This is a genomic window from Agromyces sp. PvR057 (assembly GCF_040547485.1).
GTDB lineage: Bacteria > Actinomycetota > Actinomycetes > Actinomycetales > Microbacteriaceae > Agromyces.
The window spans coordinates 115,018-171,018 of sequence record NZ_JBEPPT010000005.1 but is presented as its reverse complement, the minus strand read 5'-3'; the positions used below and the strand labels follow the sequence as shown (position 1 = coordinate 171,018).

Below are 56,001 nucleotides of genomic sequence, written 5' to 3'. Positions count from 1 at the left end.
ATCAGGAACTGGCTCGTGGCCGTGTTGATCGCGCCGTGCGCGATGACGGCCGGCCAGACCGAGGCCGAGCGCAGCCGCATCCAGCCGATCACTGCGCCCGTGAGCACGCAGAAGGCGACCATGGCGAGCAGGCCGAGCAGGTCGGTGCGCTGGTAGTTGTAGCCGAGCAGGATCAGCGGCGCATGCCAGAGGCCCCAGATCACGCCGGAGGCGAGCAGCGCCCACACCGTGCCGAGCGGCCGAAGGGCCGGCAGCAGCCAGCCGCGCCATCCGATCTCCTCGCCGAACGCGGCGACGCTGTTGATCGCGGTGAGGAACGGCAACGACACGAGCGTCATCACCACGACGACGGATGCGTCGATGGGCACCGCTTCGGCACCGGCGGCCTCGTTCAGTCCGTCGATCACGGCCTGCACCCCGCTGAGTCCGACGAGGTCGACGCGGATGATGCCCATCGCGTGCCCGAGCAGCATCGCGAGGAACGGCAGCGCCGTGAAGCACACGAACGCGAGCGCGATGAACAGCCAGGTGCGACCGGAAGGGCGGATCGGCGAGAGGCCGAGCGAGCGCGGGATGCTCGCCGGCCGCCGCACCCACAGCACGACCACGAGCGTCGCGAGGGCCGGGGTGAACATCATGGCGAGCGCGAGCAGTCCGAAGAGCGGATGCGCGAGTCCGTCGCCCGTGGTCCAGAGCGGCAGCGCGACGAGCCACGCCCCGACGAACGCGATGACCACGAACACGCCGACGGCGAGCCACGGCACCCTCGTCGGCACGATCGGAGCGGCTGCGGCGTTCTTCGCGCGCTGGCGGTCGGCGGCGGCGAGCCTGTGCGACGCCGGCGACAGGTCAGGCGCGGGCGGGGGCGCGGCGTTCACGTGGGCTGCGGCAGGAACGGTCATGTCTCCATGACAGCGGCTCGCGGCATCCGTTCGCATCCATCGCGGGGCGGAGATGCCCCCGCCTTGCGACGGAGACACCGACCCGGTTACGGCGCGAGCAGGAAGATCGGCGGCCAGCCCGTGTGCGCGTAGACGATGACCGCGAACACGACGGCATCGAAGAGCATGTGCACCGTGAACACGTAGCCGAGTGACTTCGTGAGCTTGAACGTGTAGCCCTGGATGAGCGCGAACGGGATGGTGAGCAGCGGCCCCCACGACTGGTAGCCGAGCTCCCACAGGAACGACACGAACACGATCGACTGCAGCAGGTTCGCCTGCCACGACGGGAAATGCCGGCGCAGCAGCACGAACACCGTGCAGATGAAGAACAGCTCGTCCCAGGTGCCGACGGCGATGACGCCGACGAGCAGGCGCGCGATCTCGTCGGGCTCGGTCACGGTCGGCCAGTTCTGGTACACGCCGGAGGTGATGAAGTAGAACGGCAGGATCAGCCAGCCGGCGAGCGTCACGAAGATGAGGTAGAGCCACTGCGTGCGGTTCCAGCGCCGCCCGGTGCGCCAGGGGAAGCGGATCGTGCGCTCGCGGTAGAGGAACCTCGAGATGAGGAACGGCACGAGCACCGCGAGGCCCAGCACGACGGCGAAGCGCACCATGCCGGCGTCGCTCAGGTCGGCCTTCATCGACGCCGTCGAGATGATGACCTGCCCGACGGCGATGAGCGCGAGGTCGGCGAGCAGGCGCTCGGTGCGGCCCGAGCGGTCGCACAGCCACGCCACCACGAGCCCGGCGGCGAGCATCGCGTAGCCTGCGATCGGCAGCAGGAAGCCGAACAGCAGGACCGCCGCGCCGCACACGAGCAGGGCGGGCAGCAGGGCGATCGGATGCGTCCGCAGCGCGGCGACGTCGGCGGTGTCGGCTGCGACGTTCGCGCGCGGCATCCGTCGGCCCCTACTCGTCGTCGGCGAGCGTGCCGCGGCGCACGGCCTCGACCCATCGCGTGAGGAAGACCGCGCCGGCCTCGTCGTGGATCAGCTCGCCCGCCGTCAGCACCGGGTAGCCGGTCGCGGGAACGCCGTCGGCCGGCCGCACGTCGACGTGTCGCACGGACTCGCCGCGTTCGTGCAGCCAGTCGGCCATCGCGTAGTCGCCGCGCGAGTCGCCCATGGTGCGCCAATGCAGTGGTCGGATGCCGCGCTCCTCGAGCAGTGCGACGGCGCGCTCGGCGCCGAGGTCCTTGCCGAGGCGCACCGACTCGATGTCGGTCGAGATGATCGTGGGGTCGATGCGCCACTGCACGCGCCCCGCGGCATCCGGTCGCTCGTGACCTTCGCGCACCGTGCCGAACCCGCGTGCGGCGAGGGCGTCGTGCGCGTGGTCGTCGAAGCCCGGCTGCGCGGCGAGATAGGCATCGGATGCCACGTGCACATGCTGCTCGACCGACACCATGGCCCGCTTCGTCTCGTCGAAGAACCCGAACTCGTCGAAGTGGGCGCCGACGTACTCGCGCATCGCGTCGGAGAACTCGGTCGGCATCGCGAGCTCGAGGTCGACGAAGACCTCGCCGAGTCCGTGCTCGTCGATCGCGGCCCAGACGGCGCCCTTCTCGCAGATCGCCCAGATCGGCGCGCCGGGCTCGATGCCCGCCGCGAGCATCGGCGGCACGACCTGCTCGCGGATGAAGGCGTCGGAGCGACCGGTGTTGAAGATCACGGGGATGCCGGCGTTCGCGAGCGCGGCGAGGTCGCGGGCGATCGACGGGATCGCGATCGAACGGGTCACGGGGCTGGCGATCGGCCCGTCGACGTCGAGCAGGAGTCCGAGCAGCGGGGTCGCGGGCGGGGTCGAGGTCACCCGTCCAGCCTATGCGGCCGTCACGCCCGGCGCTCCGCGCGCCGTTCACCGGGATGTCGCAGGCAGGTGCGAGCATCGACGCATGCCGACGATCGTTCCGCCCTACCTGCTCGACCGCATCGCCGAAGCCGCGGGTCCGCGGTTCCCGCTCGCCGCCGAGGCCGCACGCAGAGCGCTCCTGCGCGAGCCGCCGGCGCGGCTCGGCTACGACACGCCTCCCGCTGCGGGGCTCGGGCTGCCGAGCGCACTGCCCGATGCGCCGTCCGACCCCGACCGCCGCATCTCCGACGCGCAGGGCACCGAGCGGCTGCCCGGTCGGCTCGTACGCCGCGAGGGCGAGCGCGCCACAGGCGATGAGGCCGTCGACGACGCGTACGACGGCCTCGGAGACACGCATCGCATGTTCGACCGCGTCCTCGGGCGCGACTCGATCGACGGCCTCGGCATGCCCCTCGAGGCGACCGTGCACTTCGGCGAGGCCTACGACAACGCCTTCTGGGACGGCGAGCGCATGGTGTTCGGCGACGGCGACGGCGAGATCTTCCGCGGCTTCACCGACTCGCTCAGCGTCATCGGGCACGAGCTCGCCCACGGCGTCACCGAGCACACCGCGAAGCTGCGCTACCAGGGGCAGTCGGGCGCGCTGAACGAGCACGTCTCCGACGCCTTCGGCGCCCTCGTCGAGCAGTACGCCCTCGGCCAGGACGCCGAGGCCGCGACCTGGCTCATCGGCGAGGGCATCTTCACCGCCGAGGTGCAGGGGCGTGCGCTCCGCTCGATGCTCGAGCCGGGCACCGCCTACGACGACGACGTGCTCGGCCGCGACCCGCAGCCCGCGCACATGCGCGACTACATCGAGACGGCTGAAGACAACGGGGGCGTGCACCTGAACTCGGGCATCCCCAATCGCGCCTTCGCCCTGGCCGCACGGCAACTCGGCGGGTTCGCCTGGGAGCACGTGGGCCGCATCTGGTACGACACGCTCACCTCCGGCCGCCTCGGCGAAGACGCGACGTTCGCGCAGTTCGCCGACGAGACCGTGCGGCAGGCGGGCCTCCGCTTCGGCGAGCGGTCCCGCGAGGTCGAGGCCGTGCGCGAGGGCTGGCAGCAGGTGGGGGTGCTGGGCGAGACCGCACAGGGGTAGCCTTCGTCGCATGGACGTCTTCGTGGCCCGCAGCGGCGGCCTTGCCGGCATCCGTCTCACGTGGCACGTGCGCGTCGACGATCAGCCCGACGCCGACGACTGGTTCGTGCTCATCGAGGAGATCCCGTGGGACGACGTGCCCGCCGCCCCGCCCGAGCCCGACCGGTTCACGTGGGACATCCGGTGCGAGCCGGCCGACGCGGCGAGCCCCGGCCGGCCGGAGCCCTCGAAGCAGGACCCCGCGCAGCATCCCACCGAGGTCACCCTCGCCGAGCGTCAGCTCACGGGGCCGTGGCGGGAACTCGTCGACCGGGTGCGCCAGACGACGGAGCCGCAGCGCGAAGCGCCGCGAGCACCCCGAGCACCCCGAGCGAGATGAGCAGCTGCGCCGCGAGGTAGGTGGACATGACCGTGAGGTCGTGCAGCGCGAACTCGTACCCGGGCAGGAACCTGCCGAGGCCGAGCACCGAGTCCGACACCACGAAGAGCGCGCCGCCGAGCGCCATGATCGGTCCGCGGCTCGCGGCGAAGGTCGCCATGAGCCCGAGCACGAGCCCGTAGAGCGCCACGGGCACGAGCAGCACGCCCGTGTGCGGGCCGAGCAGCGCGACGAAGCCGACGAACCAGGCCGCGTAGACGAGCGTCCACAGCGGCGGCCGGGGGCGGCTGCGCGGGGTCCGGTCGCCCGGGGTCAGGTCGCCCGGCATCCGCAGGAACACCGTGATGTAGGCGACGTGGGCGAGCAGGAATGCACCGAGCCCGACGACGAACATGCCCGGGAACGAGAGCGCCACGTCGCCGGCCCACGAGAGCCCGATCGCGAGCAGCAGCGGCCACGGCGTCGCGAACGCCGATCGACGTGCCGCGAGTACGACCCCCAGCGCGAGCAGCGGCATGAGCAGTGCCTTCGTCGTGGTCACCGACCAGTCGGGCCCGGTCTCGAGGAGCACGAGGTGAACGGCGCACAGCACGAGGTAGGGGGTGAACGTCATCGGCACCCGCCGATCGTAGCCGAGCGGATGTCACGAGCCGACCGTTCGGTTCGAGAGCGACACACGTCGGGTCCTCCGTGGGGTCGCGACCCGCGTGTTCGCACAAACGGTGCCCGCAGACACGACGAAGGCCGCCGGCACTGCGCCGACGGCCCTCGTTCGTCCAGGTGATGCGGTGTCGCCCGGCTCAGCTCACGCCGAGCAGGTCGATCACGAAGATCAGGGTCTGGCCCGAGAGGCGGTGTCCGCCGCCGGCGGGGCCGTAGGCCTTGTGCGGGGGCACGATGAGCTTGCGGCGGCCGCCGACCTTCATGCCGGGGATGCCCTCCTGCCAGCCGGCGATGAGCGCCTGCAGGGGGAAGTTGATCGACTGGCTGCGGCTCCAGGAGGAGTCGAACTCGTCGCCGGTGTCGTACTCGACTCCGAGGTAGTGCACGTCGACCGTGGAGCCGGGGGTCGCCTCGGCGCCGTCGCCGACGACGATGTCCTCGATGACGAGGTCTGCGGGGGCCGGGCCCTCGGGCGCGTCGATCTCGGGCTTGCTGTTCGTGTCAGTCATGGTTCCATCCAATCGGAGGCCACGGGTCCGGACAAGCGTCCACCCCCCTCTTGCGCTGACTGCGAACATGTCGCACTCTGGATTCCTGAGAACTCGTCGCCCCGCAGCGTCGTCGGCAATGCCACACCGCAGGGCGGCGAGTTTCTCTATGTCCGGCCCCGTGCGCCCGCACCTTCGCCGCAGTTCCCTCGCAGGTTCGTCGCCCGCTCCCCCGCACGTTCGTCGCATGTTCGTCGCACGCTCGTCGCACGCTCGTCGCACGTTTTCAGGACCACAGCGCTCACAGCCGCATACTGCAGCCATGACCGCTGTGGTCCTGAAAGGTGACTCGCTTGGGACGTCAGTGTCCGGGGCCCGAGATCGCACGCCGATCGGCCGCGACGAGGTCGAGCAGCTCGCGCTCGTCGGCGAGGCGTCTGGCGTCGGCCCGGCCGGAGACGATCGCCTGCCGCGTGAACGCCAGCCGCGTGGCATCCGCGATGAAGGCCCTGACCTGCACCGTGCGCGGCGGAACCTGCGATCGGGCCCAGGCCAGCGCGGCGTTGCGCCCCGCGGGCGAGGCGAGGCCTTCGACCTCGTCGGGGTTGAACCACCCGGCCGCCGCGTATTCCAGCAGGCGGTCGCGCGTGATGCGCCGCTCCTGACGGCGCAGCAGCACGGTGACCACGATCGCCGCGACGAAGATCGGCACCTGCACGAGCAGGTAGAGCGCGACGGCGTCGGAGGCGAACGTGAGCGAGCCGTTCCAGAGCGCGTGCAGCGCGATCGCGCAGGCCAGGCCCCCGAGGAACCAGAGCACGATGCCGGGGCCGCGCGTGCGCCGCGCGCCGAGCCCGATCGCGAGGCCGGTGCACGCGGTGAACAGCACATGCGCGAACGGCGAGAACAGGCCCCGCACGACGAAGGTCGCCCCGAGCGCCGCCCCGCCGCCCTCGATGAGCGCGGAGCCGAAATAGAGGATGTTCTCGGTGAACGCGAACCCGGCCGCGACGGTCGCGGCGTAGACGAGCCCGTCGACGGGCCCGTCGAAGTGACTGCGCGAGAACGTGAAGAGCAGCAGCACGCCGAGGCCCTTCGCGAGTTCCTCGACGAGGGGCGCCTGTACGACGGCCTGCATCGCCTCGTCGGGCCCGGTGGACAGCGCGAACGCCATCGCCAGCTGCACGCCCGTGTCGACCAGGAGGGCGAGGGCGACCGAGACGGCGGCGCCCCAGAGGAATGCGAACCACAGGGCCCATCGCGGCTCGGGCTCCCAGCGGTCGATCCAGCGCACGGCGAGCAGCACGATCGTGAGCGGCACGAGTGCGAGCAGGCTCCCGATGGCCAGCGCGGAGCCGCCGAGCGCGAGCGCGAAGTAGGCGACCACGAGCAGGCCGACGAGCACGGCGACGCCGATGCCGATCGGCGCGAACAGCCCGGCACCGCGGCGCCGAGGCGCGGTGACCGGCGCCGGAGGAGGAGGCGGCATGAATGCGTGCGGCGATGGCCCCGGGTTCACCACTGGCCCCGATCGGTACGGATCGGGCACGGGCTGGGTCATCGGTGCTCCTCAGTGGTCGCGCGCGCGGGACTCATGCGCGGAGTGTTCGGCCCCGCCGGCTCGAACATCACGCCGGGATTCAGGATGCCGGTCGGGTCGAACAGCGCCTTGATGCCGCGCTGCAGGTCGTACTGGTCGTCGCCGAGTTCGTCGGCGAGCCACCGCCGCTTGAGCACGCCGACGCCGTGCTCGCCCGTGAGCGTGCCGCCGAGCGCGACCGCCTCGCGGAACATCGCGTCGGCCGCGGCCCACACGTGGTCGGGCACCTCGCCGGGGTCGCCCTCGAAGACGAAGTTCGGGTGCAGGTTGCCGTCGCCCGCGTGCGCGAGGGTCGGGATCTCGAGGCCGTGCTCGGCGCCGATGCGCTCGATCGCGCGGAACATCTCGGGCAGGCGCGAGCGCGGCACCGCGACGTCCTCGATGAGCACCTGCCCGCGCGAGGCGAGCGCGCCGTGCCACGCACGACGGATCGCGACGAGGCGCTCGCCCGACGCGGCATCCGTCGACCGGCTCACGCGACCGCCCGACTCGGCGAAGGTCGCGGCGATCGAATCGGCCTCGGCGACCGCGCCGGCCTGGTCGGTCTGGGCGAGCAGGAACGCCTCGCCGGGGGCGAGGGTCGCGAGCGGGGTGCCGGCGAGGGCGTCGGCACCGAGGTGGGCGGCCACGCGCGCGATGCCCGCGGCATCCATCAGCTCGAGCATCGCGGGCCGCACGCGCGAGGCGGTGACCGCTGCGGATGCCGCGGCCGCCGTCTCGACGTCGGGGAACGCCGCGGCGATCGTGACGACCTCGCCGGTCGGCAGCGGCCGCAGGCGCACGGTGGCCTCGACGATGACGCCGAGCGTGCCCTCCGACCCGGTGAGGAGCGCCGTGAGGTCGTAGCCCGTGACGCCCTTGACCGTGCGATGGCCGGTGCGCAGCAGCCTCCCGTCGGCGAGCACCACGGCGAGCGCGAGCACCGACTCGCGCGTGACGCCGTACTTCGCGCAGAGCAGGCCGCCGGCGTTCGTGGCGATGTTGCCGCCGATCGACGAGATGGCCCGGCTCGCCGGGTCGGGCGCGTACCAGAGCCCGAGCGGCGCGACGGCGTCGGCGAGGTCGCCGTTCAGCACGCCCGCCTCGACGACCGCGAGTTCGTCGGCCTCGGAGATCTCGAGGATGCGGTTCAGCCCCGACAGGTCGACCACGATGCAGCCGTCGCTCGCGATCGCGCCGCCCGCGAGCCCGGTGCCGGCGCCGCGCACCACGACGGGCGTCGCACTCGCATGCGCGATGCGCATGACGACCTGCACGTCGTCGACGGATGCCGCGTGCACGACCGCGAGCGGACGGCTCGCGCCGCGCCAGCCCGACCGGTCTTCGCGCACGGCCTCGAGATCGACGGGCGCCGTCGAGACGCGGGCGCCGAGGGCGGCGGTGAGCGTGGGGAGCACGTCGAGCGACATGCGGCCCAGCATATTGGCACCCGCTGATGTCCGATTCCCGCCGATCGATGTCGGTCGGGCGTGCGAGGGTGGAGGCATGCCCGGCTCCACCACCGCACCCCACGTCCTCAGCGATGCCGCCGTCGCCGACCCCGTGTTCACCGAGCGCTACCGCGCCATGCAGGCGCGCGACGCCCGCTTCGACGGGCAGTTCATCACGGGCGTGCACTCCACGGGCATCTACTGCCGGCCGAGCTGTCCCGCGGTGGCGCCGAAGCCGTCGAACGTGACCTTCTACCTCACCGCGGCCGCGGCGCACGAGGCCGGGCTCCGCGCGTGCAAGCGCTGCCTGCCCGACGCCGTGCCCGGCTCCCCCGAGTGGAACCTGCGCGACGACCTGGCGGCCCGCGCCATGCGTCTCATCGCCGACGGCGTCGTCGAGCGCGAGGGCGTTCCGGGGCTCGCGGCACGCCTCGGCTACACGCCCCGCCACCTCACGCGCGTGCTCACCGCCGAGCTGGGCGCCGGACCGCTCGCGCTCGCACGCGCGCACCGGGCGCAGACCGCGCGGGCGCTGCTCACGTCGACCTCCCTGCCGGTGGCCGATGTCGCGTTCGCGTCCGGGTTCGGCAGCATCCGCCAGTTCAACGACACCATCCGCGAGGTCTACGAGCGCAGCCCGCTCGAGGTGCGGGCGGCGGCGCGCGTGCACGAGCGGGTCGGCGATCGCACCCGCAGGCCGGCCGACTTCAGCATGGCGGCCGCGACCGGCGTGGTCGTCGAGGCCGGCGCCGATCCGGCCCCCGGCACGGCGGCGGGCGCCGGTACCACGGCGGGTGCCGGCCCCGATCCCGCCGCCGGCGTCGTGCGTCTTCGGCTGCCGGCGCGCCCGCCCTTCGACGCGGCCGGCGTGTTCGGGTGGCTCGCGGCGCGCACGGTCACGGGCGTCGAGACCTCCACCGTGTCGTCGGCCGACGGATCCCCGCGGTTCCGCCGCACGTTGCGGCTGCCCGGCGGGCCCGCGCTCGTGGCCTTCGCTCCCGGCGGCGACGCGGCCGCGCCCAGCATCGAGATCGAGGCCCGGCTCGCCGGCCTCTCCGACCTGCCGCCCCTCGTGGCGAGGGTCCGACGTCTGTTCGACCTCGACGCCGACGCGATCGCGATCGACGCGGCCCTCGCCGTCGAGCCCGCGTTCACCGCCTCCGTCGCGGCCGTGCCCGGCATCCGCGTTCCCGGATGCCTCGACCCCCACGAGCTCGTGTTCCGCGCGCTCATCGGGCAGCAGATCTCCGTCGCGGCAGCGCGCACCGCGCTCGGCCGGCTCGCCGCCGACCTCGGCGAGCACGTCGCGGGCGACGACGAGCTGAGCGTGCTGTTCCCGACTGCGGCGGCCATCGCCGAGCACGGCGCCGACGTGCTGCGCGGGCCGGCCGCCCGCATCCGCACCATCGTCGACGTCGCGGCCCGCCTCGCCTCGGGCGAGCTCGTCGTCTCGTCCGATCGCGAGCGGCACGACCTCGAGGCGCGACTGCTCGAGATCCCCGGCATCGGCCCGTGGACCGCCGGCTACGTCGCCATGCGCGTCACGGGCGCCCCCGACGTGCTGCTCACGGGCGACCTCGCGCTCCGCAATGGCGCCGCGAGCCTCGGACTCCCCCGCGATCCGCGCGAACTCGCCGCACACGGGGCGAGCTGGGCCCCCTGGCGCAGCTACGCGTCGATGCACCTCTGGCGTGCCGCCTGAAAGATCGGATGTCTGCCTCGTTCGAGCTCCAGCGCGGGTTACGATGCAGGCATGGCCGTCACCGACGAAGCGATCCTGAAGATCAAGGAGATGATCCTCGCCGGCGAGCTCGCGCCCGGCGATCGCCTCCCGCCCGAGAAGGAGCTGAGCGATCGGCTCGGGCTCTCCCGCTCATCGCTCCGCGAAGCGGTCAAGGCGCTCGAGGTCATCCGCGTGCTCGACGTGCGCCGCGGCGACGGCACCTACGTCACGAGCCTCGAACCGCACCTGCTCCTCGAGGCCATGTCCTTCGTCGTCGACCTGCACGACGACCAGTCGGTGCTCGAGATCTTCGCGGTGCGGCGCATCCTCGAGCCCGCGGCCGCCTCGCTCGCCGCGCGCAACGCCGACGCCGAGACCCTCGAGCGCCTGCGCGCGGTCGTCACGAGCGTCGACGAGGCGACCGACGTCGAGGGGCTCGTGACGCACGACCTCGAGTTCCACCGCGGCATCGCGGAGGCGACCGGCAACGCCTACCTCGCGAGCCTCATCGACTCGCTCTCGGGGCACACGGTGCGCGCCCGCGTGTGGCGTGGCATCACCGAGGAGAACGCCGTCGACCGCACGCTGCACGAGCACCACGCGATCCTCGACGCGATCGCCGCGGGCGACGCCGACCTCGCTCAGGCGCTCACCGTCGTGCACGTCAGCGGCGTCGAGCAGTGGTTGCGCTCGGCGCTCTGAGCCGAACGCAGCCACCCGAGGTCGATCAGGCGAGCACGGCCTCCGGACCGCTGTACCGCCGCATCTCCTCGAGATCGAGCCGGGAGCGCCCGTGGCGTCCGTGCACGGCGTTGTACCTGCCGCCGATCTCGAGGTCGCGAGAGATCTCGATGCCGCCGACGAGCCACGGGTGCCACCCGGTTCGAGCGAGGTACGGACGCACGAGCGCCGCCGTGGCGGCCGAGTCGGCCGCGAACGGCAGCACGGCGGCGTCTCCGGCACCTTCCTCGATGTACGCGGTCGCGAGGTTCGAGAAGGCCTTGGCGTGACGCGCCCCCTGCGGAAGCAGCGTCGCGACGAACTGTCCGGCCGAACCCTCCCTCGGGCGCGCCGGGATGATTCCCTGCGGCGTCACGTCGAGCGGGTTCGACACGTCGAGGAGCACCTTGCCGATGAGGTGATCGCCGAGCGCGGAGAGCACCGCGCGCTGCGGCGCATTCCAGAGCGTGGTCAGGGCGACGACGTTCTGCCCGTCGACGGCCTCCGCGAGGGAGTCGGCCACGATCACGTCGGCATCCCGCGCCGCCGCCCGCACGAGGGCCGCGGCAGCCTGCGCCTTCGTCTGGCGGTGGTGGTACAGGTGCACATCGATGCCGCTCCGGGCGAAGAGTCGGGCGATGGCGGTGCCGTGGCGGCCCGGACCGATGAGTGCGATCGAGGTCATGTCAGGCCGCCGTCCGCTCGCCGGGCAGGTGGGGATTGTCCGACAGGTCGAGCACGAGCTTTCCGCGCGAGTGCCCGGCGTCCAGCCGACGGTGCGCCTCGACGATCCGGGTGAAGGCCATCGCCTCGACCGGGAGCACCAGCGTGCCGCCGGCGACGGCGTCGAGGAGTTCCTGGAGTTGGGCGGCGCTGCGGCGGACCTGCACGAGGCGGATGCCGTGGGAGGACATGGTCTCGGGCACGAGCGTGATCGCCTGTCCACCGGCGCGCGTGACGGCGACGGCGAGGTCGCCGGCCTCGCGCGTGCCGGCCAGGTCGACCGACGCGGCGATCGCGGCACCGGAGGCGGCCTCGGTGATCCGACCGGCCAGCCCAGGGCCGTAGACGACCGGGGTGGCCCCGATCGCGCGAAGGTGCTCCTGGTTGGCGGCGCTCGCCGTTCCGATGACGCGCAGGCCGCGCGCGGTCGCCACCTGGGCGAGCACGGTGCCGACGCCGCCGGCGGCGCCGTGGACGACGATCACGTCGCCGGCCGCGAGCCGCAACGACGCCAGGGCGGTCAGGGCGCTCTGCCCGACGCCGCTCAGCCCACCGGCGAGGTCCCAGTCGAGATCTGCGGGCTTGTGCGCGAGTCGGTCGCTGCTCGTGGTGACCAGATCTGCGTCGGCACCGCTCACGCCCCAGCCGATCACCGCAGCTCCGACGACGTACTGCGGGTCGTGCGACTCGACGACGACGCCGGCGAACTCAGTGCCGAGCGTCAACGGAACGCCCCCGCCGAAGCTGCCGCTGCGGCGACGGGCGTCGACGGGGTTGAGCCCGCCCGTGCGCACGGCCACGCGGATCTCACCACGCCGCAGGGAGGCGACGGGATGCTCCTCGATGGCGATCGTCTCCGGCGGGCCGAAGCGCCGGGCGACGGCGATCCGGCTGGTCTGCTGGGTCATGGAACTGCCTCTCCGGGCGGTGAACGTCGCCGCCTCGATTATCTGTAACTACAGATAATTCGATTCCATTCCCGAAACGTCCTCATTCCTCCGGAGGCGCCGACGCGACTCCCTCGTGGGCGGCGAGGCGTCGGGCGAACGCGAGCAGTGCCTCCAGCTCGTCGTCGGCGATCAACGGCTCGAACTCGGCCCGCAGCGACGCGAGGTGCGCCGCGGTGGCGCCGACGATGAGCTCGGTGCCGGCCTCGGTCAGCGAGACGTCGATGACCCTCGCGTCATCGGCGCGCGTGGTTCGGGCGACATGGCCCTGCTCCGCGAGACGGCCGATGAGATGCGAGGCCGAACCCGAGCTGTAGAGCAGCCCCGCGGCGAGCGCGCTCGAGGTGAGCGTGCGATCTGGGCTCTCCCACAACAGCAGCAGCGCCTCGTACTGCGGCACCGTGAGGCCGTACTCGGCCTTGAGCTCTGCGGTCAGGCGCAGCATCATCGCGCGCTGTCCGTAGAGCAGGCCGCGCCAGATCTCCTGACGCGGAGTGAGCCTGTTGCGCAACGGCATCCTCCTCTGATCACGCCACGGCACGTGCCTGGCGTGCGACAGGGTGAATCCTTCCACGACCGCTCGCCGGCCGAGGTCTCGGCTCACGACCAGAACGCCCCGCGCGCATCTTCATGCGTGCGGGGCGTTCATCGAGGCACCGGTTCGGATCGGGCTGCGGCGCATGACCGCAACCGATCCCCCGGCATTCGGGCCTATTCGTAGAGCACGGCCTGGATCTCGTCGTCGTCGATGTTCGACACGTCGTACCAGTAGTAGCCGGTGTCGATGGTCTTCGGCAGGTCCTTGCCGTCGATCGCCTCGACGGCGGCCTTCACGGTCTCGTAGCCGATGCCCACCGGGTTCTGCGTGATCGCGCCGATCATGAGGCCGTCGCGGATCGCGTCCATCTGAGCCTTGCCGGAGTCGAAGCCGACGACCGCGAGCGTCGCGGCGTCGATGCCGAGCTCCTTGACGGCCTGCACCACGCCGATCGCCGAGCCCTCGTTCGAGCCGTAGATGCCCTTCAGGTCGGGGTTCGCGGCGATGATCGCCTTCGCGAGGTCGGCCGACTTGGCCTGGTCGCCGCCGCCGTACTGGATGTCGACGATCTCGATGCCGGGCTCGTTGTCCTCCATGTACTGCACGAACCCGTCGCGACGCTCCTGGCCGGTGACCGAGGTCTGGTCGTGCACGACGAGGGCGACCTTGCCCTCGTGGTCGATGGCCTCGGCCAGGTGCTTGGCGGCTTCGGCGGCGGCGGCGAGGTTGTCGGTCGCCGCGGTGGTCACCGGGATGTCGCTGTCGACGCCGGAGTCGAACGCGACGACGGGGATGTTGCCGTCCTTCGCCTGCTGCAGCAGCGGACCGGCCGCCTGGCTGTCGAGCGCGGCGAAGCCGATGGCGGCGGGGCTCTTGTCGAGCGCCGTCTGCAGCATCTGGATCTGCTGGTCGACGTCGGCCTCGGTGTCGGGCCCCTCGAACGTGATCTCGACGTCGAACTCCTCCGCCGCCTGCTCGGCGCCCGACTTCACGGCCTGCCAGAACTGGTGCTGGAACCCCTTCGAGACGAGCGCGATGTACGGCTTGTCGCCGCTGCCCCCGTCGGAACCGGATCCACTGTCGCCACCGTCGCTCGCGCATCCTGCGAGCACGAGTGCCGTGATGGCGGCGCCGACGACGGCGCCGACCATGCGCTTCTTGAACATGTGTGTCACTCCTTTGTGTCTGTGTTTCGGGTGTTGCAGGCCTCCGGGTGCCCGGAGTGGTTCGGTGGTGCGGCCGGTTCGTCCGGTCAGGCGCGTCGGCGGCGCAGCATGTCGAGGTACACGGCCACGAGGATCACGACGCCGACGGCGACGGACTGCCACTCCTGCGGCACCGAGATGATGCGCAGTCCGTTCGTCAGCACCGCCATGATGAGCGCGCCGATGACGGTGCCGACGATGGAGCCCTTGCCGCCCTGCAGCGAGGTGCCGCCGATGACGACCGCGGCGATCGCCTCGAGTTCGAGGCCCATGCCGCCGGTCGGCTGCGCCGACGAGAGCCGTGAGGCGCTCAGCACGCCGGCCAGGCCGACGAAGAGCCCGGCGAGCGTGTAGATGACGATCTTCCATCGCCGCACGTTCACGCCCGACAGGGCGGTCGCCGCCTCGTTCGAGCCGATCGAGAAGGTGTACCGGCCGAGGATCGTCTTCGAGAGCAGCACCGCGGCGATCACGATCATGACGATGAAGATCGCGACGCCCATCGGGAACCGGATGCCGGGGATGATCGACAGGTTCATGATCGACTGGAAGTCGGGGGTCTCCGAGAAGTAGATCGGCTTCGTGCCCGAGATCACGAGCGAGAGGCCGGCCGCGATCAGCATCATGCCGAGTGTCGCGATGAACGGCGGGATGCCGAGCACCGAGATGTTCACGCCGTTGATGAGGCCGATGAGCCCGCCGAAGAGGATCGTCGCGAGCACCCCAGCCCAGAGCGGCCACCCGAGGTAGGTGAGGAACACGCCCGCCATGACCCCCGAGAGCACCATGCCGGTGCCGATCGAGAGGTCGATGCCGCCCGTGATGATGACGAACGTCGTTCCGAGCGCGAGGATGCCGGTCACGGTCGCCGCGGTGAGGATCGAGACGAGGTTGTTCGTCGTGAAGAAGTGCGGGCTGGCGAGCGAGAAGACGAGCACGATGAGGATCAGGCTCGCGAACGCGAGGAGCTGCTGCAGCGAGCCTCGGAGGCGGGCGAACCGGGGCGTTCCCCGGTCGATCACGGCGAAGGCCGTCGTGGAGGGATCCCGATCCGACTTCGGCGGCGTCACGGTGGGGCTGGTCATGCGATCGTTCCTTCGCTCGAGAATCGGGTTGCGTAGTCCATGAGGTTCTCCTGCGTGGCATCCGCGTTGTCGAGGATCGCCGTGAGGCGCCCCTCGGCCATGACGGCGATGCGGTCGGAGAGGCGGAGCACCTCGGGCAGCTCCGAGGAGATCATGACGATGGCCTTGCCCTGCTCGGCGAGGCCCTTCAGCAGTGCGTAGATCTCCTCCTTCGCGCCCACGTCGATGCCGCGGGTGGGTTCGTCGAAGATGAGCACGTCGCAGTCCTTGGCGAGCCACTTCGCGATGACGACCTTCTGCTGGTTGCCGCCCGAGAGGTTCCGCACGAGCTGCGCGCTCGAGGGGGTCTTGATGCGGAGCTTGTCGATGTAGTCGCGGCCGGTCGCCTCGATGCGGGCGTCGTCGACGAAGCCGAGGGATGACGTGTAGTCGCGCAGCGCGGAGAGCACGATGTTCTCGCGGACGCTGCGTTCGAGGAGCACGCCGAGGTGCTTGCGGTCCTCGGAGAGGTAGCCGATGCCGTGACGGGATGCCTCGGCGGGATTCCCGATCGAGACCGGCTTGCCGTGCATGCGGATCTCGCCGGCCTCCCGTGGGTCGGCGCCCACGATCGCGCGGGCGACCTCGGTGCGCCCCGCCCCCATGAGCCCGGCGAAGCCGAGGATCTCGCCCGCGTGCACCTCGAAGCTCACGTCGCGGAGCAGGGACCTCGTCGAGAGGCCCGTGACCGCGAGCACCGGCTCACCGTCGATCGCCCGCGGCGACGGACGCTGCTCGCCCGAGATCTCGCGACCGACCATGAGCGAGATGACCTCGCGCTGGTCGGTCTCGGCGGTGATGCGGCTGCCGGCGTTCCGTCCGTCGCGGAGCACGGTGATGCGGTCGGAGATGCGCGTGAGCTCCTCCATGCGGTGCGAGATGTAGATCACGCCGGTCTCGGGCCGCTTGAAGCGGCCGATGAGCTCGAAGAGCACGTCGACCTCGGCGTCGTTCAGGGCCGCGGTCGGCTCGTCCATGATGAGCACCTTCGCGTCGAACGAGAGCGCCTTCGCGATCTCGACCATCTGCTGCTTCGCGACCGTGAGGTTCTCGACGCGTTCGCTCGGGTCGAGTGCGAGCCCGAGCCCCTCGAACAGCTTGCGCGCACGGCGGTTGAGGCTGCGCTCGTCGAGGAAGAAGCCGGCGGCACGCTGCTCGCGACCGATGAAGATGTTCTGCGCGACCGTCAGGTCGGGCATGAGGTTGAACTCCTGGTGGATGATCGAGATGCCGAGCTCCTGCGCGTGCTTCGGCCCCTCGATCGAGAGCTCCTCGCCGTTCAGGCTGAACGTGCCGGCGTCCGGCGTGGAGATGCCGGCGAGCAGCTTCATGAGCGTGGACTTGCCCGCGCCGTTCTCGCCGACGAGCGCGAGCACCTCGCCGTGGTGCAGTTCGAGGTGCACGTCGTCGAGCGCCTGCACGCCGGGGAATCCCTTGCTCACCCCTCGCAGGTCGAGCAGGGGCACGGATGCCTCGGCGGAACTCATGCCGGCACCTCGCCGACGCGCACCCCGCGCCACGTGTAGTCCTCGATCGACGAGCGATGCATCTCGGTGCCGGCGCCGGGCGCCTCGGGCACCAGGTAGCGGCCGCGCTCGACGACGGCGGGGGTCACGAAGTGCTCGTGCAGGTGGTCGACGAACTCGACCATGCGGCCCTCCATCGTGCCCGAGACGGCGACGAAGTCGAACATCGACAGGTGCTGCACGGCCTCGCAGAGTCCGACGCCGCCCGCGTGCGGGCAGACCGGCACCCCGAACTTCGCGGCGAGCAGGAGGTTGGCGATGTTCTCGTTCACGCCGCCGACGCGGGTCGCGTCGATCTGCATGACCGCCATGCCGCCGGCCTGCAGCAGCTGCTTGAAGACCACGCGGTTCGCGACGTGCTCCCCCGTCGCGACCCGGATCGGGGCGACGCCGCGCGCGATGGCGGCGTGCCCCAGGATGTCGTCGGGGCTCGTCGGCTCCTCGATCCAGGCCACGTCGAACTCGGAGAGCGCCGTGACCCAGGCGATCGCGTCGGCGACGTCCCATCGCTGGTTGGCGTCGATGGCGATCGGGAAACCCGGCCCGACGGCGGCGCGCGCGATCGCGAGGCGGCGTCGATCGTCGTCCAGGTCGCCGCCGACCTTCAGCTTGATCTGAGGGAAGCCGTCGGCGACGGCCTCGCGGCAGAGGCGGTCGAGCTTCTCGTCGGAGTAGCCGAGCCAGCCGGGGCTCGTCGTGTACGCGGGATACCCGACCGCAAGCAGTTCGGCCTCCCTGGTGGCTCGGCCGGGCTCCGCGGCACGGAGCATCTCGAGCGCGTCCTCGCGGGTGAGCGCGTCGGAGAGGTAGCGGAAGTCGACGACGTCGACCAGTTCCTCCGGCGTCATGCGCGAGAGCAGGCGCCAGAGCGGCATCCCGGCCCGCTTGGCCTTGAGGTCCCAGAGCGCGTCGATGGCCGCGCCGATGCCCATGTGCATGACGCCCTTCTCTGGGCCGAGCCAGCGCAGCTGCGAGTCGTGCGCGAGGAGTCGCCAGGTCGCGCCCATGTCATCGAGGAGCGCCTCGACATCCTGACCGACCAGGTGACCGCGGAGCGCATCGAGCGCGGCGACCTGGACGTCGTTGCCCCGGCCGATCGTGAACACGAAACCATGCCCTTCGAGCCCGTCGCCCGCGTCGGTGCCGATCGTGAGGTAGGCCGCCGAGTAGTCGGGGTCGGGGTTCATCGCGTCCGACCCGTCGAGCTGCAGGGAGGTCGGAAAGCGGATGTCCGTGGTGTCAACGCTGACGATCGTGCTCATGAGGTCCTTTCATCGGGCCCACTGAGCATAAACATCCGATGTCTCTTCCGTCAAGCGTGCGCATTACGCGCCATTCGCCCGAAACGCTCCACCACCATCACCGAGACTTCGGATGTTCCCGGTGCGACGCTCGCGTCCGACCATGATGCTGCCGAGCTCGCGCCACATCGACATCGTGTCGTCTTCCTCAGCGGATCTTGTACATCTCGCACAGGTTCGGCCCGATTCGGCCCGTTAGCCTAGACAGGTGAGATTTGCGCACCTCAGAGTCGACGGCCAGACGATTCCCCGACTCGCGGTGGTCGACGGCGAATCCGCGATCTTCCTCGACGAGGTGATGCGGCGTGCGCCGCGCGACCTCCAGGACCTCATCGAGCAGGGCCCCGATGGGCTCGCCCGCGTGCGCGCCGCGATCGGCGCGGCTGATCACGCCGATGCGGCGCAGCACCTCCCGGTCGACGAGCTCGCATCCGAACCCGACGCCGACACGCCGTCGGCGGGGGCTGAGGCGGGGGCGGCCGCGCTGCCGCGCCACCGCGTCGCCGACCTGCGGCACGCCTCCGCCGTGCTCCGGCCCGCGCAGGTGATCGCGATCGGCGCGAACTACGCGGCCCACGCGTCCGAGCTCAAGCTCCGCGCCGAGACCGCGATGACGATCTTCTCGCTCTGGCCGAACTCGCTGACGGCGCACGGGGCGACGACCACCTGGCCGGCCGACCTCACCGACCAGGTCGACTACGAGGCCGAACTCGGCGTCATCATCGGGCGCCCGGCGCGCGGCGTGCACGCGCGCGACGCCCTCGACTACGTGTGGGGCTACACCGTGGTCAACGACATCACGGCCCGCGACATCCAGTTCAGCGAGGCGCAGTGGTCGCGCTGCAAGTCGTTCGACGGCTTCACGCCGACGGGACCGGTCGTCGTGACCGCCGACGAGATCCCCGATCCGCAGAACCTGTGGCTCACGACCAACCTCGACGGCAGCATCATGCAGGATGCCTCGACGGCCGAGATGGTGCGCAGCGTCGCCGAGATCATCTCGCTGCTGTCGCGTTCGGCGACGATCCCCGCCGGAACGCTCATCTCGACGGGCAGCCCCGGTGGAGCCGGCTACTCGCGCAAGCCCCCGGTCTTCCTCCGCGACGGGTCGACCGTCACGGTGAGCATCGAGGGCATCGGGTCGCTCACGACCCACTGCCGCGTCATCTGACGACGCCGCGGGCGACCTGACGGGTCACGCCCGCGCGCCGTGCCGACGCGCCGCGTCGTTCGCCGCGCCCCGTCGCGCCGTCACGCTCGGCGGGAGACCGAGTCGGCGACGCCCGAGGGGCGCCGGCGCGCCCTCACTCCGACGGCTCGCCCTGCAGCCTGATCACGGGGATCGCCTGCGTGATCGGGCCGATGCCCGACAGCTTCGAGGGCACGAGCTGCGCCTCGACGGCGTCGCGCGTCATGAGGCCGGCCTCGACGACGAGATCGGCCACGGGTCGACCGGTCGCGAGCGCCAGCTTCGCGAGGGCGGATGCCTCCGAGTAGCCGATGAACGGGATGAGCGCCGTGATGACACCGACGCTCGACGCGACCATGCCCGCCAGGTGCTCGGTGTTGGCCGTGATGCCGTCGACGCAGTTCACGCGGAGGGTCCAGCAGGCCTGGCGCATCCAGGTGATCGACTGGAGCAGCGAGTGCGCGATGACCGGCTCGAAGGCGTTCAGCTGCAGCTGCCCGCTCTCGGCGGCCATCGTGACGGTGACGTCGGCGCCCGCGATCGCGTACGCGACCTGGCTCACGGCCTCGGGGATCACGGGGTTGACCTTGCCGGGCATGATCGACGAGCCGGCCTGCTTCGGCGGCAGGTTGATCTCGCCGAAGCCGGCCTGCGGACCCGACGAGAGCAGCCGCAGGTCGTTGCAGATCTTCGAGAGCTTGATGGCGCTGCGCTTCAGGGCGCTCGAGAACGTCATGAACACGCCGGTGTCGCTCGTGGCCTCGATGAGGTCGGGAGCGGTGACGAGCTGGTGCCCCGTGATGGTGCCGAGGTGCGCGACGGCGCGCGACGCGTAGCCTGGGTCGGCCGTGATGCCGGTTCCGATCGCGGTGGCACCGAGGTTGACCTCGCCGAGCAGCTTGATCGTCTCGCGCAGTCGTTCGAGGTCCTCGCCGAGCGTGGTCGCGAACCCGTGGAACTCCTGGCCGAGCGTCATCGGCACGGCATCCTGCAACTGGGTGCGCCCGACCTTCAGGATCTCGTGAAACTCGCGCCCCTTGGCGCTGAACGAGCGGCGCAGCAGCTCGAGCTCGTCGAGCATGGTCGTGAGCGAGTAGGTCATCGCGACCTTCAGGGCCGTCGGGTACGTGTCGTTCGTCGACTGGCTGCGGTTCACGTCGTCGATCGGGTGCAGGATGTCGTAGCGGCCCTTCGGGTACCCCGCGAGTTCGAGCGCGACGTTCGCGATGACCTCGTTCGCGTTCATGTTCGTCGAGGTGCCGGCACCGCCCTGGATCACGCCCACGACGAACTGCTCGTGGTACGCGCCGTCGATGATGCGCTGGCAGGCCTCGTCGATCAACGCGGCCTTGCGGTCGTCGAGCACGCCGACGTCGCGGTTGGCCCGCGCCGCGGCCTGCTTGACCGCGGCGAGCGCGACCACGAGTTCGGGGTAGACCGAGATCGGTCGCTTCGAGATCGGGAAGTTCTCGAGGGCGCGGAGCGTGTGGACGCCCCAGTACGCCTCCGCGGGGACCTCGACCGTTCCGAGCGAGTCGGTCTCGGTGCGGGTAGCGGTTGGTTTGTCTGACGACGTCGTCACGAACACCTCCGGGTCGGTTCCGAATCGAGCCTACCCGCCGGTCTCCGACGAGTTCCTGAGTGCGCGGAACGGCCCCGGGCCGAGGCCCGGGGCCGTTCCGCATGCAGCAGGTCGCCTGAGCGGATCAGATGAACGCGAACGGCAGCATCGCGAGGCCGAAGACGAGCGCGGCGAGCGTGGCGAGCACGGTTCCGGCGAGCATGACGCCGTTCAGCACGACGCCCCAGATCGCCATGGTGCGCGACGCCGGCTCGCGCTTGAGCGCCATGATGCCGAGCACGAGGCCGACGACGGGCACGAAGAACGTGAAGCTCGCGAAGATCGAGACGATGCCGAGCACGAGGCTCGAGATGCTGAAGCCGTTCGAGTCGGGTGCGGCGACGGAAGCGCCGGCAGGAACGCCGACGGGAACCTCGGCGAACGGGGCCGGTGCGGTGGTCGTGGCGGTGGTGGTCATGGGAACTCTCCTGTTCGTGGTGTTGCCTCAACGCTACGAGCCGGGCCTGCTGCACGACATGGGGGAAACCCCCCGATACGCTCTCAGGGATCCCCGACAGTGCCTTCGAACGGAGCGGCATGAACTTCACCTGGACCCTGCACGGCGACGGGAAGCACGTGCTTCCCGGGCAGGTCGTCGCCCCCGGCGAACGGCTCAGCTGGCCGCGCACGATCGGCCTCGGCGCCCAGCACGTGATCGCCATGTTCGGGGCGACGTTCCTCGTGCCGATCCTCACCGGGTTCCCGCCCGCGACGACCGTCTTCTTCTCGGGCATCGGCACGATCCTGTTCCTCGTGATCACGCAGAACAAGGTGCCGAGCTACCTCGGATCCTCGTTCGCGTTCATCGCCCCGATCACCGCCGCGCTGGCGGCCGGCAACGTCGCCGACCCGATGGGGGCCGCCCTCTTCGGCATCGTCGCCGTCGGCATCCTGCTCGCCGCGATCGGACTGCTCGTGCAGTGGGTCGGCACGGGGTGGATCGACGCGCTCATGCCGCCCGTCGTGGCGGGCGCGATCGTCGCGCTCATCGGGTTCAACCTCGCCCCGGCCGCGCGCGACAACTTCATGAAGGAGCCGCTCACGGCCTTCGTCACGCTCGCCGCCGTGATCATCGCGAGCGTGCTGTTCCGCGGGCTGCTCGGTCGGATGTCGATCCTCGTGGGCGTCGTGCTCGGCTACGTCGTCGCCGCGCTGCTCGGCCAGGTCGACTACGAGCCGATCGCGGAGGCCGCGTGGGTCGGGCTGCCGACCTTCCACCTGCCCTCGAACCCGTTCGCCGACGCCGCGATCTGGGGTTACCTGCCCGCGTTCCTGCCGGTCGTGCTCGTGCTCGTGGCCGAGAACGTCGGCCACATCAAGGGCGTCGCGCAGATGACGGATGCCTCGATCAACCGCTCGACCGGGCGCGCGCTGTTCGCCGACGGGCTGGCGACGACCATCGCGGGGTTCTTCGGGGGTTCCGGCACGACCACGTACGGCGAGAACATCGGCGTCATGGCCGCCACGCGCGTCTACTCGACCGCCGCGTACTGGGTCGCGGGCGTCGTCGCGATCCTGCTCGGCCTCTCCCCCAAGTTCGGCGCCGTCGTCAACACCATCCCGCCTGGCGTGCTCGGGGGCGTCACGACGGCGCTCTACGGCCTCATCGGCATCATCGGCGTGAAGATCTGGGTCGACAACAAGGTCGACTTCTCACGACCCGTCAACCAGTTCACGGCGGCGACGGCGCTCATCATCGGCATCGCCGACTTCACCTTCGCGATCGGCGGCGTCTCGTTCAACGGCATCGCGCTCGGCACGATCGCGGCGATCGTGATCTACCACGTCATGACGGCCATCGGCCGGGCGCGAGGCACCGACGGCGCCCGCGATGCCGAGGCCGCCGACCGCGCCGGCTGACGCCGAGCACGCGGAGACGACGGATGCCCCGTGGCCGAGCGGCCACGGGGCATCCGTCGTTCCGCGTCGGCTCAGGCGCCGAAGAGCGCCTCGATCGGGCCGCGCGCGAAGTACAGCACGAAGCCGGCCGCGACGATCCAGAGCAGCGGGCTGACGGTCTTGGCCTTGCCCGAGAGCGAGCGCACGACGACCCAGGCCACGAAGCCCGCGCCGATGCCGTTCGCGATCGAGTACGTGAGCGGCATCACGACGACGGTGAGGAACACGGGCAGCAGCACCGAGAAGTTGCTCAGGTCGAGGTCGCGGATCTGGGCCATCATCATGGCACCGACGATGACCAGGGCCGCAGCGGCGACCTCGCTCGGCACGATCTGCGCGAGCGGCGTGAGGAACATCGCGAGCAGGAACAGCACACCGGTGACGACGTTCGCGAAGCCGGTGCGCGCGCCCTCGCCGATGCCGGAGCCCGACTCGATGAAGACGGTGTTCGACGAGCCCGACGTGAAGCCGCCGGCGACGGCGCCGACGCCCTCGACGATGAGCGCGCTCTTCAGACGCGGGAAGTTGCCCTTCGCGTCGGCGAGCCCGGCCTCCTTCGACAGGCCCGTCATGGTGCCCATCGCGTCGAAGAAGTTCGTGAAGACGAGCGTGAAGACGAGCATGACGACGGTCAGGAAGCCGACCTTGCTGAAGTCGAAGCTGACGTCGCCGACCAGGCTGAGGTCGGGCACCGCGAACAGGCTGCCGTTCAGCGCGGGCACCGAGAGGCCCCAGCCGCCGGCGTTGTCGACGCTGGAGCCCAGGTGCCAGATCGCCTCGATGACGACGGCGAGCACGGTGCCCGTGACGAGGCCGATGAGCAGTGCACCCTTCACCTTGCGGGCGACGAGCACGCCGGTCAGCAGCAGGGTGACGATGAAGACGAGCGTCGGCACGGTCGCGATCGAGCCGCCGATGCCGAGGCCGACGGGCGGCGAGTTCTGGCCGGTCGCCGTCACGAGGCCCGCGTCGACGAATCCGATGAACGCGATGAAGAGGCCGATGCCGACCGTGATCGCGATCTTCAGCTCGTAGGGCACGGCATCGAAGATCAGGCGGCGCAGGCCCGTCGCGGCGAGCAGCACGATGATGAGGCCGTTGATGACCACGAGGCCCATCGCCTCGGGCCAGGTGACCTGCCCGACGACGCTGAACGCGAGGAACGAGTTGATGCCGAGGCCGGCGGCGAACGCGAACGGGAGCCTCGCGACGAGGCCGAAGAGGATCGTCATGACGCCGGCGGTGAGGGCGGTCACGGCGGCCACCGCGGGGAACGCGAGGGTGTTGCCGTCGATGTCGGTGCCCGACGACAGGATGATCGGGTTCAGGACGACGATGTACGCCATCGTGATGAAGGTCACGAGGCCGCCGCGCACCTCCGTGCCGACCGTCGAACCGCGTTCGGTGATCTGGAAGAAGCGGTCGAATGCGCCGACGGGCTTCTCGCCGTCGGGTCGCGCGGTCTGGGCGGTTTCAGTGGTCATCCGGGAACCTTCGCTGAGGGACGGGCGCATTCGGGTGCGCCCGACGGTTGGACTGTCGGGAATTGAGTTATAGCAGCAGGACGGGGGTCAGCTGAAGATCTTGAAGAGATGCTCGCCGATGATGAGGTAGACGCCGACCAGCACGGCGATCGCGCTGATCGCGAAGCACGCCCACGCGCCGACGAGTGCGACCCGCTTCTGCCCGTCGGTCAGCGGGCTCTTGCGTGCGGCCTTCGCCGCGCGCTTCTCGGCCTTCTGCACCTCGGCCGGGGTCACGATCGTGATGGCGTCGGTGAACTCGGCGGGCGTGACGATGGGCGTGCGGCCCGAGATGGTGAGGAGCCGGATGCCGAGCGAGTACGCCGACACGACGATGCACGTGCTGACGAGGGACGCGACGAGCACGAGCAGGAAGGCGAGCCAGTCGATCACTTGGAGACCTTGCCCTTCTTCGGCTTCGGGTTGCGCTTGATCTTGACCGCGCGGCCCGAGTCGGCGACCTCGCTGACCACGTTGCTCGCGGACACCTCGTTGCGCTGCGACAGCAGGAAGATGGTGGTGATGACGCCCGCGCCGAGGATCGCGTCGATGATGACGCCGATCGGGCCGAGGAGGGCGATGAACGCCGTGATCGCGCCGACGGCGCCCGCCGCCGGCAGGGTCAGCAGCCAGCCGACGCCGATGCGCCCGGCGGTGCGCCACCGCACTGTGGAGCCGCGGCGGCCGAGGCCCGACCCGATGACCGAGCCCGAGGCGACCTGCGTCGTCGAGAGCGCGAAGCCCACATGGCTCGAGGCGAGGATGGTGGCCGCGGTCGCCGTCTCGGCGGCGAAGCCCTGAGCGGGCTTGACGTCGGTGAGCCCGGTGCCGAGCGTGCGGATGATGCGCCATCCGCCCATGTAGGTGCCGAGTGCGATCGCGACGGCGCACGAGACGATGACCCACGTCTGCACCTCATCGCCCGAGCTCTGGAGGCCGGCCGAGACGAGCATGAGCGTGATGACGCCCATGGTCTTCTGGGCGTCGTTGGTGCCGTGCGCGAGCGCGACGAGCGAGGACGAGAAGATCTGCGCGTGGCGGAACCCGTCGCGGCCGTCGGGCTTGCCGTCGTAGCGCCGCGTGATCGCATAGGCGAGCTTCGTGGCGAGCCAGGCGACGAGCCCCGCGGTGAGCGGCGCGAGGATGGCGGGCAGGATCACCTTGGAGAGCACGACCGAGAAGTCGACCGCGTTCACGCCCGCGCCCACGATCGCCGCGCCGATGAGGCCACCGAACAGAGCGTGGCTGGAGGAGGACGGCAGGCCGAGCAGCCAGGTGACCATGTTCCAGACGATGGCGCCGATCAGGCCCGCGAAGATGAGCTGAGGCGTGATCAGCACGCCGCCCTCGCCCTCGTTGATGATGCCGCCCGAGATGGTCTTCGCCACCTCGGTCGACAGGAACGCGCCGACGAGGTTGAGGATCGCGGCGAGCGTGACGGCGACCTTCGGCCGCAACGCGCCGGTGGCGATGGGGGTGGCCATCGCGTTGGCGGTGTCGTGGAAGCCGTTGGTGAAGTCGAAGAAGAGGGCCAGTGCGATGACCAGCACGACGATGAGGGTGAGATCCACCGGCGTCTTTCTTGGATCGGACTCGGATCGGTGTAGAAGCATCACCGGATGAACTGGCGAACGCCGACGACGATGAAGAACTGGCGAACGCCGGGTAAATCCTACGCGACGCTGTTGCGCTCCTCTACCACGCTCGCGAGGTCGGACCCGAAGACGAAGGTGCGACGAACCGTGCCGCCTGCGAGCACTCCGGGCAGCCAGAACCTGGCGTCGTCCCACATCGAGGCGTACGGCACCTCGTCGAGGGTGAACCACTGGGGCTCCAGCTCGTCGGATGCCGCGGGCTCGCCGCTCCAGCGACGGACGACGAACACGCTGGACTCCTGGCTCCACGCCTCGCGATGCGGGAAGTGGTACGTCAGCAGGCCGCGCGGCTCGAGATCGGACGCCTCGACGCGGATGCCGGTCTCCTCGAGCACCTCGCGCACCGCGGCATCCATCGCCGACTCCCCCGGCTCGAGCTTGCCGCCGGGGCCGACGACGTTGCCGACGCCCAGGCCGTGCCGCTTGCGCCCGAGCAGCACCTCGGTGCGGCCGTCGCGCTCACGCAGCAGGTAGCAGACGCAGACCTGGGGCAGCGGCATCCGTTCGCCTCGATCCGGCTCGTTCGAACCCGTCGGACTCAGCCGAAGAGGATCTTCGCCTCGTCGTAGCGGTACTGCGGGACACGGTTCAGGCTGCCGACCGCGTCGGCGATCGAGACGGTCTCGATCGCGGTGCCATGGAGGGTCACCATGGAGCCCCAGGCGCCGTCGTAGACCGCGTCGACCGCGGCCATGCCGAGGCGCGTCGCGAGCACGCGGTCGAAGGCCGACGGCTCGCCGCCGCGCTGGATGTGTCCGAGCACCGTGGCACGCGATTCGATGCCCGTGCGCTCCTCGATCATGGGCGCGATGAGCTCGGCGATGCCGCCGAGGCGCGGGCGGTTGAACGCGTCGAGGCCCTTGTGCGAGTGGGCCTCGGTCATGTCGTCGAACTTGAAGCCCTCGGCGACGACGACCAGCGGCGCCCGGCCGCGCTCGCGCACCGACTCGACCCATTCGGCGATCTGCTCGATGCTCTGCGGCTGCTCGGGGATGAGGATCGCGTGCGCGCCGCCGGCCATGCCTGAGTGCAGGGCGATCCACCCGACGTGGCGGCCCATGACCTCGAGCACCATGCAGCGCCCGTGGGAGTCGGCCGTGGTGCGCAGGCGGTCGATGGCCTCGGTCGCGATCTGCACGGCCGTGTCGAAGCCGAACGAGTAGTCGGTGGCCGCGAGGTCGTTGTCGATCGTCTTCGGCACGCCGATGACCTTGATGCCGCCCTCGTCGTAGAGGCGGCGGGCTGCGGTGAGCGTGCCCTCGCCGCCGATCGCGACGATCGCGTCGATGCCGTTGCGGTCGAGCATCGCCTGGATCTTCTCGGGGCCGCCGCCCTCGCCCTCGAACGGGTTGGTGCGGCTGGAGCCGAGGATCGTGCCGCCCTGCTTCGCGAGGCCGCGCACGTCGTGACGCACGATGGGCACGATGTCCTCTTCGACGACGCCGCGCCAACCGTTGCGGAAGCCGACGAACTCGGTGTCGTACGAGATGACGCCCTTCAGCACGGATCCGCGGATGACCGCGTTCAGTCCAGGGCAGTCGCCGCCAGAGGTGAGGATTCCGATCTTCATGACGCCTGGGACTCCTTGGTGCTTGGGGTGAACGTCGCTGGAGCCGCTTCATCGGGGCACGACTCCGGGAAGTCTAGCGAACCTCGACTTCCTGTTCGGAACAGTATAACTTAGCCATATGGCTCAGTATTCAGGGCTCGACGGGACGTTCCAGGCCCTCGCCGATCCGACCCGGCGCGCCGTCGTCCGACGACTCGGTGCGGGGCCGGCGAGCATCGGTGAGCTCGCGGCACCGTTCGACATGGCGCTGCCGTCGTTCATGAAGCACATCCGCTACCTCGAGCAGACGGGATGGGTGAGCACGCGCAAGACCGGTCGCGTGCGCACGTGCGTGCTCGAGCACGAGCGGTTCGACGCGATCGAGACCTGGCTCGACGAGCAGCGAACCCTCTGGGAGGGCCGCACCGACCGGCTCGACCGATTCGTCACCGCCGCCGCCGAACCCGCAGACACTGCGACCACCGGTCACGCCACCGCCGCAGGCACCGCTGGCACCGCAGGCACCGCCACGACCCACGACGAGGACTCCCCCGCATGACCGACACGACGCACCCCGAACTCGACCTGACCGTCTCGCGTATCATCCGAGCCCCGCGCCGCGCGGTCTGGAATGCCTGGACCGACCCGCGCGCCTTCGAGCAGTGGTGGGTGCCGGCGCCCGAGGTCTGCCGCGTGCTCGAGATGGACCTGCGCCCCGGCGGGGCGTTCCGCACCGAGTTCAGCCAGGACGGCGCCGAGTTCGGCCCGCACATCTCCGCGTGCTTCCTCGCGGTCGACGACCTCGAGCGCATCGTGTGGACCGACGCGCTCGTCGCGGGCTGGCGGCCGGCCGAGGCGTCGTTCGTGACCGCCGTGATCCGCATGCGCGACCACCCCGACGGCACCGAGTACACCGCGACCGCCATGCACGGCACGGCCGCCGATCGCGACCGGCACGATCAGCTCGGCTTCCACGACGGGTGGGGCACCGTCACCCGCCAGCTCGCCGAACTCGTCGAGCAGCGGGCCTGACGCCGACGGCACCCTGCCGCTACCGAACGCCGACGACTACAGCGCCCCGTCGAGCGCGGCGCGCAGCAGGTGCTGCAGCGCGTCGAGCTGCACCGAGTCGGCCGAGCCCGGCTCGACGTCCTGGCCGTCGAGGGCACGGGCCGCGAGACCCTGCTTGGAGTCGATGAGCTCGGCGATGCGGGCGTCGATCGTGTGCGCGGCGATGATGCGCCACGCGGTGACGGGCTCGTCCTGGCCGATGCGGTGCACGCGGTCGATGGCCTGGGTCTGCTCGGCCGCGGTCCAGCTGAGCTCGGCGAGCACGACGTTCGACGCGGCCTGCAGGTTCACGCCGACGCCGGCGGCCGTGAGCGAGCAGACCGCGACCGCGACATCCGGGTCGTTGTTGAACGCATCGATCGCGGCCTGGCGCTGCAGCGCGGTCTGGTCGCCGCGGAGCGACACCGTGCGCAGGTCGCGCGCGGCGAGCGCGGACTCGGCCTGGTCCATGACGTCGATGTGCTTCGCGAAGAAGACCACCTTGCCGACCGATCGGGCGAGCTGGGCGGCGTAGTCGGCCGCGAGGCCGGCCTTGGCCTGGCCGATGCGGCGCACCATCGTGAAGACGTTCTCGCCCGACTTCGCGGACTTCGACTCCTCGAGTTCGGCGCTCGCGACGGCGCGGATGTACTGGTCGCGCTGGTCGTCGTCGAGGTCGCCGATGCGCAGGTTGCGCGCCTCCACGAGCGCGCGGAACCGGCCGACGAGACGATTGCCGAGCTCGCGCTCTGCGGCGCGCACCGAGCGGCCGAGTTCGTCGTCGAGCTCGACGGGCAGGTCGGCGATGCGCTTGGCCGGCAGGTCGGCGGCGACGTCGACCTTGCGGCGGCGCACGATGCCGAGGTCGATGACCGTGCGGCGCGCGGCGGCGTAGAAGCCGGCCTCGGCGGGCGTGAGCCCGTTCTCCTCGAGCAGCCCGAGAAGTCTCGGCGACGGCTTGTCGCCCTCGATCCAGCCGAGGAACTGCCAGATCGCGCGGAAGTCGTCGACGTCGTTGATGAGCGGCGTGCCCGTGAGGGCGAGCAGCAGCGGGTCGCCGCCCGGCGTCGCACGCCGGATGCGCTCGGCGAGCGCGAGCACGTTCTTCGAGCGCTGCGACTGCAGGTTCTTGATGAAGTGCGCCTCGTCGACGACCATGCCGCGGAACCCGAGGGTCGACAGCCAGGCCATGTGCCGGTCGAGCACGTCGTAGTTGACGACGACCACGTCGGCGAACGCGTCGAGCGTGTCGCCGTCGCCGTGGATCACGGTCGCTCGGCGGTGCGGGGTCCACCGCTCGACCTCGCGCGCCCAGTTCATCTTCACGACGTTCGGCACCACGGCGAGCAGCGGGTAGGCGTCGGAGACGGATGCCGCGAGCACCGACTGCGCGGTCTTGCCGAGTCCGGGCTCGTCGGCGAGCAGGAACGTGCGGTGGCCCTCGCGAGCGGCCTCGATGAACCGTGCCTGGTGCTTCATGAGCTCGAGGCCGCGCGGCGCGAGCCGGTCGATCTTGGGCGCCTCAGGCAGCTCCATGGTCGCCGCCTGGCCGCCCGAGCCCTGCTCGAAGGCCTTGAACAGCGGGCCGAGCAGCTCCCAGTTCGCGAGGCGGCGCACGGGCGCCGGCGGCGGTGGCGGCGTCGAGAGGTCGGGCGCGAGGAACGGGTTCGCGAGCTGACGCGAGCGCACCGAGGCCGGGATCACCTGGTTCTCGGCGAGCACGGGCTTGACCTCGGCCTCGCGGGTGATGATGAGCTCGTCGGGGCTGAGCTCGGCACCCGACTCGAGCAGCCAGTCGCGACGGAAGCGCTGGGCGACCGTGGAGATCGAGGCATCCGGTTCGAGCAGGGTGATCAGGCTCGTGTCGCGCGCCGCCGTCTTCGCGAGGATCTGCGCGATGCCGTCGAGGCGCTTCAGCAGCTCGGGGCGCGAGCTGTCGGGCACGTCGGCGTCGGACTTCACCCTGGCGCGCTCCTCGCGCATGAGCAGCGCGATGACCTGGAACTTCGTGCGGTTCGTCGGCCCGAGCTTGCCCTTCTGCGCCTTCTGCTCCACCTCGCGCACCTTGCGCGCGAGGATCGGGATGATCGGTGCGTCGTCGTCGCGTGAACGCGTTCGCTGACGCTGCCTCGTCTGGGCCATGATCCTCCGGGGTATCGGGGCTCGTCTCTTGGCGCCTGCCGGTCACCGATCGCGATGGCCGGCACCGCTCGGCGCATCGCGTGATGCGACCGGGTGCGGTACGGGCGAACCATTGCTCGAGGAGGAGCACTGCTCGAGGAGAAACACTGTCCGTGCAGCATGCGGGCGGAGCTCGCATGGTCGGACGAAGAACGGGTTCGCCTGGGCGCAGGCCCCAGTCTAGCTGCAGAGGGCCGGATGCCGCGAAAACACGCGCGGAACCGCTCAGCCGGCCACGTGCACGGCATAGCTGAGGAGGAACCCGGAGGTCGCGAGCAGTCCGGTGTACGCGTGCGCCGTGCGGTACGCCTCGGGGATCATCGTGTCGCAGATCATGGCGAGGATCGCGCCGGCCGCGAGTGCCGTGATGAAGGCGGTCGTGCCGCCGCTCGCGCCGTCGAGCAGTACGAATCCGAGGAGGGCGGCGACCGCGCTCGCGAGCGCGATGCCCGTCCAGAGGAGGAACACGTAGCGCGCGGAGCGGCCCTCGTCCTTCAGCGCCGCGGTGCTCGAGAGCCCCTCCGGCACGTTCGAGATGATGATGGCGACGAGCACGGGCACGCTCACGCCGTTGCCGCCGACCATGCTGAGGCCCAGCACGGCCGACTCGGGGATGCCGTCGAGCAGTGCGCCGAGCGCGATGCCGATGCCCGTTCCGGCGTTCTCGCCCGCGCCGCGTCTGTTGCGCTGGTCGAGCCGGTCGAGCAGGTTGTTCGCGAACACGTAGACGACGGCGCCGACCGCGAAGCCGCCGACGGTCGGCCAGAAGCCGCCCTCGTCCTGCGCCTCGAGCACGAGGTCGTAGGCGAGCGCCGAGATGAGCACGCCGGAGCCGAACGCCATCACCGAGGCGACGATCCTGGCCGGGACCTCGACCTTCCACGCGATGACCGCGCCGACGAGCAGCGCCCCGCCCGCGACGAGGCCCGCGATCGCCGCGAGGAGCCAGTCAGCCATGGTCGGAGCCTAGGCCGGTGCACGGGTCGTTCGAGGGCGGCTCGCGGATGCCGCGGCATCGCCGCTCGACCGACGACCTCGCTGACACGGCCGCCGGTCGAGCCGCACCCGTCGCCGGGTGATCTCCGCGGGGCTAGACCCCGCCGCCGCCGCCTCCGCCACCGCCGCCGCCCGACGAGCCGCCGCCACCGGATCCCGACGACGACGAACTCGACGACGAGCCCGACCACGAGGTGGTCGACGTCGACGTGAACGACGACATCGCGACCGAGAAGCGGGCCGCGTCGAACGCGGACGTGCCGGCGTACCAGCCGGGCTCCCGGCCGTTGACCTCGTAGAGGTCGGCGAGCTCGCGCAGCCACTGCTTCTCGAGGCCGAAGAGCGCCGCGTACGGCAGCAGCCGCTCGGTCAGGCGCAGCACCTCGGCGGGGTCGCTCGCGGTGACGGATGCCGCGGCGGCCGTCGCGGCATCCGTCGCCGACGGCAGCGGCTGCAGCGGGTCGCGCAGGGCGCCGCTCGGGCTCTGCAGCACGCGGATGCGATCGGCCTCCGCGAGGCGGATGAACAGGCGAAGGCCCTCGAGGTGGTCGTGCACGCGCCGGCCCTCGACCGTGAGCGGGCGGACCCCGGCGACCGCGACGCCCGCGGCGAGCGCGAACACCACGCCGACGATGAGCGCGAGGAGCGGCCAGAATCCGCCCACGACCTGCTCGAGCGCGATGACCGCCGCGATGAAGCCGAGCACGGCCGCGGCGAACGCGAGGACCGCGATGAGGATGCGGCCGCCCAGCGCCGGGCTGCGCCGCAGGCCCGTCTCGACGACACGACTCGCGACCGACTTGCGGATCGCGAGCAGGCGCTGCCCCAGGGCCGTCGACTTCGAGCTCAGCGACCGCTCCTGCCCGAGGCTCGGGTGATCGCTGAAGAGGGCGCGCACGACGGACTGCGCGTCGAGGTCGCCGAGGGGTCCGCCCATGAACTGCACGGAGTACTGCGTGCTCCCTCGATCGACGATGCGCACCTCGCCGGCGACCGCGCGCTCGAGGATCGTCGCGGTGACGCCGCGCGACGGCTGTCCGACGAGATCCGCGGCGGTCAGCGCGCTGACGCCCTCCGGCGGCTCGTACTGCGCGATGATGGTGCCCCGCGGCGCGCTGCGCCATCGGGTCAGGCGCAGCACCAGCGCGAGCACGAAGAGCGCGAACGCGATGAGCGCGCACACGGCCGACGTGATCGCGGCCGGCGACGACGCGAACGCGTCGTCGCGCGGCACGAACGTGCCCGGCTCGAAGCCGGCGGCGATCGTGAGGTTCTCGTACGGACCGATGCCGCTCGCCTGGGCGATGAGCAGCGGCTGCTCGGCCGTCTCGCCGACCTGCAGGGCCTCGCACGGCGTACCGGAATCCGCGCTGCCGCGGTAGCACGCGGCATCCCCGGTGAAGGCCTCCGACAGCGTGGCGTCGACGCGAAGCTCGGCACGGACGATCGCGAAGGGCTGGGCCCACCCGGTGCCGTTGACGTCCCAGTAGAACTCGTCGATCGCGGCGTCGTCGGGCTGCAGGGTGACGTTGTGCTGGCGGTAGGTGATGACGTACGTCTGCTCGCCGTGCACGTAGTCGGAGCCGGCGATCGTGACGAGCAGGAACTCGCCGTCGTCGTCCTGCTCGGCGTCGAACGAGCGCGGGCTGCCCGAACCATCCGTCACCGACTGCACCTGGATGTCGACGGGGTGCCCGTCGTAGGCGAGCGGGATGGCGCGCCGGATGCCGCGGTTCTGGTCGTACTCGGGGAACAGCGCGACGAGCGTCTCGGTCGTGTCGAGCACCGAGCGCCCGGCCTCGTCGCGGCCCAGTTCGTAGACCGCGTCGAACGACGCGAAGGTGAAGTCGTCGACGCCGGCCGGAACCGCGGTCACGGGCGCTGCGGCCGATGCCGATGCCGCCTCTGGCACCGCTGCGGCCGCTGCGGCCCCCGGCGCGACGGCGACGAGCAGGGCGAGCACGGCCGCCGCCGCTGCGTGCCGGAGTCTCGTCGCCATGCGCCAACGCTAGCGCCTCGCGCCGGGGCGGGTCTCGAGGCGTCCGAACTCGCACGGTACCCCCGGGGGTACTTCGCGCCGGGACTACCATGGAGGAGTGATCGAGGACATCAAGAAGCGCGCCCTGCACCGCACGAAGATCATCGAGGGCCAGCTGCGCGGCATCGAGAAGATGATCGAGAACGAGGACTACTGCGTCGACATCATCACGCTCTCGCTCGCCGTGCAGAAATCGCTCGCCTCGCTCAACAAGCTCCTCGTCGAGAACCACCTGCGCACGCACGTCAGCGAGATGTACGAGGCGGGTGGCGAGCAGCGCGAGGCCGCGGTCGCGGAGTTGATCCGCATCTTCGAGCTGTCGAACAACCGTGGGTGACGCGGCGCTCCTGAGCGCGCTCGCCGACCGCCCCCTCGTCATCGACGGCGGCCTCGGCACGCTGCTCGCCGAGCGGGGTGCGGATGTCTCGGCGCCCCTCTGGAGCGCGCAGCCCCTGCTCGAACAGCCCGACGCGATCCTCGCCGTGCACCGCGACTACTTCGCGGCCGGCGCCGACGTCGCGGTCACCGCGTCGTACCAGGTGTCGGAGACGGGCTTCGCCTCCGCCGGGCGCGAGGCCGGCGAGGCACGGCGCATGCTCGCCCGCAGCGTCGACCTCGCCGTGCGCGCCCGCGACGAGGCGGGCCGAGGATGGGTCGCCGCCTCGGTCGGACCCTACGGCGCCTCGCTCGCCGACGGCTCCGAGTACCGCGGCGACGACGGCCTCGACGTCGCCGCCCTGCGCGCGTGGCACCACGACCGGCTGCGGATCCTCGCCGACTCGGGCGCCGACCTCGTCGCCGTCGAGACGATCCCCTCGCTCCGCGAACTCGAGGCGCTCGGGCTCGAACTCGACGACGCCGGCATCCGCGCATGGATCTCGGTCACGCCCGACGGCGAGCGCCTGCGCACGGGCGAGCCGCTCGCCGACGCGTTCGGGCTCGCCGCGGCATCCGACCGCGTGATCGCCGTGGGCGTCAACTGCTGCCCGCCCGAGCAGGTGCTCGATGCCGTGGCGATCGCACGGGCCGTGACCGACAAGCCCGTCGTCGCCTACCCGAACAGCGGCGAGACGTGGAACGCGGTCGCGCGCACGTGGCACGGTACGCCCGGCTTCGACGCGGGCCTCGTGCGCAGCTGGCGCGACGCCGGCGCGAACCTCATCGGCGGCTGCTGCCGCACCCGGCCGGCCGACATCGCCGCGATCGCCGACGCGCTCGCCTGACGAGCGGATCGGCCGACACTCCCCCCGTCGGCGCCCGGGAACTCACGTGCCCGGCGCGGTCACGGCGAGCCACTCGTCGAGCTCGCTCGGCTCGTCGGTGATGATGCCGTCGACGCCGAGCGCGCTGACCTCCTCCCACCGCTCGTGGGAGTTCAGCGTGTAGCAGAGCACCGCGACCTCGGCCCCGTGCAGCGCCTCGAGGGCCTGCGGCTGCGCGGTGACGGATGCCGCGGTCGTGCCGAACCCGACGAGGCCCAGCCGTTGGGCGAGCGGCACCGGATCGGCCGGAAGCTCGCGGATGAGCATGATGCGCGGCGTCGACGGCGAGACCCGCTGCAGCGCGAAGAGCGTCTCGAGGCTGAAGCTCTGCAGCACGACCCGCCCGCGCAGGCCGTGGCGCTCGATGCGATCCACGACGGTTCGCACCTCGGCGGCGGTCCAGTCGGCCTTCAGCTCGACGAGCGCCCTGGCGTCGGGCCGTTCGGCCAGCGCCGTGAAGAACTCGTCGAGCGTCGGCATCCGCTCGCCGGTGAACTCGGAGCCGTACCAGGTGCCGACGTCGAGCTTGCGGAGGGCTGCGGCGTCGAGGTCGCCGACCGAGCGGTGATCGCCGGTGATGCGTTCGAGGTCGGCGTCGTGGAAGAGCACGGGCACGCCGTCGCGGCTGAGCTGCACGTCGGTCTCGACGTACGCGAGGCGGTCCATGGCGAGCTCGAGCGAGGTCATCGTGTTCTCGGGCGCCGAGGCGCGATCGCCGCGGTGCCCGACGATGAACGCGGGCTCGCCCGGACCCCTGAGGGCGCCGAACACGTCACGCGCCGTCGCGCTCGTCGGGATGCCGGTGATCAGGAGCATCAGCGAGACGGTCGCGACGCCGGCCGCGCCGAGGAGCACGCGCACCGGGCGACGGGGCGGGTGGGCGAGCCGATGCAGCATGCGGTCGCGCGTCGTTGCGCGCGGGGTCGTCACGTGGGCTTCGAGGTCGGCCTGGGCGGCCGGGTGCAGCGCGATCGTCGGGGCGATCGCACCGGTGGTGCGAGTCACGGGTTCGGGCCTTTCCACCGTTCGCGCGGCGTTGCGCGAGGGTGCCCGTCACTCTAGCAAAGAGCGTTACCGTTTCGTTACCCTTTTTCAGGTGGTTCGTCTTCGGCCTCCGGATGCCGCGTCACGCGCGTTCGTCGGCCTCCGGATGCCGCGTCACGCGCGTTCGTCGGCCTCGGCCTCGGCCGTGATGCGGTTCGCCATGCCGGCGAAGATCACCCCGTGGAACGGCAGGATCCCCCACCAGTACAGCCGCCCGGGGAGGCCCTTCGGGAAGAACACCGCGCGCTGCCGGTAGCGGGAGCCGCCGGTCGCCTCCGACACGGACAGCTCGAGCCAGGCCCGACCCGGCACCCGCATCTCGGCGCGGAGCCGGAGGAACGCCCCGCGATCGATGGCCTCGACCCGCCAGAAGTCGACGGCGTCGCCCACGTGGAGCCGCTCGGGGTCGAGGCGACCGCGGCGGAGGCCCACGCCGCCCGTGAGCTTGTCGATCCAGCCGCGCAGCGCCCACGCGAGCGGGAAGGAGTACCAGCCGTTCTCGCCGCCGACGCCCTCGACGACCCGCCACAGCGCGGCGGGCGTCGCCGTGGTCTCGCGCTCGCGCTCGTCGACGTAGACCGTGTGGCCCGCCCAGTCGGGGTCGCTCGGCAGCGGGTCGCTCGGCGCCCCGGCGACCTCGGCGTTGCGCCAGCTCGTCTCGACCTCGCCGGCCCGCTCGCGATCGAGCGCCAGGCGCACCGCGGTGCGGTACGGCAGGAGGCCCTCCGCCGGAGGCGGGATCACGGCGTCGATGTCGTGATCGTGCATGACGCAGTCGAACTGGAGCGACTCGATGATCGGCACCGCGAGACGCCGTGGAATCGGCGTCACGAGGTTGACCCACTGGCCGGCCAGCCACGGCGTCAGCACCGGGAGCGCCGCGATCGGCCGCTGCGGCAGCCCCGCCTCGACCGCGTAGCCGTTCATGAGCTGCCCGTAGCGGTGCACGTCGGGCCCGCCGATGTCGAACGCCCGGTTCACGTCGGGCGGCACGTCGAGCGCGGCGATCAGGTAGTGCAGCACGTCGCGCACCGCGATCGGCTGGATGAAGCTGCGCACCCAGCGCGGCGCGGGCATGTACGGGAGCACCTCGGTGAGGTGGCGGATCATCTCGAAGGAGGTCGAGCCGGAGCCGATGACGACGCCGGCCTGCAGGACGATGGTCGGAACGCCCGTGCGCAGCAGGATCTCGCCCACCGCGGCGCGCGAGCGCAGGTGCCTCGACAGCGGCCGCCCCTCGGGATGCAGGCCCCCGAGGTACACGATGCGGCGGACGCCGTGCCGGAACGCCGCATCGCCGACGTTGCGCGCGATGCGGAGCTCGGCCTGCTCGAAGTCGCCGCGTGCGCCCATCGAGTGCACGAGGTAGTACACGGCGTCGACGCCCTCCATCGCCGCGTCGACCGCCTCGGCGTCGGCGAGGTCGCCGGCGACGATGTCGAGCGTGACCGCCCACGGCACGTCGCGCAGGCGCTCGGGACGGCGCACGAGCACGCGCACGTCGTGCCCGGCCGCGAGCAGGCGCGGCACGAGTCGGCCGCCGATGTACCCGGTCGCACCCGTCACGAGGATTCGCACGCAGCTCCCTCGGATCGCCTGCGCGACGGTCAGCCGCGCTCGTTCCCCCGACGATAGTTGCCGCTCGCCCTGGCCAACAGGTGCTGCACCCGTGAATCGTCTGCACGTTGCAGCGCGTCGATGAGCCGGGCGGCGTCGCCGCCGCCCACCGTCATCACCGGCCGTCCGCCGCGGTACACGGTCACGCCCCCGCGCTCCGTGAGCCGGTAGTCGAACGGGTCGGATTCGAGCCGGCCCCGTTCGTCGGAGGCACCGTCGCGTCCGGACATGACGGGCTACTTCATGCTCTTCGTGTGCCAGACCGTCTTCGTCTCGGTGAACGCCGAGATGCGGCCGAGCGCGGGCGCGGCGGCATCCGGACCCTGCTCGGGACGCAGGACGCGCTTCAGCGTGTCGGCCGCGGCGATCTCGAGGTCGACCCAGTCGAGGTCGCCGGCGCCGACGAGGTCGAGCGCGTTGACGTCGGCGTGGCTCGCGAGCCACGGGGCGATCTCGGCGGGCGAGCCCGTGAGCACGTTGACGACGCCCTTGGGCACGTCGCTCGTGGCGAGCACCTCGGCGAGGCTGATCGCCGACAGCGGGAACCGCTCGCTCGCGACCACGACGACCGCGTTGCCGGCGACGAGGGCCGGTGCGACCGCGGAGACGAACCCCAGCAGCGACGAACCCTGCGGCGCGATGATCGCGACGACGCCGGTCGGCTCGGGCACCGAGATGTTGAAGTACGGCCCAGCGACCGGGTTCGCGTTGCCGGCGACCTGCGCGAACTTGTCGGCCCAGCCGGCGTACCAGACCCACCGGTCGATCGCCTCGTCGACCTGGGCGGATGCCACGGCGCGCGTGACGCCCTCGGCCTCCTCGATCTCGGCGACGAACTGGGCACGACGGCCCTCGAGCAGCTCGGCGATGCGGTAGAGCACCTGTCCGCGGTTGTAGGCGGTGGCGCCGGCCCACCCGCCGACCGCCGACCGCGCGGCGACGACCGCGTCGCGGGCGTCCTTGCGGGAGCCCTTCGCGGCGTTCGCGAGGAACGCGCCGGTCGCGGAGCGCACCTCGTACGTGCGTCCGGACTCGCTGCGCGGGAACGCGCCCCCGATGTAGAGCTTGTACGTCTTCGGCACGGCGAGGCGGCTCATCGCTTCGATCCCTTCGTCGCGGCCTTGGCTGTTCGGGTCGCACGGGTGTGACGGGTCTTCGGCTCGGCCTCGACGGCGGCACCGGAGGCACCGGAGGCACCGACCGCGGCCCGCGACGCGGAGCGCGCGACCGCGGCCTGACCGCCGATCGGCGTCGGCGCGAGGTACGCGGCGAGGCCGTGACGGCCGCCCTCACGGCCGTAGCCGGACTCCTTGTAGCCGCCGAACGGCGACGCCGGGTCGAACCGGTTGAACGTGTTCGCCCAGATGACGCCCGCGCGCAGCTGGTCGGCGACCGCGAGGATGCGGCTGCCCTTGTCGCTCCAGATTCCGGCGGAGAGGCCGTAGGGCGTGTTGTTCGCCTTCGCGATGGCCTCGGCGGGCGTGCGGAACGTGAGCACCGAGAGCACCGGGCCGAAGATCTCGTCGCGCGCGATGCGGCTCGAGGTCTGCACGCCCGTGAAGATCGTCGGCGCGAACCAGAACCCGTTCTCGGGGATCTCGCACGGCGCGCTCCAGCGCTCGGCGCCCTCGGCCTCGCCGAGGTCGGAGAGCTCTCGGATGCGGTCGAGCTGCTCGCGCGAGTTGATGGCGCCGATGTCGGTGTTCTTGTCGAGCGGGTCGCCGAGGCGCAGGGTGGACAGGCGGTTCTTGAGCCGGTCGACGACCTCGTCGTGGATGTTCTCCTGCACCAGCAGGCGCGAGCCCGCGCAGCAGACGTGGCCCTGGTTGAAGAAGATGCCGTTGACGATGCCCTCGACGGCCTGGTCGATCGGCGCGTCGTCGAACACGATGTTCGCGGCCTTGCCGCCGAGCTCGAGGGTGGCCTTCTTGTCGGTGCCCGCGATCTGCTTCGCGATCGCGCGGCCCACCGCGGTCGAGCCGGTGAACGCGACCTTGTCGACGCCCTCGTGCGCGACGAGCGCGGCGCCCGTGTCGCCCGCGCCGGTGACGATGTTCACGACGCCCGGCGGCAGGTCGGCCTGCTGCAGGATCTCGGCGAAGATGAGCGCCGTGAGCGGGGTGGTCTCGGCCGGCTTCAGCACGACCGTGTTGCCGGCCGCGAGCGCGGGCGCGATCTTCCACGCGAGCATGAGCAGCGGGAAGTTCCACGGGATGACCTGCGCGGCGACGCCGAGCGCGCGGGGGTTCGCGCCGAGTCCGGCGTGATCGAGCTTGTCGGCCCAGCCCGCGTAGTAGAAGAACCAGGCCGCGACGAGCGGCACGTCGACGTCGCGCGACTCCTTGATCGGCTTGCCGTTGTCGAGCGACTCGGCGACCGCGAGCTCGCGGGCGCGCTCCTGCACGAGGCGCGCGATGCGGAACAGGTACTTGCCGCGGTCGCGGCCGCTCATGCGCGACCAGGTGCGGTCGTAGGCGCGACGGGCCGCGGCGACGGCGTCGGAGACATCCGCCTCGTTCGCGTTCGAGATCATCGCGATGCGAGCCTCGGTCGCGGGCGAGATGGTCTGGAAGGGCGTGCCGCGGCCGTCGACGAACTCGCCGTCGATGAAGAGGCCGTACTGGTCGCGCAGGTTCAGGACCGCCGTCGATTCGGGGGCCGGTGCGTATTCGAGGAAGCTCATGTGTTGCTCGTCTCAGTCGATCGTGACGTAGTCGGGGCCGGAGTAGTGCGAGCTGGCCAGCTTCTGGCGCTGCAGCAGCACGTCGTTCAGGAGGCTCGAGGCGCCGAAGCGGAACAGGTGCGGCTGCAGCCACTCCTCACCGACGGTCTCGGCGACGGTCACGAGGTACTTGATGGCGTCCTTCGAGGTACGGATGCCGCCCGCGGGCTTCACGCCGATGCGCTGGCCGGTCGCGAGGTGCCAGTCGCGGACCACCTCGAGCATGAGCAGCGTCACGGGCAGGGTCGCCGCCGACGGCACCTTGCCGGTCGAGGTCTTGATGAAGTCGCTGCCCGCGAGGATCGAGAGCCACGACGCACGACGCACGTTGTCGTACGTGACGAGCTCGCCCGTCTCGAGGATGACCTTCAGGCTCGCGCTCGTGCCGTCGGTGCGGCGGCACGCCTCCTTCACGGCGGCGATCTGGTCGAACACGAGTCCGTAGCGGCCGGCGAGGAACGCCCCGCGGTCGATGACCATGTCGATCTCGTCGGCGCCCGCGGCGACCGCCTCGGCCGTGTCGGCCAGCTTGATCTCGAGCGACGCGCGGCCGCTCGGGAAGGCCGTGGCCACGGCCGCGACCGAGATGAGCCCGTCGTCGGGGTCGCCGTGCGCGCCGCCGAGCGCGTCGACCGCGAACGGCACCATGTCGCCGTAGACGCAGACCGCCGCGACGCGCGGCGTCGTGGGGTCGGCGGGGTCGGGCGTGATCGCCTTCGCGACGAGCGAGCGCACCTTGCCGGGGGTGTCGGCGCCCTCGAGCGTGGTGAGGTCGATGAGCTGGATGATGCGGTCGAGCGCCCACTGCTTGGAGGTCGTCTTGATGCTGCGCGTGCCGAGGCCGGCCGCGCGCTGCTCGAGGCCGACCGCGTCGACGCCCGGGATGCCGTGCAGGTACCTGCGCAGCGTCGCGTCGTCGGGTTCGCCGCCGAGCACGGCGAGCGCCCGCTCCCTCGCGGAGATGAGTGATGTGCCTGTCATGGTGGGGACCTGGCTTTCGGTGTTTCGGTGAACGACGGTCGGCTGCGTGCGCGTGGGCGCGAGCGTCAGCCGTCGAGGAGGTGGAGGGCGGTGGCCTCGTCGGTGACGAGCACCGAGCAGAGGCCGCTGCGCACGACCGCGTCGGCGACCGCATGCTTGGCACGGCCGGCGATCACGGCGATGCCGAGGGATGCCTCGCGCAGCTCGTCGAGCGTGAGCCCGACCGTTCGCGCGTCGAGGGCGGGGTCGACGATGTTGCCGTCGGAGTCGATGTAGCGGCCGACGACGTCGCCGACGGCGCCCTTCGCCACGAGCAGGTCGACGTCGGTCTCGGAGAGGTAGCCGCTCTCGACGTGCACCGAGCTGTGATCCGCCGCGCCGGCGCTGAACACGTAGGCGTCGGCCGAGCGCGCGAGGTCGATGACGCCGGCGACGACGCGATCGGCCTCGATGGCGTGCTTGGTCTCGAGGCGTTCGAGGATCGCGGGGCTCGGCAGCAGCGTGGCGCTGCCGCCGCCCTTCTGCGCGATGCCGACAGCGGTCGCGGCAGCCGTGCCCGGGCGACGGTTCAGGCTCACGCCGCCGTTGATCTGCACGACGTTCACGCCGGTGGCCCAGCCGTTGCGCAGGTGCTGGGAGATCTCGAAGAGGGTTCGGCCCCAGCTCACCCCGAGGGTGCGCGGCACGGGGCGGAGGGAGGTGAGGTAGTCGGCCGCCGCCTGCGCGGTGCGCGCCTGCAGCTCTTCGGCGGACGCGACGCCGGCCGAGGAGACCACCACGGCGTCGACGAGCCCGCGTTCGTCGCGGAGGCGGCGTTCGATGGGCAGGCGTCGGGCGCGGGGATGCAGGATCTCGATGCGGATGAAGCCCTCCTGCTTGGCCTGCGCGAGGAGACGGCCGACCTTCCATCGGGTGAGGCGCAGCGCCTGCCCGATCTCGTCCTGCGTCTTGTTCTCCTCGTAGTAGAGCTCAGCCGCTCGGATCGAGAGGAGTTCGTCGATCTCGTCCACACCTGTCCTTCCGCTCCCCTCCAGCGTAGGCAGCCCGTCGCTCATCGGCAACACTCGCGGGCATTCGTGCTCATATGAGCAGGGATGGCGGAGGTGCGCGCACCCTATGCTGGCTTCGTGACCCGTCCCCTCGCGATCGCCGTCGACCTCGGCGGCACCAAGGTCGAGGCCGCCCTCGTCGACGATCTCGGCGCCGTGCTCCCCGCCTCGAGGCACCGCCGCCCGACCGGCCCGACCGCCACGAGCGCCGACCTCGAGCAGGCCGTGCGCGACGTCGTGCTCGCGGCCGCCGCCGCGCTGCCCGACGGCGAACCGCTGGTCGGCGTCGGCATCGGCGCCGCCGGACCCATCGGCGTGGCCGACGGCACCGTCTCACCGCTCAACGTGCCCGCCTGGCGCGACTACCCGCTCGCCGACCTCGTCGCGGGCCTCGTGCCAGGCGTCCCCGTGGTGCTGCGCATCGACGGCGTCTGCATCACCCTCGCCGAGCACTGGATCGGCGCGGGCCGCGGCGCCCGCAACCTGCTCGGCATGATCGTCTCGACGGGCGTCGGCGGCGGGCTGGTGCTCGGCGACCGCGCGGTGCCGAGCCCCACCGGCAACGGCGGCCACATCGGCCACATCGAGATCGGCGGCTTCGAGGACCCATGCCCCTGCGGCGGTCGCGGATGCCTCGAGGCGGTCGCCTCGGGTCCGCGAACCGTGGCGTGGGCTCGCACGCAGGGCTTCGAGGGCACGACGGGCGAGGACCTGGCCGCCGCGCATGCCGCCGGCGACCCCGTCGCGCTGGCCGCGGTGCGACGCTCCGGAACCGCGATCGGCCGTGCCGCGGCATCCGCCTCGAGCCTGCTCGACCTCGACGTCGTGGCCATCGGCGGCGGGTTCAGCCGCGTCTCCCCCGCCTTGTTCCACCACGCGCGAGCCGCCCTGGCCGAGCGCGTCGCGTTCGGGTTCGTGACCCGCACGCGCATCGAGCCGTCGGCGCTCTCCGACGAGGGCCCCCTCGTCGGCGCCGCCGCGCTCGTGCACCGTCCCGAATTCGTCGCCTGAGACCGAGGGCACCCGGTCGGATCGCTACGCGCGCGGGTGGCGCTCGTCTTCGAGGTAGCCGGGCCGCGCCGCGAGGAACCCCGCGATCGCGGCCGGCACCGAGGTCGCGGCGAGGATCACGAGCGGCACGGTCCAGCCGCCGGTGGCCTCGTGCACGAGGCCGATGCCGATGGGCGCGACGGCCGCGATGAGGTAGCCGACCGATTGGACGACGCCGCTCAGGGCGATCGACCCGTCATGCGAGCGGGTGCGCAGGTTGATGAGCACGAGGGCGAGCGGGAACAGCAGCGGCCCCGTGCCGATCAGGGCGACCCAGAGCCAGATCGCGGCCTCGGGCGCCAGCAGCAGTCCGCCGTAGCCGATCAGGAACGCGAGCACCGAGATGACGACCAGCGTGCGGACCCGGTCGTAGCGCGCCGCGACGACCGGCACGAGCAAGGCCGCCGGAAGTCCCATCGCGGCGAACAGCGAGAGCAGCGCGCCCGCCTGGGCGCTCGTGACCCCTGCGACGTCGGTGACGATGCTCGGCAGCCACGCGAACATGACGTACGCGTTGACCGACGACACCGCGAAGATCGTCGCGAGCGCCCACGCGATCGGGGATCGCAGCGCGCGCCGCACCTGGCCGCCAGCCGCCTCCTCGGGCAGCGCCTCGGGAGCCTTCGCCCGCGGGTGCACGAGCAGGGCGATCCACGGCACGAGCGCGATGAGCGCGATGAGCGCCCACTCTCCGAGCGAGACGCGCCAGCCCGCGGCATCCGCCACCGGGACCGCGATGAGCGGCGGCACGAAGGTGCTCACCGAGATGATCGACACGTAGAGCGTCGTCACGAGCCCGACCCGGTCGGAGAAGTAGCGCTTCACGAGCGGCGGCAGCAGCACGTTGCCGACGCCGACGGCGGCGAAGACCAGCACGCTCGCGCCGATCAGCGTGACCGCCTCCGGTGCGAGCCCGCGCCCGGCCAGCCCGACCGCGAGTACCCCGAGCGCCACGACGACCGTGCGCTCGAGCCCCAGCCGCTTCGCGATGATCGGGGTGAGGATGCCGAAGACCGCGAAGCACAGCGGCGGGAGCATGCCGAGCAGGCCGACGAGCGCGGGCGGCAGCGGGATGTCCGCATCGATGTGGTCGATGATCGGCGACAGCGAGGCGACGCCCGTGCGCAGGCTCGACGCCACCAGCAGGATGCCGAGGAGGGCCAGCGTGCGCCCCGCCCACAGCGGCCTCGCCGGCTCACCCGACGGGATCGCCGGGATGGCCCCGGTCACGCGAGGATCTGCTTCGCGCGCTCGACGTCGTCGCGCATCGTCTCGATGAGGTCGGGGATGCTCGTGAACGCGACCATGCCGCGGATGCGGTCGACGAACTCGACGTCGACGACGTGGTCGTAGAGGTCGAGCTCGCGGTCGAGCACGTACGCCTCGACCTGCTTCGGCGCCACGCCCTCGAAGGTCGGGTTGTCTCCGACCGAGATGGCCGCCGGGTACCGCGTGCCGGAGTCGGTGAGCCAGCCGGCGTACACGCCGTCGGCGGGCACGAGGCCCTCGGACTCCGGCGTGAGATTCGCGGTCGGGAACCCGAGCTCGCGGCCGCGCTTCGCGCCGTGCACGACGATGCCGGACACGGTCGGCGTGTGCCCGAGCAGGGCGGTCGCATGCCGCACGTCGCCCTCGGCGAGGATCTCGCGGATCCACGTCGACGACACCCGGCGCTCCCCCTCGGGGCGCACGTCGTCGACGACCTCGACCTCGAACCCGAACTCGCGCCCGAGCTCGATGAGCAGGTCGACGTCGCCGGCGCCGCGGGCGCCGTAGCGGAAGTCCTTGCCCACGAGCACGACCTTCGCATCGAGCGCCCGCACCAGCACGCGCTCGACGAACTCCGCGGCCGGCACCGAGGCCAGCGCCCGGTCGAACGGCAGCAGCAGCGTCGCGTCGACGCCCGTCGTCGCGAGCAGTTCGAGCTTCTGCCGCACGCTCACGAGGGGCTCGGGGCACTTGTCGGGCGCGAGCAGCGCGAGCGGGTTGCGGTCGAACGTGACCGCGGCCGTCACGAGACCGCGCTCGTCGGCGATCGTGCGGATGCGCTCGATGAGGGTGCGGTGGCCGGAGTGCACGCCGTCGAACTTGCCGATCGTGACCGCGCTCGGACCGAAGCCGGCCGGAACCCCGTCGACGCCCTTGAAGGTCTTCACGCGGCATCCGTTCTCGTGGCATCGGCGGTTCGGGCATCGGAGCGCATCGCGTGCCCGGTCGACGGGCGGTGGCGCGCCAGCCACCACATGCCGAGCACCGGAAGCACGAGCGGAATGAACAGATACCCGCGACCGAACCACGACCAGACCGTGTCGTGCGGGAACAGCTCGGGATCGAGGATGCTGAGCACGCCGACCACGAGCACGCCCGTGAACTCGAACACGAGGGTCGCCCAGGCGACGCGGTACCAGACCCGACCCTGGCGGATCAGGGCGATCGTCGCCACGATGTACACGACCGCCGCGAGCGCCGACAGCGCGTAGGCCAACGGCGCCTCGTCGAACTTCGTCGCGATCTGGTAGAACGACCGACCGGTCGCAGCCAGTGCGAGCACGGCGTACACCGCCACGAGCACGCGACCGGCACCGCTCATGCGCGGGCGGATCGGGGCGTCGGCGGCGGTGTTCGCGGTTTCGGTGGAGTTCGCGGTGTTCGCGGGCAGTTCAGACATGTCGTTCGATTCTCTCAGACGCAGGTCACGCCACCTGCACGGTCCAGATCTGGAACATGCGGTACAGCATCACCGCGACGGCGAGCGCACCGACGCCGAGCACGACCGTGCTCCACCGGCTGCGATCGAGCAGCGCCCAGAAGATCGCCGCGGGCGGCACGAGCAGCGCCGCGAACAGGTACACGCCGAACTCGAGCGCGCTGCCCGTCGGCACGTTGCCGAACGCCGGAGCCGCGATCGACACGACCACCTGCACCACGAGCAGCAGCTCGACGAGCACCAGCGAGCCGTTCGACAGGTCGCTCGGCGGGCGCCCCGCGAAGCCCAGCACGATGCAGAGCAGCCCGGCCGCGACCGCGACCGCGAGCTGCAGCCACATGAACCACTCGATCACGAGGGGTCCTCGACCGGGAAGCCGACGACGACCTTCAGGGTCTCGCCGCGCCGCTCCACGATCGCCACGAGGCGACGGCCGCCGTCGGCGGTCTCGGCGACGGCCGCGATCGGCGCACCGCGCTCGGCCTCGGGTGCGCCGACGGCGTCGATGCGCTTGCCGTGCCCGAGGTCGATCGCCTGCTGCTCGGTGACGCGCACGACGGGCAGCGCCAGCTCGGCGGCATCCGCAGCACCGATGAGTGCGGAGGCGACGTCGAGGTCGTCGAGCACGGATGCCTCGGCCACACCGAACCGCCCGATGCGCGTGCGTCGCAGCGCCGTCAGGTGCCCGCCGACGCCGAGATCGGCGCCCAGGTCGCGAGCGAGCGCGCGGATGTACGTGCCCGACGAGCACTCGACGCGCACGTCGAGGTCGACGAAGCCGTCGACACGACGCGCCTCGAGCACCTCGAACGCCGAGATCGTGACCGTGCGGGCCTTCAGCTCGACCTCCTCGCCGTCGCGCACACGCTGGTAGGCGCGCTTGCCGTCGACCTTGATCGCGCTCACGGCGCTCGGCACCTGCTCGATGACGCCCGTGAGCTTCGCGATGCCGGCGGCCACGCGGGCCTCGTCGACGGCCGCGACCAGCTCCGCGGATGCCGCGTCGAGCAGTTCGCCCTCGGCATCGTCGGTGCTCGAACCCACGCCGAGCCTGATCGTGGCGAGGTACTCCTTGTCGAGCCCGACGAGGTACGTGAGCAGGCGGGTCGACCCGTTGAGACCGAGCACGAGCAGGCCGGTCGCCATCGGGTCGAGCGTGCCCGCGTGCCCGACGCGGCGGGTTCCGGCGAGGCGCCGGGTGCGCGCGACCACGTCGTGGCTGGTGATGCCCTGCGGCTTGTCGACGAGGAGGATGCCGCTGTTCACGCCCAACAGGCTAACAGTCGCCGGGTCCAGCGCCCGCCTCCTGCCGCCCCTACGCTGGACTGGTGAGGATCGGGATCATCGGCGCCGGGGCGCTCGGCGGGACGTTCGCAGCACTGCTCTCGCGGGCGGGCCACGACGTCGAGGTGACCGCACGCGGCGACGGTCTCGCCGCGATCCGCGGCGACGGCATCCGTCTCACCGGAGGGTACGGCGACGTGCACGCGCTCGTCGCGGCCGGCGAGCGCCTGAGCGTGCGCCCCGACCTCGTGCTCGTGTGCACCAAGGCGCAAGACGCCGAAGCCGCGATCACCGCGAACCGCGGCCTCATCGACGGCTCCCCCGTCGTCGTCGTGCAGAACGGCCTGGACGGCGTCGACACGGCCGCCCGGCTGCTGCCCCGCTCGGAATGCTTCGGCCTGCTCTCGTTGATCGCCGCCGATCATTCCGAACCCGGGCTCGTGCACGTGACGGCGACGGCCGAGAGCCGTCTCGGCCGCGGTGACGGACCGGCCGACGCCGAAACCGCGCGGCTCGCGGCCGTGCTCTCCGACGCGGTGCCCGTGCGTGCGCTCGACGACTTCCGAGGGGGGCAGTGGACCAAGCTCGTCGTGAACATGGTCAACGCCGTTCCCGCCATCGTCGGAGGCACGCTCGGCGAGGTCGTCGCCTCATCCGAACTGCTCACCGCGCTCACCGCGTCGATGCGCGAATGCGTTCGCATCGGCATCGCCCGCGGCGTACGGTTCGGCAGCCTGAACGGGCTCGACGACGCCTCGCTGCGCGCCTTCGCCGAGCTCCCCCTCGGTGAAGCGACGGCCGTGCCGTCAGCGCTCGTGGCGCGCATGGGATGGGAGTCGAATCGCGGCTCCACCCAGCAGAGCCTGCGGCGCGGGCAGCCGACGGAGATCGACTTCCTGAACGGCGCGGTCGTGCGCGAGGCATCCCTCGCCGGACTCGCCGCGCCCGTGAACGCGGCGCTCACCGCGCTCGTGCACGAGGTCGAGTCGACCGGGCGCCCGCTGCCCGCCGCCCGCGCGCTCAAGGCGCTCGAGGTGCTCGACGAGCACTGACCTGCTCGGCCCGGGCTGACCTGCAGCAGCACCATGGAATGCGGAAGAGGGGGCCCGGCGAACCGGACCCCCTCTGCTCATTCAGCGGATGTCGCTACGCGCGCTTGCGGCGCACTCGGGCGATCACGAGGAACGCTGCACCTGCCAGCACGATGATGCCGGCGACGATCGCGATGCCCGTTCCGGCGAAGCCGGTGCTGGCCAGGCCGGTGCCGCCGCCTGCGGTCGCCGTGACGTCGCCTTCTCCGCCGCCGTCGGTGACGATCGTCGGACCGCTGACGCAGTCCGGCGTCGCCGGCGGGTAGCTGAGGTCGACCGACAGGTCGGGGTTCACGTGGATGACCGCGGTCGTGATGGCGCGGGTCCAGGCGAAGTTGCCCTCGGTCTCCTGCCACGTGCCGTCGGCGAGCTGCTCCCAGCCCGGCCAGCCGACGGCGTTGCCCTCGTCGTCGACTGCGGCACCGGGCCAGAGGATCCGGCCCGACAGCGTGCCGTCGTCGTCGAGCTCACCGAGCTCGAGCACCTCGGAGTTCGTGCCGTCACTGAGCGTGAGCGTCACGAGATCACTCGTCGCCTGGTTGTCGGGGTCGGTCAGCTTCACCGCGTAGGTGATCCAGGGCACGTCGGCGTCGCACTCGCCGGCAGCCGTCGAGCCCTCGAGCGTCGGCTGGATGCAGTCGACGTTCGTGAAGGTGAACGGGAACTCCTTCGTGGCCTTGCGGCCAGCGAAGGTGTAGCCCGCATCGGCGGTGGCGATGGCGGTCGCAGCGCCCGACTTCACGTCGCCGTCGATGCTCCACGTCACGTGCTCGACGCCTTCAGGCAGCGCGATCCCGTCGAGTCGCAACCCGCAGAGGTCGGTCGAGGTCGGCTCGACCTTGATCTCGAGGCACGGCGTGTTCACGAAGTCGAACGGCCACGAGGTCTGCTGCCCCTTGTCGAACGTGTAGCCGTCGTCAGCGATGACGGTCACGGTGATGCGGCCCTCCGCCACCGAACCGTCGGTGACGAATCGGTAGTGTGCACCTGCTGCCACCTCGGGGAGCGTGACCTTTCCGTTGTCAGGGCCGCAGTCATCGGTCGCGGTCGGCACGCCGGTGAGCGTCACGATCGTGGGCGGGCAGGCCACGTCCGTGAATTCGAACTCGAACGGTGCCGACTGCGTCGCACCACCCGGGAACGTGTACACGCCCGTCGTCTTCGCGATCGCGGTCGCCTTGCCCGCGGACACCGAGCTGATCTCCCACACGATGCCCGTGACCGCGGTCGGCTCGAGGACACGGTCCTGGCCGACGCCGCACTTGTCATCGAACGCCGGCTTCGCGGGGATGTCGATCACGATCGGGCAGGGCACGTCCGTGAACTCGAACTCGAACGGAGCCGACTGCGTCGCACCACCCGGGAACGTGTACACGCCCGTCGTCTTCGCGATCGCGGTCGCCTTGCCCGCGGACACCGAGCTGATCTCCCACACGATGCCCGTGACCGCGGTCGGCTCGAGGACACGGTCCTGGCCGACGCCGCACTTGTCATCGAACGCCGGCTTCGCGGGGATGTCGATCACGATCGGGCAGGGCACGTCCGTGAACTCGAACTCGAACGGAGCCGACTGCGTGACACCGCCCGGGAACGTGAAGCCGGGCTTCGTCTTCGCGATCGCGGTGGCCTTGCCGTTCACGACCGAACTGATCTCCCACACGATGCCCTCGACGGCGGCGGGCTCGAGGACCCGGTCCTGGCCCACGCCGCACTTGTCCTGCACCGCGGGCTTGGTGGGCAGCGACACGACGGTCGGGGGCTTCACGCAGTCGGGGTACTGCAGAAGCGACGTGTCGCCCCGGGCAGGCACCGTGGCCGTCTGCGGGAACAGCTTCAGGAAGTCGAGAGCCCCGTACCACGTGTACGTGAACGCCGGGTAGATGTCGCCCTCGTGGTCGATGTGTCCGGAGGTGCGGAAGACGCTCACCGACGTCGTCACCTGGTTGTACGGGTTCGACGTGCTCGACGTCGCGTGGCAATAGGTGATCTTGTCTGACCCGGCGTCGTCGCACTTCGGCAGCGTGACCTTGCCTTCGGGGTCGCTGCTGCCGCTCTGCTTCCAGTCGATCTGGAACGTGACCTCTGCGGAGTCGCCCTTCTTGCCGACGACGTTCTGCTCCCAGACGATCACATCGCCCGGACGGAGGGGCGGAAGGTGGTGGTTCGCGTAGTGCTCGGTCCACTCCCTGAGCCAGACCTGCGTCGGCTTGATGACCTTGACATCGGCCTCGTCGCCGGCCTTGGCGCCCGTCGTCTTCACGGTCCAGACGATCGAGTAGAGGCCGTCGCCGACGCACTTCGCCTCGCCGCTGACCGTCGACTTCGCGCTCGTCGAGACGCAGTCGCCCTTGAGGCCCTGGACGTTGCCGTCGGATCCCTTGCCGAAGCCGTCGCTCCACTTGGTGTACGCGTAGACCCACGGGCCCGCGCCCTTGGTGTTGCCCGGGATCGAGTCGGTGCCGAGCGTGAGCGTCGTGTTCCCCGACGACGTGACCGGGGTGCGATCCATGCCGGCTGCGCTCGTGGGCGTCTTCTCGAAGGTCGTCGTGCCGACGCGCCAGTTCGTCGTGCCGGTCAGGTCATTGCCCACCTGGCTCAGCGTGAGCGTGTAGGTGACGTCGTACTTGCCCGTCGTCGTGTTGCAGACGGCGGTGCCCTTCAGGTCACCGGTGTGCGCACTCGCGGGCGCGGCCATGCCGACGACGGCGAGGCCGCCGGCGAGGGCGAGCGTGGTCAGGACGGCCGCGGCACGACGCCACAAGCTCGGTGCGTCGGGCCGGGTGCGTGTGCGCCAAGCGCGCAGGGCACCGCGAACCGAACCGCGGGGGTTGGGCATTCGGGTTCTCCATCGATCGAACCGGCGTCTGCGAACCCTGGCGAGAACCGAGGGCGCGCGCGAGCGCGCGGCCTGGATCGTGCAACCCTGGGCGGGCGCAACGAACGTTCGGGTCTTCGGGTGGAGCGGGGTTGGGTTCGCACAGCCGGGGGCAAAGGCTGTGAACCTTCAGTATGGCCTCTTCGAATCGTCCGCGTCCACTGGTTGCCGTGTCGTGATCGACTTGTGCCGCGAACTGGGGTCATGCCGCTTCGCGGCAGCGCGATTCGAGGTCGGATGCCGGTGGTCAGCCCCGCCAGGCACCGGCCGATCGGGGGTGTTCCGGGTCGCGATCGTCGACGACGACGACGTCGCCATCGCGGGGGTCGGACTCGGCGTAGGCGATGACGTCGGCCGGATCGACGGGATCACCGTCGAGCACGATCGGCACGTCCCAGAGTTCGGCGAGGCGCGGGCGCAGCACGAACCTGCCGTCGAGCACGAGGATCGCGTCGGGCGGTCCCGTGATCCACCTCGGCTCGATCCAGGCGTCTCGGGACGGGTCGAGCACCGCGGTCACGAACGCGGTGGACCCTCCCATGCGGAACGGCTCGACCAGCACGCGCCGAAGGGTCGACTCGTCGAACCCGTACCGGAAGTACCGCTCGGGGGTGTCGTCGCCGAAGGCGTCCTGCGCGGCGCGGGAACGGTGGAAGCCCTCCATGCTCGCCCGGAACACGCGGTGGCCGCGCTCGCGGAGCACCTCGGCGAGGTCGTCGCCGAACGCGGTCTTGCCACTGCGGAACGGGCCGTCGACGGCGACGATCATGCGCCCGCGACCGTACCGCAGCAGGATCTCGTCGGAGAGCTGCCGAAGGAACGTCACGCGCGGCGTCGTCACGAGGTGCATGCGCCCATGCTAGCCAGTGCGCACCGGGGTGCGGCGTCGGCTCCGTTGCCTAGGCTTGGAGGATGCCCGCAGCCCCCGACCTCGCCGAGGCCGTCAACGACTGGTTCGCGGATGCCGCGCGCCCGCTGCCGTGGCGTGCCGCGGACGTCTCGCCGTGGGCCGTGCTCGTGAGCGAGTTCATGCTGCAGCAGACGCAGGTCGCCCGCGTGATCCCTCGGTGGCAGGCGTGGATCGAGCGCTGGCCGACGCCGGCCGCGATGGCCGCCGCTCCCCCGTCCGAGGCCGTGCGCGCGTGGGATCGCCTCGGGTATCCGCGGCGCGCGCTGTGGCTGCACCGGGCCGCGACCGCGATGGTCGAACGCCACGACGGCGAGGTCCCGCGCGACCTCGACGACCTGCTCGCGCTCCCCGGCGTCGGACCGTACACGGCACGAGCCGTGGCGGCGTTCGCGTTCGGCGCGCGGCATCCGGTCGTCGACACGAACACGCGTCGAGTGATCGCGCGGGCCGTGCTCGGGCAGGGACACCCCGGCCCGCCGTCGACCCTACGCGACCTCGCGGCGATGGCTGCGCTGCTCCCCCGATCGGATGCCGCGGCACGCACGTTCAATGCCGCCGCGATGGAGCTCGGGGCGACCGTGTGCACCTCCCGGTCGCCGCAGTGCGACATCTGCCCGATCGCCGCGCAGTGCGCGTGGCGGATCGCCGGAAGCCCCGAGTACGACGGCCCGCGTTCGGCGAAGCAGGCCCGGTTCGAGGGGTCCGACCGCCAGGTGCGCGGGCTCGTCATGCGCGAGCTGCGCGCGGCGCACCGGCCGGTGACGCGCGCCGAGCTCGACACGGTGTGGCCCGATGCAGCCAAGCTCGATCGTGCGATCGGGTCGTTGGTGGGCGACGGGCTCGCGGTGCCGGGCTCCGACGGCTTCACGCTGCCCGACGCCTGAGACGACGAAGGCACGCCCTCGCGGGCGTGCCTTCGTCGGTCGTGCGATCGGTCAGCGGGCCGAGGCGCTCTCGTCGGCGTCGTCGGATTCGTCCTCGTCGGATTCGTCCTCGTCGAAGTCGCGCGGCTTCACGTACGGGTCGGCGTCGCCGGCGTACTCCGCCGTGCTCGCCGCCGCCTCGGTCTCCGCGTCGCGAGCACGGGCCTCGCGCAGCAGCGCGGCGATGTGATCGGCGTTCTCGGGGATCGCGTCGAGGATGAACTCGAGCGTCGGCGTGAGCCGAGCGGTGATGTTGCGACCGACCTCGGTGCGCAGCATGCCGGTTGCAGCCTTCAGCGCGAGGGCCGAGTCGCTGCGCTCCTCATCGGTGCCGTACACCGTGTAGAAGATGCTCGCGTGCTGCAGGTCACCGGTGACGCGAACGTCGGTGATCGTCACGAAGCCGAGTCGGGGGTCGCGGAGGCCCTTGTCGAGTCGTCGGGCGACGATCTCCTTGATGCGGTCCGCCATCTTTCTGGCGCGTGCCGGATCAGCCATGCACTGTCTCCTTCCGAAGAGCGGCCGGGGGGGGGGGGGGGGGGCCCCCCCCCCCCCCCCCCCCCCCCCCGCGGGGCCCCCCCCCCCGGGGGGGGGGGGGCGGCGGGGGGGGGGGGGGCGGCCCCCCCCCCCCCCCCCCCCCCCCCCCCCCCCCCCCCCCCCCCCCCCCCCCCCCCCCGGGCGGGGGGGGGGGGGGGGCCCCCCCCCCCCCCGACTCGACTACGCGCGAGGCTTCTCGCGCATCTCGGTGGTCTCGATCTCGTCGCCCACCTGGATGTCGTTGAACTTGCCGAGGCCGATACCGGCTTCGTAGTCCGTGCGCACCTCGGTGACGTCGTCCTTGAACCGACGAAGCGACTCGATCGCGAGGTTGTCGCCGACGACGACGCCATCGCGGATGACGCGTGCCTTGGCGTTTCGCGTGATCGTTCCCGACCGCACGATGACACCGGCGATGTTGCCGAACTTCGAGGAGCGGAACACCTCGCGGATCTCGGCGACACCCGACTGGACCTCTTCGAACTCGGGCTTGAGCATGCCCTTGAGCGAGTCCTCGATCTCGTCGATCGCGTTGTAGATGACCGAGTAGAAGCGGATGTCCACGCCCTCGCGAGCGGCGCGCTCGCGCGCCTTCGTGTCGGGACGCACGTTGAAGCCCACGATGATCGCGTTGTCGATCGTTGCGAGGTTGACGTCGCTCTCGGTGATGGCACCGACACCGCGGTGGAGGATGCGCAGCTGCACCGAGTCGTCGACCTCGATCTTGAGGAGCGACTCCTCGAGCGCCTCGACGGCACCCGAGACGTCACCCTTGATGATGAGGTTGAGCGACTCGACCTTGCCCTCTTCGAGTGCACGGGTGAAGTCCTCGAGCGAGATGCGCTTGCGAGCCTTGGCCAGCTGGGCGTTGCGCTCAGCGGCTTCGCGCTTCTCGGCGATCTGACGCGCGGTGCGGTCCTCCTCGGTGACGAGGAAGGTGTCGCCGGCACGCGGCACGCTCGAGAGGCCCTGCACCTGCACGGGGCGCGACGGCGTGGCCGCGAGCACGGCGTCGCCGTTCTCGTCGGTCATCGCACGGACGCGGCCGTAGGCCGTGCCCGCGACGATCGCGTCGCCGACGCGCAGCGTTCCGGACTGGATGAGCACGGTCGCAACCGCACCACGGCCCTTGTCGAGCTTCGCCTCGATCGCGACACCACGTGCGTCCTTGTTCGGGTTCGCACGCAGGTCGAGACCTGCGTCGGCCGTGAGGAGCACGGCGTCGAGCAGGTCCTGGATGCCGATGTTGTTGCGAGCCGACACGTCGACGAACATGACGTCTCCGCCGTACTCCTCGGCGACGAGGCCGAACTCGGTGAGCTGCTGGCGCACCTTGGCCGGGTTGGCGTCGTCCTTGTCGATCTTGTTGACCGCGACCACGATCGGCACGTTCGCCGACTGCGCGTGGTTCAGGGCCTCGATCGTCTGGGGCATGATGCCGTCGTCGGCCGCGACCACGAGGATCGCGATGTCGGTGACCTGCGCACCACGGGCACGCATGGCGGTGAACGCCTCGTGGCCCGGCGTGTCGATGAAGGTGATGGGACGGTCGATGCCCTCGTGCACGGTGTGCACCTGGTAGGCGCCGATGTGCTGCGTGATGCCGCCCGCCTCGCCTGCGACGACGTTGGCGTTGCGGATCGCGTCGAGCAGTCGCGTCTTACCGTGGTCGACGTGACCCATGACGGTCACGACCGGCGGACGCTGCTCGAGCACGTCGTCGCCCTCGTCGTCGAGTTCGCCGTCGAGGTCGATGTCGAAGCCCTCGAGGAGCTCCTTGTCCTCGTCTTCGGGCGAGACGACCTGGATCTTGTAGCCGAGCTCGGCGCCGAGCACCTCGAAGGTGGCCTCGTCGAGCGACTCCGTCGCCGTGGCCATCTCACCGAGGTGGAACAGCACGGTCACGAGCGAACCGGGGTTCGCGTCGATCTTGTCGGCGAAGTCGGAGATCGACGAACCGCGACGCAGGCGGATGACGGTG

General features: G+C 71.2%; 53 protein-coding genes (2 of these 53 cut by a window edge). 13 read left to right on the top strand and 40 right to left on the bottom strand.

Annotation, left to right across the window (positions count from 1 at the left end; all coding sequences use genetic code 11):
* From ABIC29_RS16835 to ABIC29_RS16825, 3 genes are all read right to left on the bottom strand, one after another.
* Window positions 1-902 carry the 5' portion of a CPBP family intramembrane glutamic endopeptidase gene (locus tag ABIC29_RS16835; RefSeq protein WP_354247259.1) on the bottom strand. It extends 187 nt beyond the left edge of the window, so the window shows 902 of its 1,089 coding nt (coding positions 1-902); it begins with the start codon at window positions 900-902; the stop codon falls past the left edge of the window.
* 86 nt (window positions 903-988) lie between these two features.
* Window positions 989-1,843 carry a CPBP family intramembrane glutamic endopeptidase gene (locus ABIC29_RS16830; RefSeq protein WP_158551811.1) on the bottom strand — a complete coding sequence of 285 codons (855 nt, stop codon included), beginning with the start codon at window positions 1,841-1,843 and terminating at the stop codon, window positions 989-991.
* Between the two features lie 10 nt (window positions 1,844-1,853).
* Window positions 1,854-2,756, bottom strand: a complete 903-nt coding sequence (locus ABIC29_RS16825; protein ID WP_354247256.1) for a Cof-type HAD-IIB family hydrolase — start codon at window positions 2,754-2,756, stop codon at window positions 1,854-1,856.
* A gap of 82 nt (window positions 2,757-2,838) precedes the next feature.
* On the opposite strand from ABIC29_RS16825, the gene ABIC29_RS16820 reads away from it, so the two are divergent.
* Both ABIC29_RS16820 and ABIC29_RS16815 read left to right on the top strand, forming a co-directional pair.
* Entirely contained in the window at window positions 2,839-3,900 is a 1,062-nt protein-coding gene (locus ABIC29_RS16820) for a M4 family metallopeptidase (protein WP_354247254.1), read from the top strand.
* Between the two features lie 10 nt (window positions 3,901-3,910).
* Window positions 3,911-4,279 (top strand): protealysin inhibitor emfourin, encoded by a 369-nt coding sequence (locus ABIC29_RS16815; protein ID WP_354247251.1) that lies wholly within the window; start codon window positions 3,911-3,913, stop codon window positions 4,277-4,279.
* Here the strand turns inward: ABIC29_RS16815 and ABIC29_RS16810 are convergent.
* The 4 genes from ABIC29_RS16810 to ABIC29_RS16795 form a co-directional block, all read right to left on the bottom strand.
* Window positions 4,182-4,892 (bottom strand): lysoplasmalogenase, encoded by a 711-nt coding sequence (locus tag ABIC29_RS16810; protein WP_354247248.1) that lies wholly within the window; start codon window positions 4,890-4,892, stop codon window positions 4,182-4,184. The two genes, ABIC29_RS16815 and ABIC29_RS16810, sit on opposite strands and share 98 nt — an antisense overlap.
* A gap of 187 nt (window positions 4,893-5,079) precedes the next feature.
* Window positions 5,080-5,451 carry an FKBP-type peptidyl-prolyl cis-trans isomerase gene (locus ABIC29_RS16805; protein ID WP_116082884.1) on the bottom strand — a complete coding sequence of 124 codons (372 nt, stop codon included), beginning with the start codon at window positions 5,449-5,451 and terminating at the stop codon, window positions 5,080-5,082.
* Window positions 5,452-5,791: 340 nt separating this feature from the next.
* A complete protein-coding gene (locus ABIC29_RS16800; protein ID WP_354247246.1) occupies window positions 5,792-6,991 on the bottom strand; it encodes a PrsW family intramembrane metalloprotease in 1,200 nt (399 codons plus the stop codon).
* A complete protein-coding gene (locus ABIC29_RS16795) occupies window positions 6,988-8,439 on the bottom strand; it encodes an FAD-binding oxidoreductase (RefSeq protein ID WP_116084688.1) in 1,452 nt (483 codons plus the stop codon). Before ABIC29_RS16795 ends, ABIC29_RS16800 begins: the two co-directional genes overlap by 4 nt.
* Window positions 8,440-8,515: 76 nt before the next feature.
* On the opposite strand from ABIC29_RS16795, the gene ABIC29_RS16790 reads away from it, so the two are divergent.
* Together ABIC29_RS16790 and ABIC29_RS16785 are read left to right on the top strand one after the other, a co-directional pair.
* Window positions 8,516-10,162 carry a DNA-3-methyladenine glycosylase 2 family protein gene (locus ABIC29_RS16790; protein WP_354247243.1) on the top strand — a complete coding sequence of 549 codons (1,647 nt, stop codon included), beginning with the start codon at window positions 8,516-8,518 and terminating at the stop codon, window positions 10,160-10,162.
* Window positions 10,163-10,213: 51 nt separating this feature from the next.
* Complete coding sequence (locus tag ABIC29_RS16785) at window positions 10,214-10,885, top strand: FadR/GntR family transcriptional regulator (protein WP_116082892.1); 672 nt, start codon at window positions 10,214-10,216, stop codon at window positions 10,883-10,885.
* A 25-nt stretch (window positions 10,886-10,910) separates the two neighbouring features.
* On the opposite strand, the gene ABIC29_RS16780 is transcribed toward ABIC29_RS16785, so the two are convergent.
* The 7 genes from ABIC29_RS16780 to ABIC29_RS16750 all read right to left on the bottom strand — a co-directional run bounded on the left by ABIC29_RS16780 (window position 10,911) and on the right by ABIC29_RS16750 (window position 18,228).
* On the bottom strand, window positions 10,911-11,588 hold the full coding sequence (locus ABIC29_RS16780) for an NAD(P)-binding domain-containing protein (protein ID WP_116082895.1): 678 nt from the start codon (window positions 11,586-11,588) through the stop codon (window positions 10,911-10,913).
* A gap of 1 nt (window position 11,589) precedes the next feature.
* Window positions 11,590-12,534, bottom strand: a complete 945-nt coding sequence (locus tag ABIC29_RS16775) for an NADP-dependent oxidoreductase (RefSeq protein WP_116082897.1) — start codon at window positions 12,532-12,534, stop codon at window positions 11,590-11,592.
* A gap of 82 nt (window positions 12,535-12,616) precedes the next feature.
* A complete protein-coding gene (locus ABIC29_RS16770) occupies window positions 12,617-13,084 on the bottom strand; it encodes a MarR family winged helix-turn-helix transcriptional regulator (RefSeq protein ID WP_158551813.1) in 468 nt (155 codons plus the stop codon).
* Window positions 13,085-13,284: 200 nt separating this feature from the next.
* A complete protein-coding gene (locus ABIC29_RS16765) occupies window positions 13,285-14,277 on the bottom strand; it encodes an ABC transporter substrate-binding protein (RefSeq protein ID WP_354247238.1) in 993 nt (330 codons plus the stop codon).
* A gap of 86 nt (window positions 14,278-14,363) precedes the next feature.
* Complete coding sequence (locus ABIC29_RS16760; RefSeq protein ID WP_116082904.1) at window positions 14,364-15,401, bottom strand: ABC transporter permease; 1,038 nt, start codon at window positions 15,399-15,401, stop codon at window positions 14,364-14,366.
* Entirely contained in the window at window positions 15,398-16,927 is a 1,530-nt protein-coding gene (locus tag ABIC29_RS16755) for a sugar ABC transporter ATP-binding protein (RefSeq protein ID WP_116084690.1), read from the bottom strand. Before ABIC29_RS16755 ends, ABIC29_RS16760 begins: the two co-directional genes overlap by 4 nt.
* Complete coding sequence (locus ABIC29_RS16750; RefSeq protein ID WP_116082906.1) at window positions 16,924-18,228, bottom strand: enolase C-terminal domain-like protein; 1,305 nt, start codon at window positions 18,226-18,228, stop codon at window positions 16,924-16,926. The genes ABIC29_RS16755 and ABIC29_RS16750 overlap by 4 nt, the downstream gene beginning before the upstream one ends.
* A 247-nt stretch (window positions 18,229-18,475) precedes the next feature.
* Between ABIC29_RS16750 and ABIC29_RS16745 the strand changes: the two genes are divergently transcribed.
* A complete protein-coding gene (locus ABIC29_RS16745; protein ID WP_354247233.1) occupies window positions 18,476-19,438 on the top strand; it encodes a fumarylacetoacetate hydrolase family protein in 963 nt (320 codons plus the stop codon).
* 133 nt (window positions 19,439-19,571) lie between these two features.
* Here the strand turns inward: ABIC29_RS16745 and ABIC29_RS16740 are convergent, their stop codons facing one another.
* Window positions 19,572-21,038: an aspartate ammonia-lyase gene (locus tag ABIC29_RS16740; protein WP_199471592.1), complete on the bottom strand. Its 1,467-nt coding sequence runs from the start codon at window positions 21,036-21,038 to the stop codon at window positions 19,572-19,574.
* A gap of 124 nt (window positions 21,039-21,162) precedes the next feature.
* The gene (locus tag ABIC29_RS16735; protein ID WP_116082912.1) at window positions 21,163-21,495 is read right to left on the bottom strand and encodes a DUF4190 domain-containing protein; all 333 of its coding nucleotides are present in this window, start codon (window positions 21,493-21,495) and stop codon (window positions 21,163-21,165) included.
* A 119-nt stretch (window positions 21,496-21,614) separates the two neighbouring features.
* Here ABIC29_RS16735 and ABIC29_RS16730 point away from each other — a divergent pair, with 119 nt between their 5' ends.
* Window positions 21,615-22,937 carry a uracil-xanthine permease family protein gene (locus tag ABIC29_RS16730; RefSeq protein ID WP_116082915.1) on the top strand — a complete coding sequence of 441 codons (1,323 nt, stop codon included), beginning with the start codon at window positions 21,615-21,617 and terminating at the stop codon, window positions 22,935-22,937.
* 71 nt (window positions 22,938-23,008) lie between these two features.
* Here ABIC29_RS16730 and ABIC29_RS16725 read toward each other — a convergent pair whose 3' ends face one another.
* From ABIC29_RS16725 to ABIC29_RS16705, 5 genes are all read right to left on the bottom strand, one after another.
* The gene (locus tag ABIC29_RS16725; protein ID WP_116082917.1) at window positions 23,009-24,460 is read right to left on the bottom strand and encodes an NCS2 family permease; all 1,452 of its coding nucleotides are present in this window, start codon (window positions 24,458-24,460) and stop codon (window positions 23,009-23,011) included.
* Between the two features lie 87 nt (window positions 24,461-24,547).
* A complete protein-coding gene (locus ABIC29_RS16720; protein ID WP_055859206.1) occupies window positions 24,548-24,892 on the bottom strand; it encodes a hypothetical protein in 345 nt (114 codons plus the stop codon).
* Window positions 24,889-26,070, bottom strand: a complete 1,182-nt coding sequence (locus tag ABIC29_RS16715) for an inorganic phosphate transporter (protein WP_354247228.1) — start codon at window positions 26,068-26,070, stop codon at window positions 24,889-24,891. The genes ABIC29_RS16720 and ABIC29_RS16715 overlap by 4 nt, the downstream gene beginning before the upstream one ends.
* A 101-nt stretch (window positions 26,071-26,171) precedes the next feature.
* Window positions 26,172-26,654, bottom strand: coding sequence for an 8-oxo-dGTP diphosphatase (locus ABIC29_RS16710; RefSeq protein WP_354247225.1), 483 nt, complete (start codon window positions 26,652-26,654; stop codon window positions 26,172-26,174).
* Between the two features lie 38 nt (window positions 26,655-26,692).
* Complete coding sequence (locus ABIC29_RS16705) at window positions 26,693-27,724, bottom strand: 6-phosphofructokinase (protein ID WP_055859215.1); 1,032 nt, start codon at window positions 27,722-27,724, stop codon at window positions 26,693-26,695.
* Between the two features lie 118 nt (window positions 27,725-27,842).
* Here ABIC29_RS16705 and ABIC29_RS16700 point away from each other — a divergent pair, with 118 nt between their 5' ends.
* Together ABIC29_RS16700 and ABIC29_RS16695 are read left to right on the top strand one after the other, a co-directional pair.
* Complete coding sequence (locus tag ABIC29_RS16700; protein WP_354247222.1) at window positions 27,843-28,262, top strand: ArsR/SmtB family transcription factor; 420 nt, start codon at window positions 27,843-27,845, stop codon at window positions 28,260-28,262.
* Entirely contained in the window at window positions 28,259-28,735 is a 477-nt protein-coding gene (locus ABIC29_RS16695) for an SRPBCC family protein (protein ID WP_116082927.1), read from the top strand. Before ABIC29_RS16700 ends, ABIC29_RS16695 begins: the two co-directional genes overlap by 4 nt.
* A 36-nt stretch (window positions 28,736-28,771) precedes the next feature.
* Here the strand turns inward: ABIC29_RS16695 and ABIC29_RS16690 are convergent, their stop codons facing one another.
* The 3 genes from ABIC29_RS16690 to ABIC29_RS16680 all read right to left on the bottom strand — a co-directional run bounded on the left by ABIC29_RS16690 (window position 28,772) and on the right by ABIC29_RS16680 (window position 33,929).
* Entirely contained in the window at window positions 28,772-30,895 is a 2,124-nt protein-coding gene (locus ABIC29_RS16690) for a DEAD/DEAH box helicase (protein ID WP_354247219.1), read from the bottom strand.
* 264 nt (window positions 30,896-31,159) lie between these two features.
* The gene (locus ABIC29_RS16685) at window positions 31,160-31,891 is read right to left on the bottom strand and encodes a ZIP family metal transporter (RefSeq protein ID WP_116082933.1); all 732 of its coding nucleotides are present in this window, start codon (window positions 31,889-31,891) and stop codon (window positions 31,160-31,162) included.
* A gap of 133 nt (window positions 31,892-32,024) precedes the next feature.
* The gene (locus ABIC29_RS16680) at window positions 32,025-33,929 is read right to left on the bottom strand and encodes a DUF2207 family protein (RefSeq protein WP_354247216.1); all 1,905 of its coding nucleotides are present in this window, start codon (window positions 33,927-33,929) and stop codon (window positions 32,025-32,027) included.
* A gap of 97 nt (window positions 33,930-34,026) precedes the next feature.
* Between ABIC29_RS16680 and ABIC29_RS16675 the strand changes: the two genes are divergently transcribed.
* The gene (locus tag ABIC29_RS16675) at window positions 34,027-34,305 is read left to right on the top strand and encodes a metal-sensitive transcriptional regulator (RefSeq protein WP_116082937.1); all 279 of its coding nucleotides are present in this window, start codon (window positions 34,027-34,029) and stop codon (window positions 34,303-34,305) included.
* Window positions 34,298-35,191 (top strand): homocysteine S-methyltransferase, encoded by an 894-nt coding sequence (mmuM, locus tag ABIC29_RS16670; RefSeq protein WP_354247213.1) that lies wholly within the window; start codon window positions 34,298-34,300, stop codon window positions 35,189-35,191. Before ABIC29_RS16675 ends, mmuM begins: the two co-directional genes overlap by 8 nt.
* Before the next feature lie 42 nt (window positions 35,192-35,233).
* Here mmuM and ABIC29_RS16665 read toward each other — a convergent pair whose 3' ends face one another.
* The 7 genes from ABIC29_RS16665 to ABIC29_RS16635 form a co-directional block, all read right to left on the bottom strand.
* On the bottom strand, window positions 35,234-36,235 hold the full coding sequence (locus ABIC29_RS16665) for a glycerophosphodiester phosphodiesterase (RefSeq protein WP_116082940.1): 1,002 nt from the start codon (window positions 36,233-36,235) through the stop codon (window positions 35,234-35,236).
* 153 nt (window positions 36,236-36,388) lie between these two features.
* A complete protein-coding gene (locus ABIC29_RS16660) occupies window positions 36,389-37,852 on the bottom strand; it encodes an SDR family oxidoreductase (protein WP_116082941.1) in 1,464 nt (487 codons plus the stop codon).
* 29 nt (window positions 37,853-37,881) lie between these two features.
* The gene (locus tag ABIC29_RS16655) at window positions 37,882-38,121 is read right to left on the bottom strand and encodes a hypothetical protein (protein ID WP_354247501.1); all 240 of its coding nucleotides are present in this window, start codon (window positions 38,119-38,121) and stop codon (window positions 37,882-37,884) included.
* Window positions 38,122-38,127: 6 nt separating this feature from the next.
* Window positions 38,128-38,988 carry an aldehyde dehydrogenase family protein gene (locus ABIC29_RS16650; protein ID WP_116082943.1) on the bottom strand — a complete coding sequence of 287 codons (861 nt, stop codon included), beginning with the start codon at window positions 38,986-38,988 and terminating at the stop codon, window positions 38,128-38,130.
* Window positions 38,985-40,574 (bottom strand): aldehyde dehydrogenase family protein, encoded by a 1,590-nt coding sequence (locus ABIC29_RS16645; protein WP_354247210.1) that lies wholly within the window; start codon window positions 40,572-40,574, stop codon window positions 38,985-38,987. The genes ABIC29_RS16650 and ABIC29_RS16645 overlap by 4 nt, the downstream gene beginning before the upstream one ends.
* Before the next feature lie 12 nt (window positions 40,575-40,586).
* Complete coding sequence (gene deoC, locus ABIC29_RS16640; RefSeq protein WP_354247207.1) at window positions 40,587-41,594, bottom strand: deoxyribose-phosphate aldolase; 1,008 nt, start codon at window positions 41,592-41,594, stop codon at window positions 40,587-40,589.
* 65 nt (window positions 41,595-41,659) lie between these two features.
* Window positions 41,660-42,604 carry a sugar-binding transcriptional regulator gene (locus ABIC29_RS16635; protein WP_116082949.1) on the bottom strand — a complete coding sequence of 315 codons (945 nt, stop codon included), beginning with the start codon at window positions 42,602-42,604 and terminating at the stop codon, window positions 41,660-41,662.
* A gap of 117 nt (window positions 42,605-42,721) precedes the next feature.
* On the opposite strand from ABIC29_RS16635, the gene ABIC29_RS16630 reads away from it, so the two are divergent.
* The gene (locus tag ABIC29_RS16630; RefSeq protein WP_116084698.1) at window positions 42,722-43,654 is read left to right on the top strand and encodes an ROK family protein; all 933 of its coding nucleotides are present in this window, start codon (window positions 42,722-42,724) and stop codon (window positions 43,652-43,654) included.
* A gap of 24 nt (window positions 43,655-43,678) precedes the next feature.
* On the opposite strand, the gene ABIC29_RS16625 is transcribed toward ABIC29_RS16630, so the two are convergent.
* From ABIC29_RS16625 to truB, 5 genes are all read right to left on the bottom strand, one after another.
* Window positions 43,679-44,923: an MFS transporter gene (locus tag ABIC29_RS16625; protein ID WP_354247203.1), complete on the bottom strand. Its 1,245-nt coding sequence runs from the start codon at window positions 44,921-44,923 to the stop codon at window positions 43,679-43,681.
* Entirely contained in the window at window positions 44,920-45,849 is a 930-nt protein-coding gene (locus ABIC29_RS16620) for a bifunctional riboflavin kinase/FAD synthetase (protein ID WP_199471731.1), read from the bottom strand. The genes ABIC29_RS16625 and ABIC29_RS16620 overlap by 4 nt, the downstream gene beginning before the upstream one ends.
* Window positions 45,846-46,283: a hypothetical protein gene (locus ABIC29_RS16615; protein WP_199471688.1), complete on the bottom strand. Its 438-nt coding sequence runs from the start codon at window positions 46,281-46,283 to the stop codon at window positions 45,846-45,848. The genes ABIC29_RS16620 and ABIC29_RS16615 overlap by 4 nt, the downstream gene beginning before the upstream one ends.
* A gap of 103 nt (window positions 46,284-46,386) precedes the next feature.
* A complete protein-coding gene (locus tag ABIC29_RS16610; protein WP_116082956.1) occupies window positions 46,387-46,755 on the bottom strand; it encodes a hypothetical protein in 369 nt (122 codons plus the stop codon).
* Entirely contained in the window at window positions 46,752-47,675 is a 924-nt protein-coding gene (truB, locus tag ABIC29_RS16605) for a tRNA pseudouridine(55) synthase TruB (RefSeq protein ID WP_502915502.1), read from the bottom strand. Before truB ends, ABIC29_RS16610 begins: the two co-directional genes overlap by 4 nt.
* Window positions 47,676-47,728: 53 nt before the next feature.
* Here truB and ABIC29_RS16600 point away from each other — a divergent pair, with 53 nt between their 5' ends.
* Window positions 47,729-48,736, top strand: a complete 1,008-nt coding sequence (locus ABIC29_RS16600) for a ketopantoate reductase family protein (RefSeq protein ID WP_354247198.1) — start codon at window positions 47,729-47,731, stop codon at window positions 48,734-48,736.
* A gap of 94 nt (window positions 48,737-48,830) precedes the next feature.
* Here the strand turns inward: ABIC29_RS16600 and ABIC29_RS16595 are convergent, their stop codons facing one another.
* Both ABIC29_RS16595 and ABIC29_RS16590 read right to left on the bottom strand, forming a co-directional pair.
* Window positions 48,831-51,611, bottom strand: a complete 2,781-nt coding sequence (locus tag ABIC29_RS16595; protein ID WP_354247195.1) for a hypothetical protein — start codon at window positions 51,609-51,611, stop codon at window positions 48,831-48,833.
* A gap of 286 nt (window positions 51,612-51,897) precedes the next feature.
* On the bottom strand, window positions 51,898-52,500 hold the full coding sequence (locus tag ABIC29_RS16590) for a nucleoside/nucleotide kinase family protein (protein WP_354247192.1): 603 nt from the start codon (window positions 52,498-52,500) through the stop codon (window positions 51,898-51,900).
* A 62-nt stretch (window positions 52,501-52,562) separates the two neighbouring features.
* On the opposite strand from ABIC29_RS16590, the gene ABIC29_RS16585 reads away from it, so the two are divergent.
* A complete protein-coding gene (locus tag ABIC29_RS16585) occupies window positions 52,563-53,444 on the top strand; it encodes an iron-sulfur binding domain-containing protein (protein WP_354247189.1) in 882 nt (293 codons plus the stop codon).
* A gap of 51 nt (window positions 53,445-53,495) precedes the next feature.
* Here the strand turns inward: ABIC29_RS16585 and rbfA are convergent, their stop codons facing one another.
* Both rbfA and infB read right to left on the bottom strand, forming a co-directional pair.
* Entirely contained in the window at window positions 53,496-53,981 is a 486-nt protein-coding gene (gene rbfA / locus ABIC29_RS16580) for a 30S ribosome-binding factor RbfA (RefSeq protein WP_116082967.1), read from the bottom strand.
* Between the two features lie 219 nt (window positions 53,982-54,200).
* Window positions 54,201-56,001, bottom strand: the 3' portion of a protein-coding gene (infB, locus tag ABIC29_RS16575; RefSeq protein WP_354247185.1) for a translation initiation factor IF-2. The gene runs 1,022 nt beyond the window's last position; 1,801 of the gene's 2,823 nt are visible here — the last part of the coding sequence; its start codon lies off the right edge, out of view; its stop codon occupies window positions 54,201-54,203.

Excerpts from the sequence above, each read along its gene's own strand:
- ABIC29_RS16830 (WP_158551811.1), bottom strand. The coding sequence starts at position 1,843 with ATGCCGCGCGCGAACGTCGCAGCCGACACCGCCGACGTCGCCGCGCTG.
- ABIC29_RS16820 (WP_354247254.1), top strand. The coding sequence starts at position 2,839 with ATGCCGACGATCGTTCCGCCCTACCTGCTCGACCGCATCGCCGAAGCC.
- ABIC29_RS16815 (WP_354247251.1), top strand. The coding sequence starts at position 3,911 with ATGGACGTCTTCGTGGCCCGCAGCGGCGGCCTTGCCGGCATCCGTCTC.
- ABIC29_RS16810 (WP_354247248.1), bottom strand. The coding sequence starts at position 4,892 with ATGACGTTCACCCCCTACCTCGTGCTGTGCGCCGTTCACCTCGTGCTC.
- ABIC29_RS16805 (WP_116082884.1), bottom strand. The coding sequence starts at position 5,451 with ATGACTGACACGAACAGCAAGCCCGAGATCGACGCGCCCGAGGGCCCG.
- ABIC29_RS16800 (WP_354247246.1), bottom strand. The coding sequence starts at position 6,991 with ATGACCCAGCCCGTGCCCGATCCGTACCGATCGGGGCCAGTGGTGAAC.
- ABIC29_RS16795 (WP_116084688.1), bottom strand. The coding sequence starts at position 8,439 with ATGTCGCTCGACGTGCTCCCCACGCTCACCGCCGCCCTCGGCGCCCGC.
- ABIC29_RS16790 (WP_354247243.1), top strand. The coding sequence starts at position 8,516 with ATGCCCGGCTCCACCACCGCACCCCACGTCCTCAGCGATGCCGCCGTC.
- ABIC29_RS16785 (WP_116082892.1), top strand. The coding sequence starts at position 10,214 with ATGGCCGTCACCGACGAAGCGATCCTGAAGATCAAGGAGATGATCCTC.
- ABIC29_RS16780 (WP_116082895.1), bottom strand. The coding sequence starts at position 11,588 with ATGACCTCGATCGCACTCATCGGTCCGGGCCGCCACGGCACCGCCATC.
- ABIC29_RS16775 (WP_116082897.1), bottom strand. The coding sequence starts at position 12,534 with ATGACCCAGCAGACCAGCCGGATCGCCGTCGCCCGGCGCTTCGGCCCG.
- ABIC29_RS16765 (WP_354247238.1), bottom strand. The coding sequence starts at position 14,277 with ATGTTCAAGAAGCGCATGGTCGGCGCCGTCGTCGGCGCCGCCATCACG.
- ABIC29_RS16760 (WP_116082904.1), bottom strand. The coding sequence starts at position 15,401 with ATGACCAGCCCCACCGTGACGCCGCCGAAGTCGGATCGGGATCCCTCC.
- ABIC29_RS16755 (WP_116084690.1), bottom strand. The coding sequence starts at position 16,927 with ATGAGTTCCGCCGAGGCATCCGTGCCCCTGCTCGACCTGCGAGGGGTG.
- ABIC29_RS16750 (WP_116082906.1), bottom strand. The coding sequence starts at position 18,228 with ATGAGCACGATCGTCAGCGTTGACACCACGGACATCCGCTTTCCGACC.
- ABIC29_RS16735 (WP_116082912.1), bottom strand. The coding sequence starts at position 21,495 with ATGACCACCACCGCCACGACCACCGCACCGGCCCCGTTCGCCGAGGTT.
- ABIC29_RS16730 (WP_116082915.1), top strand. The coding sequence starts at position 21,615 with ATGAACTTCACCTGGACCCTGCACGGCGACGGGAAGCACGTGCTTCCC.
- ABIC29_RS16725 (WP_116082917.1), bottom strand. The coding sequence starts at position 24,460 with ATGACCACTGAAACCGCCCAGACCGCGCGACCCGACGGCGAGAAGCCC.
- ABIC29_RS16710 (WP_354247225.1), bottom strand. The coding sequence starts at position 26,654 with ATGCCGCTGCCCCAGGTCTGCGTCTGCTACCTGCTGCGTGAGCGCGAC.
- ABIC29_RS16705 (WP_055859215.1), bottom strand. The coding sequence starts at position 27,724 with ATGAAGATCGGAATCCTCACCTCTGGCGGCGACTGCCCTGGACTGAAC.
- ABIC29_RS16700 (WP_354247222.1), top strand. The coding sequence starts at position 27,843 with ATGGCTCAGTATTCAGGGCTCGACGGGACGTTCCAGGCCCTCGCCGAT.
- ABIC29_RS16695 (WP_116082927.1), top strand. The coding sequence starts at position 28,259 with ATGACCGACACGACGCACCCCGAACTCGACCTGACCGTCTCGCGTATC.
- ABIC29_RS16690 (WP_354247219.1), bottom strand. The coding sequence starts at position 30,895 with ATGGCCCAGACGAGGCAGCGTCAGCGAACGCGTTCACGCGACGACGAC.
- ABIC29_RS16685 (WP_116082933.1), bottom strand. The coding sequence starts at position 31,891 with ATGGCTGACTGGCTCCTCGCGGCGATCGCGGGCCTCGTCGCGGGCGGG.
- ABIC29_RS16680 (WP_354247216.1), bottom strand. The coding sequence starts at position 33,929 with ATGGCGACGAGACTCCGGCACGCAGCGGCGGCGGCCGTGCTCGCCCTG.
- ABIC29_RS16655 (WP_354247501.1), bottom strand. The coding sequence starts at position 38,121 with ATGTCCGGACGCGACGGTGCCTCCGACGAACGGGGCCGGCTCGAATCC.
- ABIC29_RS16650 (WP_116082943.1), bottom strand. The coding sequence starts at position 38,988 with ATGAGCCGCCTCGCCGTGCCGAAGACGTACAAGCTCTACATCGGGGGC.
- ABIC29_RS16645 (WP_354247210.1), bottom strand. The coding sequence starts at position 40,574 with ATGAGCTTCCTCGAATACGCACCGGCCCCCGAATCGACGGCGGTCCTG.
- deoC (WP_354247207.1), bottom strand. The coding sequence starts at position 41,594 with ATGACAGGCACATCACTCATCTCCGCGAGGGAGCGGGCGCTCGCCGTG.
- ABIC29_RS16615 (WP_199471688.1), bottom strand. The coding sequence starts at position 46,283 with ATGAGCGGTGCCGGTCGCGTGCTCGTGGCGGTGTACGCCGTGCTCGCA.
- ABIC29_RS16595 (WP_354247195.1), bottom strand. The coding sequence starts at position 51,611 with ATGCCCAACCCCCGCGGTTCGGTTCGCGGTGCCCTGCGCGCTTGGCGC.
- ABIC29_RS16590 (WP_354247192.1), bottom strand. The coding sequence starts at position 52,500 with ATGCACCTCGTGACGACGCCGCGCGTGACGTTCCTTCGGCAGCTCTCC.
- ABIC29_RS16585 (WP_354247189.1), top strand. The coding sequence starts at position 52,563 with ATGCCCGCAGCCCCCGACCTCGCCGAGGCCGTCAACGACTGGTTCGCG.
- rbfA (WP_116082967.1), bottom strand. The coding sequence starts at position 53,981 with ATGGCTGATCCGGCACGCGCCAGAAAGATGGCGGACCGCATCAAGGAG.